The sequence below is a fragment of the Breoghania sp. JC706 genome, assembly GCF_037026715.1.
In the GTDB taxonomy this organism is placed as follows: domain Bacteria; phylum Pseudomonadota; class Alphaproteobacteria; order Rhizobiales; family Stappiaceae; genus Breoghania.
In genome coordinates this window covers 115,344-173,014 of record NZ_JBANCG010000008.1, presented here as the reverse complement: position 1 = coordinate 173,014, position 57,671 = coordinate 115,344, and the positions used below count along the sequence as shown (strand labels likewise).

Genomic DNA, 57,671 nt, shown 5'->3' with positions numbered 1-57,671 from the left:
CGCCGGCAATGACACAATGTTCGGGCAGACGGGCGACGACACGTTCTTCGGCGATGCTGGTGCCGACATCATGGACGGAGGTGCCGGGAGCGATCGGCTCTGGGGCGGTGCCGGCAACGATCAGTATCAGTATAACGGCCAGGGCTTCGACTACATCAACGATGGCGTCACGAACACCGGCTCGGCCCGCACCGACGCAACCGAGGACACCAGCGACGTGCTCATCGTCAGCTATACTGATGCCGATCTCGGGTATTCCCAGGTTGGCGACGATCTTTGGTTCTTCTCTTGGGCCGATTATTCGGACGATTCCGCCGTCGACAACGCTGTGATTATCGAGGATTTCTTCCTGGGTGGGCACTACGTCGTCGAATATCTGGTCACCGAAAACGGCGCCGGATCAACTTACGACCTGACCGGGCTTTTGGCCGCCTGATAACGGTCTTTGAACAGAGCAATGAAGTCCGGGGCGACCATGTCAGTCCCGGGCTTCATATGTCATGTTCAGGCTGCGTGTTCAGATCAGAACGTCTGTTCCCGCCGCTGCCCCTGTCACGTATTCTTCCCTCTGTTCCTTCAAATTCTCCATCCGGGCGATCATGTTCTGAAGCTGTTCGAACATCGGGTCTTTTTTCATCGCTTCGTAATCCACGGATTGCTGAAGTTCGTCCGCGGAGGGGAGCGCCTCGAACTCCGTTTGGGTTATCGCCGTATCTGCCTTGACGATTTCTCCGCCAAGAAGATCGGCGATCTGCTCGGCGCGGGCCTGGGCCAGATCGGGTCCATTTGTGCCGTTGACCTCGTCCGACAGGATATCCCTTAGCTTGGCTCCCAATTCCTCATCCGAGGAGACGACACCCTGATTGTCGATCGTCGCCACGACCTCTCCGTCGACGACAACCGTCGCGTAGGTCTGCGTGGCCGGATTGTCCTCCGGCGGAAACGCCTTGAGCGACGCTTCGACCGATTCCGTCCATGAGGTGTCGGTGTACTGGTTCTCGAGATAGCGCGCGTTGGCTTCGAGACGCCGCTCCTCGCCGTCCATATAGGTTTGATATGCGTCTTCAGGCAGTTCGGCGATATTGACCGGCTTCAGGCCGCCCGACGAGAGCAGGCTTGCCTTGAAATCGGCAAGGGAGCGCGGCGCGGAGCCATCGACGCCGTTCTGCGATGCATTGCCTGCGCCTGCAAGCTGGCTCGCCGGAGCCCCTTCGTCTTCCGTGCCGCTATTCGTTTTGCCCAATCCGGCATAATTGAACCTGTAATCGTGATATGACGCGGAGCCTATCGTCGTCATGGAAATCTCCCTAAATAAACTCTGCATCCATTACGCAATTCTTGTGCCAATAATCCGACAAGCATTAATGCGCTGTAATTCATTCGGTTTTGGATTTTACTTTGGAAACACAGGCTATCAGCCGGTAGATTTTGCCAATCGGCCTAGGCAATGTTTTCCCGTGGCCGCCGGTGCCCAAAGGCGCAGGTCTGAGGATGATCAGGAAAAGCCGCTCATCAGAAAAGGCGAATACCCGGACCCTGTAGCCTGTTGGGGGCGCGAACGCCGGTCAGCGGCAGGAATGCGAGTGCTGCGCGATCTCGGCGTTGGGCGAGCGTCACGCGTGGAGCGGGCTTGCGCGCACGTCTCGTGCTGGGTTCCGGGTCGGGCCATGCGCCTTTGGTGCAGACCGCCCGGAATGAGGGCGTTTGTAGCAGACATGAAATCTACCAAACCCTCCCTCATTCCGGACAAGCGATGCAAAGCCGAGCGCCGGTCCGGAATCCAGAAGTCGGCGCGCCGTAGGCCGTCGCCCAGAAATCGGAATAAGCCCGGGTCTGAGGCCGGTCTTTGAGATCCCCGATTGATCTACCCCGCCCCGATGGTGCATTGATGGCGGCCCGGCATGGCAATGCCGTGCGAGAAGCTCTAGATAGGCACCATGTCCCTGATCGATACCATCAAGCGCACGGCCGTTCCGATCCATCGCGAAGGCTGGCCGTTCATCGCCATCGCCGCCGCGATCACAATCGTGGTCGGCTGGTTCGTGCCGTTCATCTTCTGGATCGGCCTGATCCTGACCGGCTGGGTCACCTATTTCTTCCGCGATCCGCCGCGGGTGACGCCCGTCGGTGCCGGTCTCGTGGTCGCGCCCGCCGACGGCACCGTTTGCATGGTGGGGCCGGCCACGCCGCCGGCCGAGCTTGGTCTCGGCAACGAGCCGATGGTGCGCATCTGCACCTTCATGAACGTTTTCAACTGCCACGTGAACCGCGCGCCGATCGCCGGTGCCGTGACAAAGATCGCCTATCGCGCGGGCAAGTTCCTCAACGCGGAGCTTGAAAAGGCATCCGACGACAACGAGCGCAACGGCCTCGTCATCGAGGCCGGCGAGGGGCGCATCGCGGTGGTGCAGATCGCGGGGCTGGTGGCCCGGCGCATCGTCTGTTTCGTGCGCGAGGGCGAGAGCGTGCAGGGGGGCGAGCGGTTCGGACTGATCCGCTTCGGCTCCCGGCTCGATGTCTATCTCCCGGCCGGCACCGCGCCGAAAGTGGCCCTTGGCCAGACCATGGTCGCCGGCGAAACGGTGCTGGCGGACCTGAACGCCCCCGCCGGCGGCGCACCGATCACCCGTGTAAGCTGAGATCATGAGCACACCGTTCGCCCCCTTCGAGCCCGGCCCGAGTTCAAACGCCAAGAGGCGCGGCAGGCGCATCCGTCGTTTTCAGCGCGTGCCGCTGAAGATGATCCTGCCCAATCTGGTGACGCTGCTGGCGTTGTGTTCGGGGCTGACCGCCATTCGCATGGCGCTGGAAGCGCGCTGGGATCTCGCCATCGGCGCCATCGTGCTGGCCGCCGTGCTTGATGCGATCGACGGGCGGGTCGCCCGGCTTTTACGCTCCACCTCGCGCTTCGGCGCGGAGCTCGACAGCCTGGCTGATTTCGTGAATTTCGGCGTGGCGCCGGCGATCATTCTCTACACGTGGATCCTGAACGACCTGAAGTCGCTCGGCTGGATCACGGTTCTCGTCTTCGCGATATCGGCCGCGTTGCGTCTCGCGCGCTTCAATGTGGCGCTGGACGATCACGACAAGCCGGCCTGGCAGGCGAACTTCTTCACCGGCACGCCGGCGCCCGCCGGGGCGCTTTCGGTGCTGTTGCCGGTCTATCTGCACCAGCTCGGGATTCTGGAACGCTGGAGCGAGATCGAGCCGGTGATCGTCGGCTACACCTTCCTGGTCGCGTTCCTGATGGTTTCCCGCCTTCCGACATTCTCGGGCAAGCGGGTGGCGATGCGCGTGCGCAAGGACCTTGTGCTCCCCGTTTTCGTTGCGGCGGTGCTGCTGGTTGCCCTCGGCGTGAGCTATCCGTTCGAGGTCCTCAGCGTGGCCTCCATAGCCTATCTCGCCTCCATCCCGCTCGCCTGCCGGGTCTGGCGCAAGCATGTGCTGGCCGACGAGGAAAAGGCCCGCACGCAGGACCTTGCCGAGGCGCAGCCGTCATCCGACGGTGGCGCGGAACCGGAATAGGGCTTTGCGATAGACGGGCGTCGGCGGCGCCATCTTGTCCGCCTGTCCTCCCCCTCCGCGCGCGTTTGTTGCGCGCTTCAGGCCTCCAGGCGATAGCCCAGAGCGCGCACGCGGTCGCTGAGATCGGCATCGGGGAAGGCCTGACGCAGCATGGCCAGCGCCTCCGCCGCAGACGCGTGCGGCGCGCTTTCGAGCATCTGCCGCATCGCCTGCAATCGGCTTTCCAATTGGCCGGGCACGCCGTCCGCATGTCCGCCCGCGTTTCCCCTTTCCGGGGTCTCCTCCTCGTTGTCGACGAGGGTGAGCGAGGGTTTCAAAGTCGCCATCACTGTCTCCTTGCCATCAGTCTTGTCCGTCTGACCTGCCCGTATGGAATGCAGGCTTCGGCCCGTTTGCTCGCCAATAACGCAACCGAGGCTGAAATACTCCCGCCGCAAAACGGATCAGACCGGTCCCTTGCCAGTTTCGGGCCAGTTTCGGGTCTGTTTTACTGCTTAGCGCGAATATGACGACTTGGAGACAACCTTGGGGGTGCGCACGCACGGTGTTGCGGGAGGCTGCGCGGATTGACGGCAACAGTTGAAATCGCCGGCGGGATCGGCTTCCTTGCACACACCCACCCTCGTCAGTTCTGACGCCTCACGGAGCGAGAATTCAATGACCGATTATCCGCGCGACATGATCGGATACGGACGCACCCCGCCGGACCCGCGCTGGCCGGACAATGCGCGCATCGCCGTCCAGTTCGTCATCAACTACGAGGAGGGCGGCGAGAACAACATCCTGCACGGGGATGCGGCGTCGGAGGCGTTTCTCTCAGAGATCGTCGGGGCGGCGCCGTGGCCTGGCAAGCGCCACATGAACATGGAGTCGATCTACGAATACGGCTCGCGCGCCGGCTTCTGGCGGCTGTGGCGCATGTTCACCGGGCGCGACGTCCCGGTGACCGTCTACGGCGTGGCGATGGCGCTGCAGCGCAATCCGGACGCGGTGGCGGCCATGAAGGAGGCCGGCTGGGAGATCGCCTCGCACGGGCTCAAGTGGATCGAGTACAAGGACATGCCGGTGGAGGAGGAGCGCGCCGCGATCGCCGAGGCCGTGCGCATCCACACTGAAGTGACCGGCGAGCGGCCGCTCGGCTTCTACCAGGGGCGCAGCTCGGAAAACACCATTCCGCTCGCCATGGAGGAGGGCGGCTTCGTCTATCTGTCCGACACCTATGCCGACGATCTGCCCTACTGGATGGAAGGCCCCGGCGGTCCTCACCTGATCATTCCCTATACGCTCGATGCCAACGACATGCGTTTCGCGACGCCGCAGGGGTTCAATTCCGGCGACCAGTTCTTCGCCTATCTGAAGGACAGCTTCGACACGCTCTATGCCGAGGGCGTCGCCGGTCAGGCGAAGATGATGAATGTGGGCCTGCATTGCCGGCTCGTCGGCCGACCGGGCCGCGCAGCGGCGCTCGCGCGCTTCATCGACTACGTGAAGGGGCACGACAAGGTCTGGCTGCCGCGCCGCATCGACATTGCCCGCCACTGGCACGAGCACCACAGGCCCGCCCGCTAAAGGCCCGCCTGGGGGCACCTTCGTTTCGCACGACCCGAGCCGCCGGTGCCCCTGGCGCCGGCGGGAATGTTGCGTCCCGGGCCGGTGTCTTCCGGCGTGCGATTTCGCGCTTGCGGGCCGGCCCGAGGCTTCGATTCGTCGCATGAGTCCAGGTCTCGCCCGGCGTTACCGTCAGAAATACGCAGAAGCCGTCCCCGTCTTGCGCAACGGCGTCTGGTCCTTCCCCTCGCCGGATTTGCAATCCAGAGATGTAGGGATGGAGATGGGAAGATAAATAATTTCAGAGGCTTGTTTGCATTGCGAACTTTGGGTTCAATTCTTCATTTTGGGCTGGCAATGAGGATTGTTTTGCTCAAAATGCGCCGCGTCGCAACCGGGGCACGTCCAGCCGTGGTTGCGGGAGTTGCCCGCCGCTGGCGGTAAAGTTGGAGGAAAGCCATGCTGAAGAAATTCGCGATTGCGGGGTGCCTTGCCGCCGGTGCGCTCGGACTGGGGCTCGGGGCAACCGCGCAGGCGCAGGAGGTGACGCTGAAGGTTCACCACTTCCTGTCGCCGCAGTCCCCCGTCCCGAAGTACTTCATCGCGCCCTGGGCGGAGAAGGTGGAAAAGGACTCCGGCGGACGCATCGCCGTGCAGATCTTCCCCACCATGCAGCTCGGCGGAAAGCCGCCCGCTCTCTACGATCAGGCCAAGGACGGTGTGGTCGACATCGTCTGGACGCTGACCGGCTATACGCCCGGTCGCTTCCCCAAGTCGGAAGCCTTCGAGCTGCCGTTCATCGCCGGCAAGGGCGCTCCCACCTCCGAAGCCGCCTGGGATTTCTACGAAAAGGATCTCCAGGACGAATTCAAGGACGTGAAGGTCATCGCCGCCTTCGTGCACGGGCCCGGCCTCGTCCATGCCAACCGGCCGGTCGAGAAGCTTGAGGACATGAAGGGCCTGAAGCTGCGCGGTCCCACCCGCATGACCAACAAGCTTCTGGAAAAGCTCGGCGCCATTCCGGTCGGCATGCCCGTGCCGGCGGTGCCCGAAGCGCTGTCCAAGCACGTCATCGACGGCGCGGTGGTGCCGTGGGAGGTCTCCGTGCCGCTGCGCATTCCGGAACTCGTCCACAACCACACCGGCTTCTCCGGTTCGCGCGGCCTCTATACGTCGTTCATGGTCTTTGCCATGAACAAGGCGACGTACGACAGCCTGCCGGACGATCTGAAGAAGGTCATCGACGACAATTCCGGCCGCGAGGCCTCCCGGCTCGCCGGTCTCGCCATGGACAAGGGCGACATGGCCGGCCCGCCGGCGCTGGAAAAGCTCGGCGACAAGCAGACCATTCTCGACGAGGCCGAGACCCAGCGCTGGAAGGATGCCGCCAAGGACATCGAGGCCGACTGGGTCAAGGAGATGAACGGCAAGGGCTTCGACGGCGCCAAGCTGGTCGAGGACGCCAAGGCCGCGATCGACACCTATGTCGACAAGGATCAGCCGGCCTACAAGTTCTGATCCCGCCGCCTCCGGCCGCAAGGCCGAGGCGGGATATCCGATGGTCTGGCCGCACGCGTTGCGGCTGGACCGGTTCCGGCGGGGCGGATCGTCCCGTCGCGAACGGCGGGGGCTCGGGAGGGCCGCCGCAACAATGGTCGTCAGGCTTGTGCGGGGGGATGCGTGCGGTCCAATCTGGTCCGGGGGCGCGTCTTGCGCTGCGCAAAGCGGTTTATTTTGTCCATGCAACTCGGCAAGGGACCGGGGGACTGGGCAATGAACTGGGGGGAAAGGGATGGTCAGCCAGGCTAGGGGGCTCGCGCCCCGGCTCGAACGGCGTGTCGGCCATGTGATCGAGTTCATCACCCGCTTGCTGGCGCTGGCCGGCGGCGCCTCGCTCGTCGCGATCACGGCGGTGACCTGCATCAGTGTGATCGGCCGCGAGCTGGCGAGCGTTCCTATCCCGGCATTCGAGATCTTCGGCCCGATCCAGGGCGATTTCGAGCTGGTCGAACTCGGCTGCGCCTTCGCGATCTTCTCCTTCCTGCCCTGGTGCCAGATGCGGCGCGGCCACGTCACCGTGGACATTTTCGTCCAGGCGCTGGGTCCGCGCGTCAATGCCGGGCTCGCGCTCATCGGCAATCTTCTTCTGACCGTCTGCGCGGCGCTGATCGCGGTGAAGCTCGGCGAGGGGCTTGCGGACAAGCGCGCCTATTCGGAAACGACCTTCATCCTGCAGATGCCGGCGTGGTGGGGCTATGCGCTCGCCCTTGTCGGGGCGTGGGTCTTCGTCCTCGCCTCCGCCTACACCGTGTGGCGCAGCCTCAATGAAATGCTGGGCGACGGGGAGCGCGGCTGATGGGCAACATGGAACTCGCCGGAGCCAGCTTCGTCGTCCTGCTGGCGCTCATCTTCCTGCGCATACCGATCGGGCTTTCGATGCTCGTGGTCGGTATCGGCGGCACGGTCATGGTCACCGGCAGCTGGGTGCCGATCCTGGCGCAGATGAAGTCTCTCACCTACGAGACCTTCTCCAGCTATTCGCTCTCCATCGTGCCGCTGTTCCTCCTGATGGGGCAGTTCGCCACCCGAAGCGGCATGTCGCGCGGGCTCTTCCGCGCGGCGGCCGCGTTGATTGGCCACAAGCGCGGCGGCATCGCCATGGCATCGGTCGCGGGCTGTGCGGGCTTCGGCGCGATATGCGGATCCTCGCTTGCGACCGCCGCCACCATGGCGCAGGTCGCGCTGCCGGAAATGAAGCGCTACGGCTACAACGGCGCGTTGTCGACCGCCTGTCTCGCCGCGGGCGGCACGCTGGGCATCCTAATCCCGCCGTCCTTCGTGCTGGTGATCTACGCGATCCTTGCCGAGCAGAACATCGCCAAGCTGTTTGCCGCCGCCTTCGTGCCCGGCATCCTGGCGGCGATCGGCTATGTGATCACCATCTCGCTGTTCATGCGTTTCGATCCGGATGCCGCGCAGCCGGCCGAAAAGGCATCCCCGCGCGAGCGGATGGAGGCGATGCTGGACGTGTGGCCGGTGGTGCTGATCTTCCTGCTCGTTGTCGGCGGCATCTATCTGGGCTGGTTCACGCCGACGGAAGGTGCAGCCGTCGGCACCGCCGGCACCGGTCTGGTGGCGCTCGCCCGCCGCCAGCTTGGGTGGAGCGCGCTCGGCGAGTGCATTCTGGCGACCGCCGTCTCCTCCGGCATGATCTTCTTCATCGTCTTCGGGGCAGGGGTGTTCAACTCCTTCCTCGCCTTCACCCAGATGCCGCAAATGGCGGCGGAATGGGTCGGCAACGCCGGTCTCAACCCGTGGCTGGTGATGGCCGGCATCCTGCTGACCTATCTGGTCTTCGGTTGCGTGATGGATTCGGTGTCGATGATCCTGCTCACCGTGCCGATCTTCTTCCCGATCGTCATGACGCTCGATTTCGGCCTTTCGCCGGAGGACACCGCGATCTGGTTCGGCGTTCTGGTGCTGATCGTGGTCGAAGTCGGGCTGATCACCCCGCCTGTGGGAATGAACCTCTTCATCATCAATTCCATGGCGCCCGACGTGCCCCTGACCGAGACCTACAAGGGCGTGATCTTCTTCGTGCTCTCGGATCTGATCCGCGTTGTTATCCTGACGGCCTTCCCGGCCATCACGCTTGCCGTGCTCTGGTTGTAACGCGCCGCCGTTTATCGTCACCGGCTCTGGCTATTGTGCGTTTGTCAGGGCCGGAGACGTCTTTGAGTCCGTATTCGCGCGTCTCCGGGGCGGATCTGTCCACAACGCCGCAATGTGCGGGAGGATGGCCGGCCGGATGAAGTGTTTGTTCCCGGTTTTCTGCCCTCTCGCCGCATCGTTGCGCGCAACGGCGAAACGTATCTTGACGGCGGACGCCATAAAAACGCCCCTAAGCTTGGCCGTTCTGTTATAGGGAATTCCGAAGATCCCGGGCGTCAGGCCACTTCGATGCGTATCCACCCCCCTCTTTTCCCGGCAAATGACCGGTTGTGCGGCGGGGCCAGAGGACGCATTGCTGGTCGGGCGCTTCTTCTGCAATGATGCGCCACGCACATGTCGATGGCGGCGCAAGGTTACGGCAAGCCTTTTGTGCCGAATATTGCAGAGTTACGGGATCGCAAAGGGCGACATCGGGCGGAGAATGCGGTGAACAGAGGCCACGCAAGCCAGGACGGATTTCCGGACGGAGAGACGCTTCGACAGGCGCGCGCGCGCGGTTCGTTTCTGCGCCGCGTGACCAGCACGCTCATCGATTTGCGTAGCGACGAGCGCTTCCGGCGCAAGGCGCCCGTGCGCAATCTGCGCTTCAACAACGTCTCCAAGCTCTACGCCACGAAGCACGGGCACCGGTGCGTGCTCGACCAGATATCGCTCGATTTTCCGCGCGGCCGCAACATCGCGATCCTTGGCAAGAACGGCGCCGGCAAGTCGACGCTGATGCGCCTGATCGCCGGCTCGGAAGCTCCGAGCTCCGGCCAGATCCTGCGCGAATCCCGGATTTCCTGGCCGCTGGGGCTCGGCGTTGGCGTTCATCCCGCGCTGAGCGCCCTTGAAAACTGCCGCTTCGTCGCCCGCATCTACAATGCCGATCCGCGCGAAGTGATCGATTCTGTGCAGGAATTCGCTGATGTCGGCGCCTATTTCCACATGCCGATCCGCACCCTGTCCTCCGGCATGCGCGCCCGGGTGAATTTCGGGCTGTCCATGGCGATCCAGTTCGATTGCTATCTGATCGACGAGTTGACGGCGGTCGGTGACCGCAAGTTCCAGGAAAAATGCCGCGAGGCCTTCGCAGACCGTCTGTCGAGTGCCGATGTCATCATGGTTTCGCATCAGGCGGCAACCGTTAAGGCATATTGCGATATGGCGGCGATCCTCCAGGACGGTAAGATCCGCTTCTATGATTCGCTCGAAGAAGCTTCAGAGATCTACCAGGGGCTTGCCTGATGCTTGACATTCCCAAGGCCGCGAGCCGGCTTCGCCAGATGGCGAAGGACGGGATGCATCGGGGGCAGGAGCCCGCGCGGACCGGGGATGATACGGCGCGTGCACGCGGCGATGCGGTGAATGCGCCGAACCCGACGATTGTGCGTCTGCCGGAAGGCACGCCGGTCGCGCGTCCCGACGACCGCTCCGTTGCCCGCCCCGGCGTGCGGCGCATGCGTCCCGGTTTTGAGCTTCCTGCCGGCGGACTGAAGCTGAGCACCGGCGGCGTCATCCGGCTGACCTTTCTTCTCTTTGTGCTCCTGCCGACGATCGCGACCGGCATCTACTTCGCGTTCTTCGCCGCCGACCAGTATTCGGTCGAGGCGCAGTTCGCCGTGCGCAGCAAGGAGACCACGGGGGCCTCGATCGACGGGCTGACGATCCTGAGCGGGATGACGGGTTCGGCGCCGAACGCCTCCGACAGCTATGTGGTCATCAATTTCGCGCAGTCGCGCGATCTCGTCGGCAAGATCGACAAGGACCTCGACCTTCGCAAACTCTACTCCCGCCCGGAGGCCGACTTCTTCGCCGCTGTCGACCCGGAAGCGCCGGTCGAAGATCTCGTCGAATACTGGAACGGCATGGTCACGGAGACCTACGACAAGTATTCCGGAATCGTCACGCTTCAGGTGAAGGCCTTCCGGGCACAGGATGCGGTGGCAGTCGCGCAGAAGGTCATCGGCTACAGCGAGGCGCTGGTGAACGATCTGTCGCGGCGCGCGCGGGACGATGCGGTGGCCGAGTCGGAGAGCGAGGTCGCCCGGGCGGAGAACCGGCTGCGTCTGGCGCGCCGGGCGGTGGCGAATTTCCGCGGCAACGAGCGCCGGCTCAACCCGATGGCGACGGCGGAATCGCGCGAGAAGATCATCGGCGAACTCGAAGCGGAAAAATCGAAGCTCGAGACCGAGCTTTCGGCCGTGAAGCAGGTCAGCCCCAACTCGCCGCGCCTGACCTCGCTGAACTCCCAACTCGCGGCGATCATCAAGCAGATCGACAGCGTCCGCCTGCAGACCAACCAGAACGAATCCGGCGACGAAGGCACGCTGAACCAGCAGCTCTCGCAGTACGAGGAGTTGCAGACGGAGCGGGAATTCGCGGAAAAAGCCTACATCTCCTCGCTGGCGTCGCTGGAAAAGGCACGGCTGGAGGCGACCAGCCAGACCCGTTACCTGTCGGTCTTCGTCGAGCCGCGGCTGCCAGACATCGCACTTTACCCCGAGGGGCTTCGCTCCACCGTCATCGTCTTTATCGGCGCCTTCCTGATCTGGGCGATCGGTGGGTTGATCGTCGCGGGTGTGCGGGATCACGTCGCATGATCTCACCCGGCGCCGCACATGCGGGGACTGGAGCTTTTCCCCAGACGATCGATGATCGGGAATTTAATAAAAGTTTTACTCCGAAGCCGCTCTGTAGACAGGTGCCATCCTGTAACAGGCCTCGTCCGTGTGCGGGCGGCGCCGTCAGGGCGTGCAAAACGGCGTTGCGGGAGATCCGCCTGCCTGATCTTTGCAGGTATGACGGCCCGCGCCGAGTATGTCTCCAGGCGGGCTTTCCTGTTGCATATCGGCAACGGTGGACGCTCGACCGTGCCGTGCATCGGTTCGCCGATACAAATGCGGCGAGCCAACTGGTATGAGAGTCGCGGCGGGCAAAAGGGCTAATATTTTGAGTGCGATGAAATCGGTCGGCCTTGTCTTCGTTGCGATGCTGCTTGCGGGCTGCTCGGTTGTGCCGGGCAGCGGTCCGAGCACCGCATCGCTGAGTGCCGACGACATCGAGAACACGGTCAAGCAGGAAGACTATTTCAGCTTCAAGCTGACGCCCGAAGTCGCGCAGATCGTCGGTCGCTACGTGCCGACCCGGTTCGCCGAGTATTTCGGTATCAAGGGAACCGAGCCGCGCCAGCAGATCGGCGTCGGCGACATGCTCACCGTCAATATCTGGGAAGCCGACGAGCGCGGCATCTTCTCCACGTCCTACGGCAAGAAGACGACCATCGAGAGCGTGGTCGACGATTCCGGCCGCATCTTCGTGCCCTATGCGGGCCGTATCCGCGCGGCCGGCCGGTCGGTGGAATCGGTCCGCGAGGCGGTCCAGGGCGCGCTTGAGGGCAAGGCCGTGCAGCCGCAGGTGCAGATCGTGGTTTCCGGCAACCAGACGAATTCCGCCGTGATCGTCGGCGACGTGGGCAAGCCGGGCAAGTATCCGATTTCCATTGCCGGGACGACGCTTCTCGATCTGGTCGCCCATGCCGGCGGATCCCGGGGCAAGACCTTCGAGACCGTGGTGACCCTGAAGCGCGGTGACCGCAAGGCCTCCACGAACCTGCAGGACCTGATCGACCTGCCGAAGAACAATGTCCGTCTGGTCAAGGGCGACAACGTGCTGCTGACCGTGAAGCCGCGCAGCTTCACCGCCTTTGGTGCCGTCAAGAAGACGGCGATCCAGCAGTTCCCGACCGAAACGGTGACGCTCGCCGAGGCGCTTGCCAGTGTCGGCGGTCTCAATGACGAGACGGCCGACGCCAGTGCCGTCTATCTCTTCCGCTTCGAGGAACCCGAAGTCATCGCCAAGCTGGATCCGAAGGCGCGCGGCAAGCTCGGCGAGTATCAGGTGCCTGTCATCTATCGCCTGAACCTGCGCGACCCGAAGGCGTGGTTCGTGGCTCGTTATTTCCTGATGCGCGACAAGGACATGATTTATGTCGCGAACCATCCGGCGGCGGAACTGGGCAAGTTCCTGCGGATCATTCAGCCGATCCTGACTTCGGCGCGGTACGGTGTTCTGATTTCGGACGATCTGGAGAATTAGGGCGCCTTGTGCCCGGGCGCAGGCCCGGGCACGGGTATCCCGCGTGACGGTGCCTTGAGCATGCCGCACTTGAAGGCTTTTTCTCCAGTGGAGGCCTCGCGCAAGGAAGAGGGCGGATATTGCGTTCCGGCAGCAATCGACGACTGAAAAGCTGCTCAAGCGCTATAATGGATTCTATCTTCGCTCATGACTAGCAAGTCCCCGGCGGCTCGGACCGTTCTCTTTCTGCAGGGTCCGCCTTCGTTGTTTCTACGCGATTTGGCCGTCGAACTGTCGCGCCACGGGGTCCGTACCCGTCGCATCAATCTTAATCTCGGCGACTGGCTGTTCTGGCCGCGCCGGGGCGCGGACAACTATCGCGGGCCGCTCCGCAACTGGCGGGACTTCCTGACGGACTACATCGCCCGTCACGGCGTGACGGACATCGTCTACTACGCCGACAGATTGCCCTATCACGTCATCGCCGGTGAAGTGGGCCGGGCGGCGGGCGTAAGCACGATCGCGCGCGAGTTCGGCTATCTGAGGCCGGACTGGATCACGCTGGAGCGAAACGGCATGTCGGCCTATTCGCACTTTCCAAACGACCCGGACGTGATCCGCGAGCTCGGCAAGGATCTGGTGGTGCCCTCGGCCGCTTCGCTCTACGCCTTTCCCCATGCCAAGGAGGCGTTCTGCGAGGTTCTCTACAATCTCACGGCCTATTTCGGCCGGCCCTTCTATCCGTCCTACTACGGCGACAGGATCTACAATCCTGTCATCGAGTATCTGAGCCATATTCCGCGCATCCTTTCCACGCGCGGAAACCTGCGGCGCTCGCACGCGGTGCTGGACGAGTTGATCGACAGCGGTACGCCTTACTATCTCTTTGCGTTGCAGATCGACGCCGATTACCAGCTGCGGGCCAATGCGCCCTTTCGCAAGCAGCCCGACGCGGTGAAACTCGCGATCAGCTCGTTTGCAAAACATGCACCGAAGAATACGGTGCTGTTGTTCAAGCAGCATCCGCTCGACAATGCGATGACGCACTGGAAATTGCGCATCCAGCGGCTGTCGCGCCGCTACAAGGTGAGCGACCGCATCCGCTTCATCCGCGCCGGAAACCTGGGCGAGCAGCTGACCCACGCGCGCGGAACCGTACTGATCAATTCCACCGTCGGCGTCCATGCGCTGAAGCACGGCTGTCCCGTGAAGACCCTGGGCGTGGCCCTGTACGACATGCCCGGACTGACCTTTCAGGGGCCGCTCGACGATTTCTGGACCACGACGGAAAGGCCGGATCCCGACCTGTGCAATGCCTTTGTGGCGGTGATGGCGAACACGATCCAGGTTCGCGGCAACTTCTATTCGCGGGCGGGCCGCAAGGCCGGCGCGGAAGCGGCGGCACTGCGGATCCTGGAAGACCGCATAAACGAGCCGGGAGCCTATGTGGACGTGCCGCCGCGGCTTGAGCGCGCGCGCCGCATGGGGCTTCAGCCCGCCGACGACCTGGGACGCCAGATCCCCCAGCGCGGTCTGATCGAGCCGGAAAACGAATAGCGCGCCGGTGGCGCGTGCAAGCTGGAGAGAGCGACGGCAGGTGGACGGCAAGCGCACATTCCTGTTCCTGCAAGGGCCGCTCTCGCCCCTTTTCTCGCGCATCGGCGACAGGCTCGCGGCGGCGGGCCACCGGGTGTTGCGGGTCAACCTCTCGATCGGCGACCGTTTCCACTGGCGCCGGGCTGGGGCCGCGGATTTTCGCGGCAGGATCGAAAGCTGGCCGGACTTCGTTGACGACCTCATGGCGCGCGAAGGCGTCACCGACCTGATCCTGCACGGCGACCGCCGGATCTATCACAGGCTTGCCGCCGAGGCTGCGCGGGCGCGCGGCATTCGGGTGATCGCGACCGAGCTCGGCTACCTGCGTCCGGACTGGATGACCATCGAGCGCGATGCGACGTCCACCGGTTCGCATTTTCCAGATGATCCGGAGGTGATCCGTCGCATCGCGGCTGCGGTCGGGCCGATGGATCTCGCACCGCGCTTTCACTCCAGCTTCTGGCTCGTGGCCGCACCCGATGTCGCCTACAATCTCGCCAATGTTGTGCTGTGGTTCCTCTATCCGCACTATCGGCGGCACACCATCTACCATCCCGTCATCGAATACATCGCGGCCGGCTGGCGACTTGCCGGCAAGCGGCGGCGGGATCGCGCGGGCAGGGCGCTGGCGGAGCGGCTCCGCCGGAGCGGTGCACCGTGGTTCGTGCTGCCGATGCAGCTCGAAGGCGATTTCCAGCTGCGCGATCACTCGCCCTACGGCGGCATGGAGCCGGCGCTGCAAACGGTGTTCCGTTCGTTCGCGGCGCACGCGCCGAGGGACTGCCGGCTGGTGGTGAAGGCCCATCCGCTCGACGCGGGACTGGAGCACTGGACTCGGGTCGTGCCCAGGCTTGCGCGCGCCGCGGGGCTCGCCGATCGGGTCGACTACGCCGATGGCGGCGGGCTCGACGACCTGATGACGGGTGCGGCCGGAATGGTGACGGTGAACAGTTCCGCCGGGCTGGAGGCGCTGCGCGCCGGTGTGCCGGTCAAGGCGCTCTGCCCGGCGATCTTCGACGTCCGGGGCATGACCGACGAACGGCCGCTCGATGACTTCTGGCACTCTCCGACGCCGCCCGATCCGGCGCTGGTCTCGGCCTTCGTGACGGCGCTCGCCGGCACTGTCCAGGCGCGCGGAACGATCCACAGCCGTGCCGGGCTGGAGGAAGCGGTCGCCACCATGAGCGCCCGGATACTGGAGGACCGGCTGAACGACCACGGCGCCTTCGTCGATCCCCCGCCGCGCCTTGCCCGGGCGCGCGATCTGGGGGCGCCGTTGTAAGGGCCTGAGCGGATCATCTGTGGCGGGCCTTGAATCAGTGTCTTAACGACCGTAAAAACAAACGATAGAACAATATCTTACGTGTTTTTCCGGAATCAGTTTCGTCATCCGTTGAATCACTTTCTCAAGGCGGGTTGAATCGGTTTGTGAAGGCCGTCTTGAATCATTTTCTCAACGCGCCGGGCCAAGTGCGGCCGCTCCGGCGCGATCTCACGGCAGGACGTCATGAACGACTTTCGCAGCATCGTCATCACCGGAGCGAGCGGCGGCATCGGCACCGAGCTCGCCAGGGCCTTTGCCCGGCCCGGCGTCGTGCTGGCGCTGATCGCACGCGATGCGGCGCGGATCGAACCGCTGGCGGACGCCTGCCGTGAGGCCGGGGCCAACGTGACGACGGCGGGCATCGACGTGCGCGACAGGGAGGCGCTGCATCGGTTTCTGGAGGCGCATGATACGGCCCACCCGGTCGACCTGCTGATCGCCAATGCGGGCGTGACCTGCGGCCTGGGGGAGGGCCGGAGCCGGGAGAGCGATGCGGACGCGGATTGGTTGACAGATGTCAACTACAAGGGCGCGGTGCACACCGTCTCCGCGCTGGTGGAGCGGATGCGGGCCCGCAAGGGGGGACGGATCGTGCTGATGTCGTCGCTTGCCGGCATGCGCGGCCTGCCGGACATGCCGTCCTATTCTGCGACCAAGGCGGCGCTCATCGCCTATGGCGAGAGCCTGCGCGGCTGGCTGCGGCGCGATCAAGTCGGCGTGACGGTGATCTGTCCCGGCTTCGTGACCTCGCCGATGTCGGCCCGCCACATGGGCGCCAAGCCATTCGAGATATCGGCCCAAAAGGCCGCGCGGATCATCAAGCGCGCGGCGGAGAAGGGGAAGCCCTTCCGCGCCTTTCCCTTCCCGCTCGCCCTCGGCATCCGGCTGTCGAAGTTCCTCCCGGCCTGGGCGTCCGATCTCTGCTACGCACCGATGACGGCCGGCGTGAAGAGGGATCCGCGAAAGGACCTCTGAGGCGCGAGAATATGGAACTTTTTCGCGTTATGTCGGGGCGGGACCGCGAAATGGCGCGGTGCGGGAGTTGAATCAATTTCTTAAGTGGGGGAGGGGGAGGTGTGGCTCTTGGGGGCCATCCTTCGAGACGACCTTTCAGGCCTCCCCAGAGGTTGGCCCGAAAATGGTAACCGGTTCTTCGCGTCGAAGTCTAAGCGCTTTCATACCCCTCCATCGTCATCACCCGGCGAAGTCCGGGTGATCCAGCGCACGCCGAATGCTGCGGCTGGAGGTGGATTGCCCGGACTTCGCCGGGCAATGACGGCGGTGGGGCATGAGGGGAATGGTCGAAATCGCACAACCCTTTATCGGTTTCGGGCCGGGCTCTCAGGATGATGTAGTGTATGTTGATGATTTCATAAAACTATCAGCACGAAAACGTCATCCTGAGGAGGCCTGAAAGGCCGTCTCGAAGGATGGGCCGCTCGCTCCGGACTGGTGGACCCAGAGCGGACCGGACCCGGGCTCCACCCGCGCCGCAATTCCGGCCCGCTTGCCTCAGCGTGCCCCCTCAGCGTGCTTTGTCCAGCAACGCCTTCAGGCCGGAGCCGCCTGCCCGGATCTGGGCGAGACGTTCCGCCGTGCGGGCGACGGCGCGTTCGATCTGTTCGCCCGTGTGCTCGCTGGTGATGAAGAAGCGCAGGCGGGCGGCCTTCTCGGCAACCGCCGGGAAGATGATCGGCAGCACGTTGAGATCGTCTTGCAGCAGCGCATTGGCGAGCATGGCCGCCTGCACGCTGTCGCCGACGATGACGGGCACGACCGAGTAGCCGGCCGATGGCCCCGTATCCAGCCCGGCATCCGCCGCCGCCTGCAGGAAGTGATGGCCGTTGGCCTTGAGCCGCGCCACGCGTTCCGGTTCGCGTTCCAGAATGATGGTTGAGGCCAGCGCGGCGGCGGCAAGCGGCGGCGCCATGCCGACGGAGTAGACGAAGCCCGGCGCGGTCGCCTTCAGGTACTCGCAAAGGGCGCTGGAGCCGGCGATGTAGCCGCCGCAGGATGCGAGCGTCTTCGACAGCGTGCCCATCCAGATCTCGACCGAGGCCGGATCGACGCCGTATTCCTCCGCGATCCCGCGCCCGGTCGCCCCCAGAACGCCCAGCGAATGCGCCTCATCGACGAGCAGCCAGGCGTCGTAGCGGTTCTTGAGTGCGATCAGCCGCTTCAGGTCGGGAAAGTCCCCGTCCATCGAATAGAGGCCTTCGACGGCGATCAGCACGTGGCCGTGCATGTGGCGGTTGGAGGCAAGCAGGCGCTCCAGCGCGTCGAGGTCGCCATGCGGGAAGTTGAGCCGCTTGGCCCCCGCAAGCCGCGCGCCCTCGGCAATGGAATTGTGGATCAGGACATCGGTGAGGATCAGGTCGTCGGGTCCCAGCAGATGGCCGATGGTGGAGACGTTGGCGGCGTGACCGGAGACATAGGTCATCGCGTCCTCCACCCCGTGCAGGCGCGCAAGGGCGGCTTCCAGCTCTCGGTGGATGGGTCGCTCGCCGGCAACGACGCGGCTCGCCGAAACCGACGTGCCGTACGTCTCCGTCGCCGCATTGGCCGCCGCGATCACTTCCGGGTGCCCCGACAGGCCGAGATAGTTGTACGAGGCGAAGTTGTCGAAGCTCCGCCCGTCGATCTCCGTGCGCGCCCCGGCGGTGGCGTCATGGGGGCGGAAGAAGGGGTTCTCGACGCCGATCATGTCGGCGGCGGCCCGCTGCATGCGTAGCTGCTTGATCTCGGGCAGGGTGGAAAAATCGAAAGCGGCGGCGGCTTGCGGCCGTTTCGGCGCGGCGGCACGCGTTTCCTGAGCGCTTTTGCGCCCGGCGCGCAGCGACTGCACAAGCTTGTCGCGTTCGCCGCCCGAAAGTCCGCCGATCCCGCGTCGTCCCGCCATGCGTCTCGTCCTTGTCCGGTTGCGGGCCTCTCCGGCCCCGTGCCGCGCAGGTAAGTCGCCCCGCGCGGCAGAATGGGATGCAGGTCAGTTCAGCAGCTTGCCGACGTGCCGGCTCGTCTCCTCGACCCTGGCGGCAAGACCCTCCAGATCCCGGCCGTCCGCCGCGTCGCCGTCCTCCCCCAGGTGATGGCTCGCAAGCGATTGCGCGTCGGCAGAGAGCGTCGTCGTCTCCTCGCCGCGCACCCGCCGCACGATCCGCATCGACAGGTCGTTGAGGCTGGCGCCGTTCGCCAGCGACATGAGCGGAATGTCGATGCCGAGCTGGCGTTCGGCCGCCATGCGCAGCTCCAGCGCCATCAGCGAATCCATGCCGATGTCGGAAAGCGGCTTGTGGGGAACGATTTCCTCCGGCGCGATGCGCAGGATGCGACCGATCTCGCCCGACAGCAGGCGGGCGACCGTCTGCACCGCCGCCGCGCCGTCGAGGCCTTCCAGCATGGCTGCAAGGTCGACCGCGCCTTCCTCCATCCCGTCGTTGCCGGCACCGATGCCGAGCTGGGCAACGAGCGGGGTGGAAAGCAGGGCCAGATCCCGCTGCGCCTGCGCCCAGTCGATACGCGCGTAGGCGACCGCGGCAAGGTCCGGATCCGATTGGCGCTCCGCCGGCAGCGACAGCAGCCGCGAAAGCCCGGACAGCGCTTCAGCGGCGGTGAGGGCGTGCCTGCCGAGCTTGCGCGCGAGCAGGTCGTTGACCTCGGTGTTGCGCGCCAGATAGCCGGCGTCCGAAATCGCGCCCCAGGCGACCGCCAGCGCAGGCTTGCCGTGCGCGCGCCGACGTCGGGCAAGCGCCTCCAGATAACCGTTGGCGGCGACGTAGTTCGCCTGGCCGGGATTGCCGACGAGCGTGGTCGCGGAGGAGAAGAGCACGAAGGTGGTGACCGGATCGTCCACTGTGAGCGCGTCGAGATGATCGGCGGCCGCGATCTTGGGCGGCAGCACGCGGGCGATGCCGTCGTGGTCGAGATTGGCGATCAGCGTGTCGTTGAGCACCATGGCGGTGTGGAACACGCCGCCGATCGGCCCCATGTCGGCGCGGATGGCGTCGAGCGCTTCGGCGAGAGCGGCGCGCTCGGTGGCATCGCAGGCAATCGCCCGAACCGTGACGCCGCGCGCCTCTAGCCGCGCGATGGTCTCGCGCGCTTCCTCGCGCTGTCCGCCGGAGCGGCCGATGACGGCGAGGTGCCGGGCGCCATGGTCAACCAGCCAGTTCAGAAGCTCCGTGCCGAAGCCGCCGAAGCCGCCGACGATGACCTGGACCGCCTCGCCGGAGAAATCGATCGGGGAGGGGGCGGGGCGCGGTTCGGGCGCGGTCGGTGGGCCGAGCACGATCTTGCCGATATGGCCGGACTGCTGCATGACGCGGAAGGCTTCCACCACCGATCCGGCATCGAACAGCCGATAGGGCAGCGGCGCCAGCACGCCTTCATCGAAGAGGGCGACAAGTTCGGAAAACAGCCTGCGGGCAAGCTCCGGCTGGCGGGTCAGCAGCTGGTCGGCATCGATGCCGAAATAGGAGAGGTTCTGGCGGAACGGACGCAAGCCCACACGGGTGTTGCCGTAATAGTCGCGCTTTCCCAGTTCCAGGAAGCGGCCGAAGGGCTTCAGCACGCCAATGGACCGCTCCATCGCCTCGCCGAACAGCGAGTTGAGGACCACATCGACGCCCTCGCCGTCGGTCAGCTCCATGATCTCTTCGGCGAAATCGAGCGAGCGCGAGTCGTAGACGTGATCGGCGCCGAGAAGCGCCAGGAAATTGCGTTTCTCCGGCGTGCCGGCGGTGGCGATGACGGTCGCGCCGCGCCATTTGGCGATCTGCAGGGCCGCGAGCCCGACGCCGCCGGCACCACCATGGATCAGCACCGTCTCGCCCTCGCCAAGCCGGGCGAGTTCGATCAGCGCGTAATAGGCGGTGAGGAAGGTGACCGGGATGGTCGCCGCCTCCTCGAAGCTTACCGTCTGCGGCATCGGCGCGAGCGCGCCTTCGGTGACGGTGACGTGGCTTGCAAAACAGGCCGGCGCGAAGGTGATGACGCGGTCGCCGGGCGCAAAGCGCGTGACGTCGGGGCCGACGCGGGTGACCTCGCCCGCGCATTCCATGCCGAGGGTGGGGCCGGCAAAACCGTCTTCCAGCGCCTCTTCCGGCAAAAGACCCAGCGCCCACATCACATCGCGGAAGTTGAGGCCGCTTGCCTGCACCTCGATCTCGACTTCCGAGCCGTCAGGTGCGGGACGTTCGACGGTGCGCCAGACGAGCTCGTCGAGCGCGCCTTGATGGGGAATGTCGAGGCGGGCGGCGAGATCCGCCCCCGGCGCGATGGTATCGTCTGCGTCCAGAAGTCCGCCGTGCACGAGGCGCAGCCCGGCGCGGCGGTCCATGTCACGTACGATCTCGCGCTCGTCGGAAGGGTCGAGGATCTCGTCGGCGAGCCGGAGCGCGAATTCGCCCGGAGCCAGGACGGCGGAGATATCGACGAGCCTGAGGCAAAGGTCGGGGAATTCGTTTAGCGCGACGCGGCCGAAGGTCCAGATCGCGCCCTGTACGGGGTCGTGCTGCCGGCTGCCGGCGATCGCCTGCATCGCATCGGGCGCCACTAGCCAGAACCGCGCCTCGCGGCCGTTCAGCGCCTTCAGAAGATCGACGATCCCGGCCGTGCGCGCCTCCACGCGGGCGTTGTCGCTGCCGCTGCGCGCGAAGGCGCCGGCCAGATGCACGATATGGGTGTTGCCATCGGCCCCTTGCGCGATGCGGTCCGGCGTCTGTGCATCCGCAACCACCCGCTCGGCGGCAAGGCCGTTGCGCTCCATGGTGTCCGCCAGCGCGCTGGCGACATCGAGCGATGTGCCCTCCGCATCGTGGATGACGACGATGCGCGGGGCGGTGTGCGTTTCGTTGGCGGCTTCATCCCCGGATATCACCGGTGCGTCCACGCGCGCCGCATCGTGGCGGGTGCGCGCGACGAGCAGGTGGGCGTCGGTGTCGCCGGCGGCAAGCGGCATGCCTTCGACCGCCGCAAAGCCGGCATCCTCGAGCGCTGTGCGCCATTCGTCGAGGCCGCGCAGGCGCGAGACGGGGAAGTCCGGTGTGACGGTCTCCGACCACCAGTCGGCGCCGATACCGAAGATCATGTCGAGGATCGGGGAGGGCGCCGGCTCGGCGGCGATTGTCACGCCGCCCGGGCGAAGCCGCGCGACGAGTTCCGCGAATTCCGCCTGCGGCATGTCGCTCAGCAGGCTTGCGCCGAGAAGAACATCGAACCGCTGCGTCTCGCCGTGTTCTTCCAGGATTTCGGCAAGCGGGCGGTGCGAGATGTGTCCGGGCCCGGCCGCGCGGCGTGCGGCGCGCGAGAGGCTGCCTTCATCGGTATCGGTCACTGTGAGCGTGGCGATGGACGGATCGAGGCAAGCGGCAAGGCGCGCGGAAAGCGCCCCGTCGCGCGCGCCGACGAGCAGCACGCGCATCGGTTCTCGTTCCGGCCAACTGGCGGCAAGACGCCCGACGCAGGCGACCAGCGCATCGGCAAGCGGCGCATAGCCGGGCGAGGCGGTGAGGAAGTGCTCCAACAGCGGCGCGGCGAAAGCCTCGGCCGCTGCGGCGGGCAGTCCGTTCCGCAGGTGGGCGCCAAGTTCGCCGTGGAGCCTTGCCAGCAGCGCAAGCTCGGAAATCCGTTCCGGCGCATCGAGCGCGACGGTGCGCAGGAGGTCGGCCGCCGTGGGTTGATCCTCCGCATGACAGAGCTGCCAGGTTTGCGCGTTCTCCTCCGTGCCGATCTCGTCTGCGAGCTCCGCGTCGTGCAGCGATTGCAGCAGCCTGCAGGCCAGCGGAACGGCGCTTTCGGCGAGCGCCCCGCTGGCGACGAGATCTTCCGGACAGATCCTGCCGTCTGTATCGGCAAGGCGGCCCAGCGTCTCCAGCGCGATGGCGCGGGTGAGCGCTTCCACCAGCAGCAGCGCCTCGCCCGGTTCGCTCTCCGGTGCGACCGTGTCGGGATCGGGGATGGCGGCAAGCTCTGGGGCGGCAACGAGTGCGGCCGAAGCGGCGTCCTTCAGTGGCAGGGCGATGGCCTGCGTGCGGTAGACGAGATCGTCCGGCTGATCGGCGCGCCCGAGCGTCACGGCCCGGAACCGGGTGCCGGCAAGCCGCGCGACGAGGGCACCGTCGGCATCGAGGTATTCGAACGTCGCTTCGATGGAGCGCGGCGAGGCCTTGGTGACCGCGATGCGGGCGGTGACCGGCACCGCCTTTGCGTCCGTCAGCCGCAATCGGCCGATGCGCACCGGCAGGAAGCTGACATTGCCCGTATTCTGTCCGCTTTCGGCGAGCAGCGCGAAGAGGCCGTGGAACCCGGCATCGAGCAGCATCGGATCGAGCGAGAAGTCCGCCTCGGCGTCGGGGGCAAGATGCACGCTCGCATGCCGTTCGTCGGCGATGTCGACCGAGGTCGCGCGCCGGAAGGCCGAACCGTAGTCGAGGCCGTAGCGCCGGGTCAGTTCGTAGAGCGCCTCGGCTTCGAGACGGGATCGGGGCCCGACGGGTGTCGTTGCGGGCGCGCCGCCGACCTTCGGAGGGCGGGCGATGGTGCCTCTGGCGTGGAGGGACCATTCCACATCCTCCAGCCGGGGCCGGCTCTCGATCTCGATCACCCTGTCGTCCGGCGAGATGCGCACCCGCACTTCCTGGCTGCGCTCCTCGTCGAAGACCATCGGGCGCAGGATATCGAAATCGCGCAGTTCCACCGCATCGCTCTCGTACCAGATGCGTGCGGCGCGCAGCGCCATTTCGGCAAAGCCGGCGGCGGGAAAGACGATCGCCTCTTCCACCCTGTGATCGGCCAGGAAGGGCTTCACCTCGGCATCGAGAATGGAGAACCACTCGGCGAGGTCCGGCCGAAGCCGGAAGCCGAGGAGCGGCCATTGCCGGCCGGTGAAGGAGTGAATGCTCTCTTCGCTCGTCTCCGGCTGGAAGGGCTTGTTCTGCCAAGGGTAAAGCGGCAACGGCACCGGCCTTGCCGGAGCGGCGCCGACGAAGCGCGCAAGATCCACCTTGCCGCCGTGGGCGACGACGCGCGCGGCGATCGGAGCCACGGGGTCGGGCGGCGGCGTCGGCACGGGGCCGATTGGGAGTGCCGCGTCGGAGCCGCGTCCATCCGCGGTTTTCTTCGCCCCCTTCTTCGGCTTTTCGAGGCTCGCGAGCACCGTCGCGGTCTGTCCCGCTTCGCGCAGAACGTCGCGCGCATAGGCGCCCAGAAGCGGCATCGGGCCGACTTCCAGGACGACGCGATAGCCCTCCTCGATCAGGCGCGCGAGCGCATCGGCAAAGCGCACGGGCTCGCGCACGTTGTCCCACCAGTAGCCGGCATCGAGCGTGAGATCGTCGCGTTCGGGATAGACGGTGGAGACGAAGCGGCAGCGGGGCTTTGCGGAGTGCAGATCGCCGAGGCTTTCCAGAAGCGGTTCGCGGATCGGGTCCACCAGATGGCAGTGGAAGGGGTAGTCGAGCGCCAGCCGACGCATGGCTAGCCGCTTTCCGCGCGCGAATTTGCCGAAGGCGTCGAGGCTTTCGGACGGGCCGGAAATGGTGACCGAGCGCGGACTGTTGATTGCCGCCACCTCGATGCCGGAAAAGCCGGCTTCGGCGATCGCCGCGCGGGCGTCCTCGGCCGACAGAAGCAGCGCTGCCATGCCGCCCAGGTGACGGATCATTTCCTGATGCGTGGAGCGGGCGTGGATGATGCGCACGGCTGTGTCGAGATCGATCATGCCGGCGGCCCAGGCGGCGGCGACTTCGCCGACCGAATGCCCGATAACGGCATCGGGCACGATGCCTTCGGCCGCAAGTGCCTCCGTCAGCGCGATCTGGATGGCGAGCAGCAGCGGCTGGGCGATCTCGGTGCGCTCGATCTCGCTTTCCAGATCCGCCGAATAGAGCATGGTGACGAGCGACCAGCCCGAAAGGCTCATGAACTTGCGGTCCAGCCTGTCGAAGGCGTCGCGGAAGACGGCATTGCCGCGATAGGCGGCCGTGCCCATGCCCGCCCACTGGGCGCCATTGCCCGTATAGGCGAAGACGATCGGCGCCGCACCCGCCGCGCCCGACCCGGTGACGAGCGCGCTGTCGTCCGCCGCGCCGCCAGCAAAGGCGCGCAGGGCGGCGATACGGGCGTCCGCGTCTTCCTCCAGCACGACAAGCCGGTGCTCCAGAGCATCGCGGCCATAGGCGGCGGCTGCGGCGACCGCCGCGCGTTCCCCGGCCGCAAGCGCGTTCAGGTGGTCGCCGTAGCGGCCGGCCAGTGCCTTCAGCGCGGTTTCCGAGCGCGCCGAGAGGATGAGCGGACCATCCGTCGCGTTATCGTGGGGGGCCGGAGCGCGCGGCGCATCGGCGATCACGGCGTGCGCATTGGTGCCGCCGAAGCCGAAGGAATTGATGCCGGCGAGCCGTGGCTTTTCCGCCTTGCCGAGCGCGACGGCCTCGCCCGCGACAGAAAGGTTCAGCTCGCCGAAGGGAATGTCGGGATTGGGCGTCTCGAAATGCAGGGAACGGGGCAGGCGGTCGTGTTCGAGCGCCAGAATGGACTTGATCACGCCGGCAAGCCCGGAGGCCGGCTCCAGATGACCGATGTTGGTCTTGACCGAGCCGATGGGAAGCGGCGCGGAACGGCGCTTGCCGAGCTTTTCGCCGAGCGCGAAGGCCTCCGCCGGATCGCCGACGCGGGTGCCGGTTCCGTGCGCCTCGATGAAGGCGAGGTCGTTCGGGTCGAGGTCGAAGTCGCGATAGACGGCTCCCAGAAGGTCGGCCTGGGATTGTGAGGAGGGCAGGGACATTCCGACGGTCCGGCCGTCGGAATTGACGCCGGTTGCGACGAGGCGCGCGAATTCGCGGTTGCCCGCCCGTCTTGCGGCCGAGGCCGTGCGCAGGACCACGACCGCCGCGCCTTCGGAGCGCACGTAACCGTCGCCCGCAGCATCGAAGGCCCGGCACAGACCGTGCGGCGACAGCATGGACGCGCGCGAGAAGCCGATGAAGGCGAAGGGGCTGAGCAGCAGATTGACGCCGGCCACGACCGCCGTGTCGATATGGCCGGCGCGCAACGCTTCGGCCGCCGCGTCGAGCGCCACGAGCGAGGAGGAGCAGGCGGTATCGACGGTGAAGCTCGGGCCGCGCAGATCGTAAATGTAGGAAATGCGGTTGGAGATGATCGACAGCGTGTTGCCGGTCATGAACTGCACGTCGGCGGCTGCGGGATCGAGCAGGAAGCGGTGGCTGTAGTCGAGCGCGGAAGCGCCGACGAAGACACCCGTGCGGGTGCCCGCGAGATCGCTGGGCCGCAGCGCGCCGTGTTCCAGCGCTTCCCAGGTTACCTGCAGCAGGAGACGTTGTTGCGGATCGATCTGCACCGCCTCTCGCGGCGAAATGCCGAAAAAGCCCGGATCGAACGCCCAGGGGTCGTCTATCTGTCCCGCGGCCCAGGTGATCGAGCGTCCCGGCATGCCCGCGCGAGGATGTCCGAAACGCGACAGGGGCCAGCGATCGGGCGAGATTTGCGTTATCGCACAGCGGGCCTCGTCGAGCAGCGACCAGTAAGCCGTAACGGTGGGAGCCGAAGGCAGGCGAACGGCGTAACCGACGATGGCAATCTCGGTAGAACGATCAGGCAAAGACATGGTGAGCCTTGTTTGTGGAGGCAACGGGCCATTCTCGGCCCGTTGAAAGGCTGGGGCAATTTCGCAATGTCCGGTCCATGTCCATTATCGAAAGTGACAGGGCTAGCGGTTTGAAACGGAACGAGCACGGCGGCCGGACGGGCCGGTTCCGCGTCATGTTTCCCTTCAATCCAGTTATTCTGGCTTCGAGTATCAGCCACGAATTGAAGACCAGAGCAAGGCAGCAGGCGGGAAATCCCCACCGGGCCGTCCGCCTGTGCAAGTCGGTGCGCCGGTCATTGCCGCAATTCCCGCAAGCACGACCAGCAGCGGGAATACTGTGTAACTCTGCGGGATGTATCGGGCGTTCTTTGAGATCCGTGTGCGTCAGCGGCCGGGTGGGGGGCGACAGGGAGCCTGCGCGGCGAAAGCTGGCGGATCAGAACTCGGCCAGAAGCGGGTTGAGGGCATGCACCATCAAGCGGTCGTAGGTGCCGTCCTGTTTCATCTCGCGAATCGCCTGCGCGATGCGCGGGGCGAGGGGGGCAAACTTGCGATTGAGAAAGAAGTACATCGGTTTGCGCGCAAGATCCGGAGAGAGCATGCGAACGTCGCGCAAGCCCTGCTTCTTGACTTCGTGAAGCCCGGTCCAGCGCTCGATGATGGCGATGTCGATCCGGCCGCGTTCGAGCATTTCGAAAAGCTGCGGCACGCTTTGCACGCTGATCGCGGCACCCGCATGGCGTTTGGCGTTGCGCTCCAGGATCACGGAGCCGGTCAGGTGGCCGACCGTGTACTCGCCGAGTGAGTCCCAGCCGTTGAAGGACATGACCTGCTTTCGGGAGAAGGCCACGAATTCGAAGGTGATGACCGGTTCGTCGACGACCACGAGTTCCGGAAACGCCTTCGAAAATCCCAGTATTCTGGGGCCGCAGCCGTCCTCCGTTCCCGCATTCACGAGAGGGCCTGCGCGTCCGGTCGGCACGCGGCGCAGGCTGAGCCCGATGCCGGTCCGGCGAAGCGCCTCCTTCAGGATGAGGTCGTTGAAGCCGGTTTGCTGATCGTTGGACAGAGGAGGGTTGTGGCCGCTCGCAAAATGCAGGTGCGGCCCGGTCTGGGGCTCGGCATGCGCCGGAACTGGCCCCGCCTGCGGACCGGAAACCAACGTCAGTCCGACAGCCAGTGCCGCCAAGGTGACAGCTCGCATGATGCCCCGATCGAGGATTGCCAAAGCCCGAAAGAAGCCCTCCACATTTCCCTCCGTTTTCTTTTGAACCATCGAACGTCAGTGAAAACGGCCAGTCAATACAAATGTGTCTTTGTTCGCGTAATCGTGTTCCATTTATTTCGCGAATGATCGGCGCTGCGAAGGAAGTGAGACAATGAGGGCGCTGGTCGCCGGCAGTAATCGCCGGTCTCGGCGGATGGAACCGCGCCCGAAAGAGGACGAGGCGCTAACGGTGAGTCGCGCTCATCTGCGCCAGTTCGTCGGCGAGCCGCGCGCGCAGATCGGTCGGCGCCAGCAGTTCGGCTCCGGGCCCCAGCCAGCGCACCAGCGGACAGATGACGGCAGGATCGGTGTTTGGAATCGAAATCACGATGCGGCCTGCCCCGTCCGGCGTGAAGGCGGCGTGGCGGTAGTACCAGTCCTCGCGCAGCGTGCGTGCCTGGTCGGCGCCGACGGCGATGCGGGACATGCTCTGATCTTCCCGCTCCCAGCGCCGCATGGCCTGCGAGAGCCATTGCCCGCCGACGAGATCCTGAATGGTGAAGGTCGTGTCGGGCCTGAAACGCATGCCCGATAGTTCGATGTTGCGCACCCGGTCGGCCCGGTAGAGGCGCAGTGCGTCGGCGTCCACGGATCGACCTGCGAGATACCAGTGATTGCGGTCGAACAGGATGCCTAGCGGCTCCACCTCGTGGGCTCTGGGCACATCGCGCGCGGGATTGTGATGGTCGAACCGGACCCGCCGGGACAGCAGAAGCCCTTCCATGAAGCGGTCGAGCGCGGCCTGCCAGTCGTCCGCGGGCGCGCTGGTCGTGCCGTGATGGAAGATGTCGCTCGGCATCGGCTCGATCCCGATGATCCTCTCGGCATTGACCAGCAGGTCGTGCACGGAACGGGGCAGGGATGCGACGAGCTTGTGCTCCGCGGTCACGAGATCGTGGGAAAGCGGGGTGGCGCGCAGGCCCCGCACGAGCGCCAGCGCGATCAGCAGCGCCGCCGTCTCGTTGCGGGTCAGGGCCACCGGCGGCTGGATGAAGCCGGAGGCGAGCCGGTAGCCGCCTTCCGCCCCGCGTTCGGCCTCCACCGGGACGCCGAGCGCCAGCAGCCGGTCGATGTCGCGGTAGATGGTGCGCGGCGTCACCTCGAAGCGCTCCGCAAGCGCGATTGCGCTGACGAGCTTGCCGCCGGTCAGCATCAAGAGGATCCCCAGGGCACGCTCGATCGGGTTCATGTCGCCGTCTCCTTTTTCCTTCAATAGCGGAAAATCACCGACGAGAACATTGGGTGATCAAAGCTGACGCCCTGTTGTCAGGATTGGTCTGTCACTCTCCCTGCGGGCCCGGAAAACCGGGCTGTTTCCACAGGAAAAGCGGAGTGAGAAAATGAATGCCCCCGACACGATCGCCCGTAACGCGCAAGGACGGTTGGTGCCCCTGCTGACCGCGCTGTCCAAATTCGCATGGCGCACCGTTCACCGGGCATGGCGGCGCCGGCAGACCCGCCGTGCGCTGGCCAGGCTCGATGATCACATGCTTGCCGATATCGGCCTGTCCCGGAATGCGTTCGGTTACGACGCTCTGCCGGGCGTCCGGCCGCCGACGAAAGGCCGGCGGCGCCCGTGATCGGATGAGAGGCCGCCCGCGGTTTCTCGTGGCGCGGCCTCTCTATCGCGGGGATGGTTGTTTTCATGGAACAGGTGCCGGAAGCCAGACGTTGATCGGACAGCACTGGGGGAGCGCGAGCGACGAGCGAATTCCGCAAATCGGCGCTGCCGTTAGGGTATCGAATTGCCCCAGCTCTCGCGTATTGTGGCGCGAACCTGAAATCCATGGAGTGAGAAGAATGAACGAACAGATCACCAAGACCGCTCCGAGCGACCTTTACATCGGCGGCAGGTGGGTGGAAGGCTCGGGAGGAGATCGCTTCGACGTCCTGAACCCCGCCGATCAGACGGTGCTGGCATCGGTTGCGAGCGGCACCGTGGAAGATGCCATCAAGGCCATCGATGCGGCCGAGGCGGCGTTTGCCGATTGGGCGGGTCGCTCCCCGCGCGAGCGGGCGGAAATCCTGCGCAAGGCGTGGGAGCTGATCATCGCCGACAAGGAGCGCTTCGCCCGGCTCATCACGCTGGAAAACGGCAAGCCGCTTTCGGATGCGCGCGGCGAAGTCGCCTATGCGGCGGAGTTCTTTCGCTGGTACGCCGAGGAAGCGGTCAGGAACCGAGGCGAGGTGATGATGTCACCGGCCTCCGGTGCCCGCATTCTCGTCCAGCACAAGCCGGCCGGTATCGGCGTTCTGGTCACGCCTTGGAATTTCCCCGCCGCGATGGGCACACGCAAGATCGGGCCGGCGCTGGCTGCCGGCTGTCCGGTGGTGATCAAGCCGGCCTCCGCCACGCCGCTCACCATGCTGGCGCTGATGCCCGTGCTGGAACAGGCCGGCGTTCCGGCGGGGGTCGTCAATGTCGTACCGTCGAAATCGTCGGGCAAGATCGTCGACGCGATGCTGCACGACAGCCGGGTGCGCGTCGTCTCCTTCACGGGATCGACCGAGGTCGGCCGCACGCTCCTGAAGAGCGCGGCCGACAACATCGTCAACCCGGCCATGGAGCTCGGCGGCAACGCGCCCTTCATCGTCTGTGACGATGCGGATCTCGACAAGGCGGTCGAAGGCGCGATCCTCGCCAAGATGCGTAATATCGGCGAGGCCTGCACGGCGGCGAACCGCTTCTTCGTCCACGACAAGGTCTATGACTCATTCGCCGAAAAGCTGACGAAGCGCATGGGCGCCATGAAGATGGGCAACGGTCTGGAGGACGGCGTCGAGGTCGGCTCGCTGGTCAATGCGGACACGCGCAACAAGGTGGCGGAACTGGTCGACGACGCGGTCAAGCGCGGGGCGAAGGTCCTGTGCGGTGGCGAGGTGCCGGAGGGGGCAGGATATTTCTATCCGGCCACGGTTCTGGGCGATGTAGCGCCCGACAGCAAATGCGTTTCGGAGGAGATCTTCGGGCCTGTGGCGGCTCTCCAGCGTTTTTCCGATGACGACGAGATGATCGCGAAGGCGAACGACACCGAATACGGCCTTGTCGGCTATCTCTTCACCGGCGACATGAAGCGCGGACTCGCGCTGTCGGAGCGGCTGGAATATGGCATGGTTGGCCTCAACCGCGGCCTCGTCAGCGATCCGGCGGCGCCGTTTGGCGGCGTCAAGCAGTCCGGCATCGGCCGCGAGGGCTCGCACGAGGGCCTGAAGGAGTTCCAGGAGACGCAGTACATCTCAGTGGAGTGGTGATACCGTCGCTCATTCCACTCAACCCACGCCCGTCATTGCCCGGCTTCGTCCGGGTAATGACGAGGGAGAGGAAGTTCCCGTACGAAAGAAACGTAACGTCAGGCGTTGCATAAATGTCATAAGACTGCGAATTGTGCAGTGCCGCAAGCCGTATTGGCCACCCTTGCATGCGGTAATCGGAAAAGTCTTTTCTTTATAAATCAGTATATTGATTCAATACGTTGGCGCCATGCGTGAATCTTGCTGCGGGAGCTCACTTAGGTGTTCTAACGCTTGCATGGCGATGAATCCGATCCCTATCCTTTTGCGAACGACGCCCGGTCGGGGGAAACGAGCCGGGCAACGCATGTTTCCGTATCAGGGGGATCGCAACCTTGAACATGGCAGTGCGGATCGTCGCGGCTGGCATGGCTCTCTTCGGGGTCCTGGCCGGAGCCGGCGCGACCACGGCGATGGCCGGCCCGAAATACAAGCTGCTGCGGCTTGACGGGCGGATCGTCAAATGGGGGGAGCCGCGTCTCGGGGCGCCGGCCCACATCACATATGCCTTTGCCACCGGGCCATTTTCTGACGTCGAAGCCCGCAACTGCAAGCGGATCGAACGGCTCGACGATGTCGCGCGGCGAAACGGTCTTGCGGTGGCCGATATCGAGCGCCAGGCGGAGGCAGCGTTCGGGCTGTGGCATGCGGTGGCCGGCGTCAGCTTTTCGCGCATCTCCGATCCGGAGAGGGCCGACATCGTCATCGGCGCGCAAGGAACGCCGCGCGGCTATGCCTTTGCAAACGTCCGCTACCGGCAGGACGGGCAGGACGCCGCGCATCCGGCAAGCGATCGCGGCATGAATGTCGGTACCGCGAAGGAGGACGTGAAGGCCGAGAGGGGCCGCGGCCCGGTGGTGGCGATCGAGAAATCGGCCATCTGCCTCAATCCCGAGCGCGCCTGGAAGATCGGCACGCATGACGGCCGGGACGGCTACGACCTTCGCTTCACCTTCACCCACGAAATCGGCCATGCCATCGGTCTCGACCACTATGCAAGGGCGGGCGAGATCATGCATTTCAAGTATTCCGAGGAGATCGCCGGGCCGCAGCCGGGCGATATCGCCGGTATTCGAAGGCTTTACGGGCCCCCGGCGCAAGCTGCTGAATAGACCGTCAGGCGGGCGCGGTGAGGATGCCCGCGATTGCGCCTTTCAGCTGCGCGGCCGGATCTTCCACGGCGTTTTTGTGCGCAAGGACCGGGCGCACCATATCCTCCACCACCCGCGCATAGGTTTCCTGACCCCGGCGGTAGGTGTCGCCATAGCCCTTGACGAGGCGGGCGAGGTCCGCGGTCTGGAGGGCGAAGTCGGGTGAGACGGCGCGGGCCTGCGATACCAGCTCCAGCCACGCCTCGATTGCAGCCTGTTCCTCGGCAAAGCGCAGCGAGCGCGGACGCCAGCCCTTCAGCTTTGCCAGAAGCCAGATCCGGCCGAAGCCGAGGATGGTGTTGGTCTTCACCTTCATGCCGAAATGGGCCGTCTCGCGAATGCCTTTCCGCTCCGCCCATGAATTCAGCGCGCGGCCGAGGCGCGGCGGCAGGATATCCGCAAGTTCCGGAATGCCGGGCTTGAAGAAATCGACAAGCTCGAAAGGTTCGTCCGCGCTGATGCCGATCTCGCGGCGCACGCTTTCCAGCCGGCTTGCCCGGGTTTTCAGCTGCGCGACGCGGATGATGTCTTCAAACGACATGCGCACGGCCAGATGGCGCGCGACTTCGCGGCAGAGCGCGCCGTCGTCTGCAAAGGGAGCGAGCCGGTCGAGGTAGCGCGCCGCGTAGCCCGTGCCCTGATAGTCGACAAGCCGGGCCACCCCGATGCGGGCGATTTCGCGGGCCTCGCCGGGAAGCGCGCGCACGCGTTCCTCAAGCGCGGTGGAAACCGGCGTTTTCGAGGCGGCAGGCGTTTCTCCGGGAGCATCCGGCGACCGCTCAAGGCAGGAGGCGGCCGTGAAGCCCGCATCGAAGCCGGCCAGATTTCGCGAAACGGCAATGCCGCCGGCCTCGATCGCATTGCGCAGGGTCTCCGCGTGGATCGGGGTGAGCTTGCGACCGGCGATTGCGCCGAGCAGGACGGAATTGAGCGGCGCGCCGGATTTCCGGGCGATTGCCGCGAAGTCCGTCAGGAAACGGTCGCGGCTTGCCCGCTCCGCCGCCTGCATCAGACTGTCGGCATCGCGTGCGCCGTCGCCGCGCGCGATGCGCTCGTGCATGGTCAGCACACGATGGGTGGAGGAGACGAGGAAGGTTCGGTCCGGCACGACGAAGCCGCGTTCGGCCATGCGCACCGCTTCCAGAAGCTCGCTCGCCACGACGACATCCACATCGCCGGCGACCGGCATCAGCGCGAACACCGGATCGGTCGCGCTGTCGTCCGCATCGGCGATCTCCAGATAGTAGGTCGTGGCGCCGGTGCGCTGGGCGACGCCCGGCACCGAGGTCGCCTGCGCCTTCAGCCCTTGCGCGGCGGCCGCCGCGACCAGCCAGTTGGTGAGAACGCCGCCGCCTTCGCCACCGAGCGCTGCAATCAGGAGCCGTGTGGTCGCCATTTATGCCGCCCCCGCCATGGCGCCGATGACGCGGGTGCGGATGCGATGCAGCGTGCGTTCGAACCAGCCGGCATTGTGGATGCGCGCGGCCCGGTAGAAGGACGGGCACAGCACGGCGGCGTGCGCCATCTCCCCGCAGAGCCCGCAGGCGACGCAATCCTGCTTCACCTCCGCGATCGGATCCTTGCGCAAGGGATCGGGATTGGTCGCGACACCGAGGCTCGGGCAGCCGGAAAGCCGGATGCAGGAATGATCGCCGGTGCACACCTCCGCATCGACGCCGAATTTCGCCTGCTCGACCCGGCGGCCCTCCTTCAGCGCCTGTGCCTTTTCCGAGCGCTCGCGACGCTGGCGCGCCAGCATGCATTCGCCGTCGGCGATGATGACCTTCAGGCCTTTCTGCGTGGTGGTGAAAGCTTCCTTCAGCGTCTTCACCATCGTCTCCACCGAATAGGTGCGCACCGTTCTCAGCCATTTGACGCCCATGGCCTCAAGCGTCGTGGCGATCTTGGCGCCGGTGCCGAAGATCTCCGAATGCTTGGAGGACGGGATCACCTGCTGGCCGGTGGCCGAGGTGTAGCCGTTGTTCATGATGATGAGGACGCCGTCGCCCTTGTTGTAGAGATTGGAGGCGACACCTGTCTGCACGCCGTTATGCCAGAAGCCGCCGTCTCCCATGATGGCGAGCGACCGGCGCTCCTGCATCGGCGTCACCGCCGCCATGGAGGCCAGCGACAGGCCGTAGCCGAGGATCGAGTTGCCCTGGTTGAAGGGCGCGAAGGTGCCGAAGGCGTGGCAGCCGATGTCGGCGGAGACATGCACCTTGCCGACGGTGCGTTCCGCCAGCTTGATGGCGCCGAAGACCGGGCGCTCCGGGCAGCCGGTGCAGAATGTCGGCTGGCGTGGGGGCAGGGGCGCTTCCAGCAATGCGCCTGCCGCGGCCCGGACCTTTTCCATCCGCTCCATCCGGCGCCGGATGGCATCGAGATCGAGGATATTGCCGCCGTTTTCCAGAAAATAGCGGCCGAGCCCCGCCGCCAGAACCTCGCCGGTGTATTCGCCGGCCTCCGGCAGGTAGTTCTTGCCGTCGATGCGCGTGGAAAGGCCCGCATCGACGGTCATGCGCAGCATCTGCTGCTCCATGTAGGCGGGGTTACCTTCCTCGATGACGAGCACCCGGTCCTTGTCGCGGGCGAACGCGATGAGTTCGTCGGGCACCAGCGGATAGGTCACGTTCAGGCAGAGGATATCGATGTCGGGCGTGCCGTTCTCGTCCGCCAGCCCCATCTCGCCAAGCTGGCGCATGACGGTGTTGTAGAGCCCGCCCTGGATGACGAGGCCGAGGCGGCTGGGCTTTGTGCCGGCGATGCGGTCGTTGAGCCCATGCTCGCGGATATAGGCCCGCGCTGCGGGAATGCGCTCGGAGACCTTGTTGACCTCCTGCGAATAGATCACCGGCGGATGGGCGAGGCGGGGATAGAAGAAGTCCGCCGGCTCGCTGAATTTCGAGTTTGTGCCATGGGCAGGTTTCACGTTGTTGCGCGCGGTGAATTCGCCCTGCACATGGCAGGCGCGGATCCTGAGCTGCATCATCGCCGGCATGTGCGAGGCCTCCGACAGCGCGAAGGCGTGCTCGACCATGTCGACCATGGAGGCGAGATTGGGGCGCGGGTCGACGAGCAGCATGGCGGACTTCATCGCATAGGCGTAGGTGCGCTCCTGGATGACGCTGGCACCCTCGCCGAAATCCTCGCCGATGACGATCAGCGCCCCGCCGGTGACGCCGGTCGAGGCAAGATTGGAGAGGGCGTCGGAGGCGACGTTGGTGCCGACGATGGACTTCCACGTCACCGCGCCGCGCACCGGATAGTTGATCGAGGCCGCCAGCATGGCCGCGGCCGAGGCCTCGTTGGCGCAGGATTCCACATGAATGCCCATCTCGCCCATGAGGTCGCGGGCCGAGACCAGCACGTCGAGAAGATGGGAGACCGGCGCGCCCTGATAGCCGCCGACATAGGAGACGCCCGATTGCAGCAACCCCTTGGTGATGGCGAGGATGCCTTCGCCGCGAAAGGTCTCGCCGGCACCGAGCCGCAGAAGCCCGATCTCGTTCTCGAATGTGCGTTCCATGGTCTCCCCTCCTGATGGCCGCTGGCCGCACGTGCGTTCAGCGCGGCAACGCGTTCGCGCCGTAAAGCGCATCGACGAGCCGCGATGCCGCCTGCTTCAGCGCCGCATGCGCCGCCTCCAGCGCCCTGTTGTCGATCCGCGAGGCCGGACCGTAGACGGAAAGCCCGGTGATCATCCGCCCGTCGCGGCCCAGGACCGGCACGGCGATGGTGCGCAGGCCTTCCTCGCGCTCGCCGTCATTGATGGCGTAGCCCTGTTCGCGCACGGTCGCGATCTCGCGCTCCAGCCTCGGGCGCTCGGTGATGGTGCGCCCGGTCAGGCCCTTCAGCGGCATCTGGTCGAGAACCCGGGCGAGCGTCTTGTCGTCGAGGCTGGCGAGCCAGATCTTTCCCTGCGAGGTGCAATGCGCTTCCAGCCGCATGCCGGGCCTCAGATCGACAAACAGATGCCGCTTTGGCTTGGTGGTGGCGAGGCAGACGACGCTGCCGCCCTCGAAGACGGAGGCCATGGCGCTTTCGTTCAGCGTTTCCGCCACCCAGTCGAGAACCGGCTGCGCGGTCTCGGCCAGCGCCTGGTGAGACGTCACGCGGCGGGCGAGATCGACGAAGAGATGGCCGAGCCGGTAGGTGCCGCGGCTGACCGGCACCAGCGCGCCGACCGCTTCCAGCGAATGCAGGAAACGGTGAGCGGTGACATTGTTGAGCGAAAGCGCGCGCGCCACGTCGCCCGCCGTCAGGTGCGGCCGGCTTTCGGAAAACAGATCCAGAATCGCGAAGGCGCGCGCGACTGAATTGTTGTGCTGAACGGCCACGTCTCCTCCCGCGGCGCAGGTTCTCCCGACCTGCCCCTTATTCTCTTTGTGCCGCTCCGGTCTTTTCCACCCGGCAGCACTGTCATCTCTTTGAATTCTAAGTGACGTCCGCAGGTTGTCAAACTTTTAATGAAGTATATATTTCAATATTTGAAATACTAATCGAGGAAGGGCGGATCGTTTCATGGGTCGCCAGAGCATGATTGCAGGTCTTTCTGCAGTCGGCCCTTCCTTTGAGACGCTCGCTTGTGCGGTTTCAACTTCTCACGCTCATGATCCTCCGCCGTCATTGCCCGGTGACGTCCGGGCAATCCACCGCGAGCCGCAGCACTTAGGGCACGCGCTGGATCACCCGGACTTCGCCGGGTGATGACGATGGAGGGGTATGAAGGCGCATAGAATCCGAGGCGAAGAACCGGTTACCATTTTCAGGCCAGACTCTGAGGAGGCCTGAAAGGCCGTTTCGAAGGATTGGCCGCTTGGCTTTCCGCCAGACGATGAACAGCTCCGGTCCCGGTCCTCCTGATAGCCGTGTCCTGCGCGATCAGCTCAAAAGCCGCGGCAGGAACAGGATGATCGCCGGAAAGCTGACCAGCAGCGCGACGCGGACAAGTTCGGTCAGGAAGAACGGAAACACGCCCTTGAACGTCTGGCTCATCGGAACGTCGGTGGCGATGGCGTTGATGATGAAGACGTTGAGCCCCACCGGCGGCGTGATCAGTCCCAGTTCCACGACCACCAGCGCGATCACGCCGAACCAGATCTTCAGGGATTCCTCGTCCATCCCGAAATCGAGCCCCACCAGAACGGGCCAGAAGAAGGGGATCGCGAGCAGGATCATCGACAGGCTGTCCATCAGGCAGCCGAGGATGATGAGCGCCAGCAACAGAAGAAGCAGGATCACGTAAGGGTGCAGGCCGCTCGACAGCATCGCGTCGGCCGCCGCCTGGGGAACGCCGCCGCGGGCGAGGAAGATCTTCAGGAGTTCCGCGCCGAGCAGGATCAGATAGATCATGCCGGTGGTCTTGGCGGTGTCGAGCAGCGCGCCGATGAAGGTCGCGCCGCTCATGCGTCCGCGCGCGAGACCGTAAAGCGCGACGAGGAACGCACCGACGGCCGCCGCCGGCGTCGGGTTGAAGGCGCCCGCATAGATGCCGCCGATGACCAGGCCGAAGATCACCAGCACGGGCAGGACGGCAACGGTCGCGTTTCGTCGCTGCTGCGCGGTGAGGGGATCGCCCACGGGGCCGGCTTCGGGGCGGAACCAGCAATAGATGGAGATGGTGATCATGAACATCACCATCGCCAGAAGACCCGGAATGAGGGACGCCATGAACATGGTGACGATGTTCGCCTCCACGATGATGGCATAGATAACCAGCACCACCGAGGGCGGGATCAGGATGCCCAGCGTGCCGCCGGCCGCCAGCGTTCCGGTGGCGAGCGAGGGGGCGTAGTTGAGCCTCCTCAGTTCCGGCAGCGCCACCTGTCCCATGGTGGAGGCGGTGGCGAGCGAGGAGCCGCACACGGCGCCGAAACCGGCACAGGCCGCCACCGCCGCCATGGCCACCCCGCCGCGGAACCGGCCGAGCCAGGCGTTGGCGGCGTTGAAGAGATCGCGCGAGAGCCCGATCCGCGAGGCGAAGTTGCCCATCAGCACGAACATCGGCACGACCGACACGTCGTAGATGGAGAACTGCGCGTAGGCGAGGTCCTTCAGCTGGTAAAGGACGATCTGGGGTCCTGACAGGATCGCGGCGCCGCCGAGGCCGACGACGATCATGGAATAGGCGATGGGAACCCGGATGACGATGAGCGCCAGAAGGACGCCCAGGCCGCCCAGTCCGATGACGAGACTGCTATCCATCGTGTTTCTGGAGCCTTCTTTGGGCCAGTAGCTCGGGGCCTGGAATTGGAGAGCGCGTCGGGGCGGCGCCCTAGAGCGACTGCGGGGCGGGGTGTGCGAGGCCCTGAACGGCCTCAATGAGGGTGATCAGCGAGGCGACCGCGAGCAGCGCGAGCGAGAACAGGATCGCCGGGAAGACCGACCAGATCGGCACTTCGAGGATGGGCGTCACCTCGTTGTACTGGCGGTAATATTCCATGCCGTCGTACATGGTGGTGAGCAGCAGCAGCGCGAATGCGCCGGCGATCAGCGACGAGACGAGCTTGAAGCCGTCGACAAGCCGCGGCGAGGCCCAGGCGGTGAAGATGTCCACCGTCACGTTGGCACCGGTCAGCTGACAGAACGGCAGGAAAGAGAAGACGGCCACGGCAACGCCGAGTTCCACCAGCTCGAAGTCCCCCGGAAACGGCTTGTCGAAGAGAAAACCCGAAATCACGCTCGCCGTGGTCATCAGAACGAGCGCGATGATCAGGAAGCCGCCGAGGATCGCCCAGGACCGGATGGCCACGCGGGCGAGCCACAGGGGGCTCGCTCCGCTTCGGCCGGAACCGGTGGCACCATTGGTGTCCGGATCTTTCATGATGGTGGCGCTATTTCTCGTTCGAATACTTGGCGATGGTGGCGCGGGCGGTTTCCACCAGCGTGCGGCCGTCGATGCCCTTGGCCTCGACATCCGCGACCCAACGCTCCACGACCGGTTCGAGCTTCTTGCGGAAAGCGTCGATCTGATCCTGGTCGAGTTCGATCACCTCGTTGCCCGCTTCCTTCAGCGCTTCCTCGCCGCCGACTTCGGACTGGGTCCAGACGCGGCCGATTTCCTTTTCGAACTCGACGCCGGAATTGTCGTCGATGGCTTTCTTCAGGTCGTCGGGCAGGGACTCGTACTTCGCCTTGTTCATGGCGATGACGAAGGTCGTCGTGCCGAAGCGGATGCGGCCTTCGCCTTCGGTCTGGTACTTGGTGAGTTCCTGGATCTTCAGCGGGCGGACGATCTCGAAGGGGATCAGCGCGCCGTCGACCACCTTCTTGGAAAGCGCCTGCGGCAGATCCGGCACGGGCATGCCGACCGGATTGGCGCCGAGCGCTTCCAGGATCCAGGCGCCGGTGCGCGAGGGAATGCGCATCTTCTTGCCGACAAGATCCTCCGGCTTGCGCACGGGCGTGTCCACCATGTGGATCGCCTGCCCCGCGTGCACGTGCAGCGCGATCACGTGCATGTTCTTGAACTCTTCGGCCAGCATGCCGTTTTCCAGCATCTCGCGCATGGCGAGGTTGGTGGCCACGAGGTTGTTGGTGTGGATGAAGGGAAGCTCGAAGACCTCCGAGCGGGGGAACTGACCGGCGGTGTAGCCGAGCACGGTCCAGATGATGTCGACGACGCCGTCGCGCACCTGACCCACCAGCTGCGGCGGTTTTCCGCCGAGCGACATCGAGGGATAGATGTCGATCTTGATCCGGCCGCCCGAAGAGTCCTCCACGCGCTTGGCCCAGGGCTCAAGCATCTGGGTCTGGGCGGGCGCCTTCGGCCCCAGCAGATGGTGAAGCTTCAGCGTGACTTCGGCCGCCGTCGAGGCGACGGGCGTCATGGCGGCGCACGCGATCGCAATCGCGCCGGCCACCGCAAGTGAACGGAATTTCATTCGTGTCCTCCCAAGGTCCTCCCGTATCCGACACGCGGCCAGAAACCGCTCGACGCCTCCAACATCGATAGTTATGCCGAATAACAATGCGATCCTGTCACCCGCTTCCCCCAGCGTCAAACACTATTTGCTCCATCGATTTCAACAATTGAAATTAGAGCATCAGATTTCGAGTGCGCACGTTGCTTGATGTCTTTCGCGCAACCCGAGGGGGTGCATGCACTTCCGCGCGGCCATTTCTACAGGTGGATCGAACCTTCGTGAAGGCGTCTCGCCGCCGGCGGCCGGACCGGGCATGATCGCGGGAGGCGGCGCGATTCGAGGTCGCAGAGCCAGTCGCCGGGAGGGCGACATGAGGAGGATGAGCGGTTCCGATGGGACTTGATCGCATACAAACGATCGCAGATCTGCGCAGGCTGGCGAAGCGCCGCGTGCCGCGCATGGCATTCGATTTTCTGGACGGCGGCGCGGGGGAGGGGCTGGCCGTCTGCGAGAACGCGGCCGCCCTGGCGCGGGTGAAGCTCCAGCCGCGCAACCTCAGCGACGCCAGCGTGCGCACGCGATCGGTGGAACTGTTCGGCCTTCGCCGGAGCGGCCCAATCGGTATCGCCCCGGTTGGTTTCGCCAACGTGATCTGGCCGCACACGGACACGATCCTTGCCCGCACGGCGCATGAGGCGGGCGTTCCCTACGTGCTCTCCACCGCGGCCTCGACCAGCATCGAGGACATCGTGAAGGTGGCGCCGGACGCGTGGTTCCAGCTCTATGTCTCAGACAGCGACGAGATCGCCCTCGACATGTTGCGGCGGGCGGGCGAAGCCGGCATCAAGGTCGTCGCCCTGACGATCGACGTGCCGGTGCCGGGCCGGCGATACCGGGACATGCGCAACGGTTTCTCGCTGCCGTTGAAGCCGTCGCTGGCAACCATTCTCGACTTCGCCCTGCGTCCGGCCTGGATCCTGGAAACGTTGCGGCGCGGAACGCCGACCTTCGCCAATTATGTGCCCTACATGAACGAGAACGCGAACGCGGGCACGCTTGCCGCCTTCATGGCGAGCCAGGTTTCGCCGAACCTGTCGCCGGAACGCATCGCCCGTCTGCGCGATGCCTGGCCGGGCACTTTTCTGGTCAAGGGCATTCTCTCCACGCGGGATGCGCTCGATGCGGAGCGGCTCGGCGCCGATGGCCTCATCGTCTCCAACCACGGCGGACGGCAGCTGGAGGCAGCTCCTGCCGCCATCGATTGCCTGCCCGAGGTCGTTCGCGCGATCAACGGCCGGATCCCGGTGATGATGGACAGCGGCATTCGCACCGGGGCGGACATCGTCAAGGCCTATTGCCTTGGGGCCGACTACGTCTTTGCCGGGCGTCCCTTCGTCTTCGGTTCGGCCGCCGCAGGCGAGGCGGGCGCGCGGCGCGCGCTCGACATCCTGAATGCCGAGGTCGACCAGACGCTCGGCCAGATCGGCGCATCCTCCATGGCAGATCTTGACGAAAGCCACGTTCGCCCGAGGTGACGCGAGGCGGGGCTTTCCCCTCAGATGCCGCTGCGTTCCAGCACCGAGATCCAGTTTTCCGATCCGATGCGGCGCAGCAGCGGCTCGTCGTAGCCGGCCGTTCTCAACGCTTCGAAGAGCCGCGGCAGGCCGGCGGCGTCGCCGATGGCGCGCGGGACGAGGCAACCGTCGAAGTCCGATCCGATCGCGACGCCCTCCGGCCCGAGCCTTTCGACGAGATGATCGACGTGCCGGACCATCGTTTCCAGCGGCGTGTCGGAATTGAACGCGCCGTCGTGGCGCAGGAAGGCGACGTGGAAATTGAGCCCGACCACGCCGCCGCTTTCGGCGATGGCGTCGAGCTGGCGGTCGGTCAGATTGCGGGAGGAGGGGGCGACCGCGTGCGCGTTGGAATGGGTTGCGACGAGCGGTTTCGTCGTGACGCGCGCGACGTCCCAGAAGCCCTTCTCGTTGAGGTGGGAAAGATCGACGAGAATGCCGAGCCTGTCGCAGGCGCGCACCAGCTCCACGCCGGCCTCCGTCAGCCCGTCTCCGATGTCTGGAGAGGCCGGGCATCGCATGGGGACGCCGACGCCGAAGATGTTGGCGCGGCTCCAGACGGGCCCAAGCGAGCGCAGGCCTCGCCCGTGCAGGTCTTCCAGCGCAGCGAAGTCGCGATCGATCGCCTCGGCACCTTCGATGTGCAGCAGCATCGCGATGCGCCGCGCCGCCATGGCCTCGCGGATTTCCGTGCTCGACCGACAGATCGCGACGGCTTCCGGCCTCTCCGCTTCCATCGCTGCGGCCCGCGCCATCAGCCGGTTCGTCATGGCGAGCGCGCCGGCCTGGTCGACAGGGCCGAAATTCGCCGGGTCGCCGGGTGTGTAATCCTGCGCCGGCGCAATGCGCGAGGGCACGAACATGGCGAAGAAGCCACCGGCAAAGGAGCCCGCGCGGGCGCGCGGCAGGTCGATATGGCCGTTGGCGCCACGCTCGAAGAAGGAACGTTCCTTGTCGGTGGCCGCGTCGAGTTCCAGCCGCAACAGGGTGTCGTTATGGCCGTCGAAGACGGCAATCGGAGGCGTGGTCATGGGCGTTCCCGATGGTTCCGGCGCGCGCGGGACGGGTGGCTAGATAGGCGGCAAGATGGGCGGCGGGCGCGAATGCTACACCATGTCCGCGATTTTCCCCAAGCCGCGCACTTCGAAAATTCGTCAGGTTTTTCCGTCACCTGCAACGCGAGGCCGGATCCTCGCTGAGGGATTTTCGACGCGAAGATGTCCAAATTCAATGACATATTAAGCGAAGCCGGGAGATCCGGAAGCGCAGCGCGCGGGGCGTGCGGGAGGGGAACCGCCCGTGTGGTCTTCGGGTTGACGAAAGCCCCCGATGGCGGGCTTTGCCTTAACGGAAGTGTCGTGGTTCGCTGTCACAATGACAGTACGCGGTAGCGATATGGAGAGAGCAAGTGACGCATGACTGGGCGCATATCGTTTCATGGCACGAGGATCGCCTGGAACGTATTGCCGACGCCGTTGTCCATTTCATCGGCCTGGCGCTCGCCGTGGGCGGAGCGGTGGTGCTGCTCGTTCATGCCTTCGGCGTGGCGGGGCCGGCGCTCTCCGTTGCCGTCTGTATCTATGTCACCGGTCTGATCGCCGCGCTCACTGCGTCCTCGCTCTACAACATGTGGCCGATCTCGCGGGCGAAGTGGATCCTGCGCCGCTTCGATCATTCAGCCATTTTCCTGCTCATCGCGGCAACCTACACGCCGTTCATCGCACAGATGCCGACGAACGCGATCGCGATTGCGCTGATGGCCTCCGTCTGGGGGCTTGCGGTTGTCGGGATCATCCTCAAGCTCGCTCTGCCGGGCCGGTTCGATCGCGTCGCCGTGGCTGCCTATCTGGCTTTGGGATGGTGCGGCGTGCTGGTCTATCCCATCCTGCGCGAGGCCCTGCCGACCTCGACCCTGTGGCTCATCGCCATCGGCGGCGGGCTCTATTCCTTCGGCGTGCTGTTCTATGCGTGGGAACGGCTGCGCTTTTCCAAGGCGATATGGCACGTCTTCGTGCTCGCGGGCGCGGCCTGCCACTTCGGCGCTGTCTTCGACAGTCTCGAAAAGCTCTCCGCAATGAGCTGAAAGGCCCGGCCCGGCCCGGATAGCCGCGCAAGCATTCGGTGGAGGCTCCAGGAATTTGCTGCCGCGATAAAGCCAGACCGCGGGGAAAATATTCTGAGAAAAAGCCTCTGCAGGTTGCGTTTTCCTCATGGTGCAGATTTGCCCCAAGGGTAGCTTTGACGTAGCCAATTCCCGAAAAGCTTGTTATTCTCCCCAAGGTAAGCAGCGCGGGCGCATATTTCGATTGGGTGCCGATAGCCGGAAGGTCAATGCGGCAGAAATTATTTGATTGGTTATTTTTTTCTCCAGGCAACGCATGGTGCGGGTGGAGACAATTGCATTTTCGGCGTGAGTGATTTGACGCGACTTCGTTGATTTGGTGCCAGCGCAGGACCGGTTCGGGCCGCGGCTCGAGGCGACGGAGCCTAACGTGTCCCTGCTATCGCTCTCCACTCGCGTTCGTTGCCGCCACGCTGCAGGCCGGTGCAGGCCTCACGCTCTTCCTTTCCGGGCAACGGTTCTGTCAGCCGTGACAGTGTCCCCGCAAGGACAGCCCGGTAGCGATGGTGACCGGTCCCGAGGCGGTCACCATCGCTTTTTTTTGCCCGCGAGATCACTGCCCTGCCTGGGCCGGATCGAGTGCTAGCCGCCGGTGCCGGTTATCGGCCTTCCGTCTCATGTGACGTGGATTCCGCGTCGGCGATACGAAAGACACGGCTGACGGCGATGTCCTCGGCCTTGATGGTGCTGAGCGCGTCCGTACCGACAGGGCCTTGCGAGGTCTGGAAGAGGCGGTTCGCCTGCCGCAGACGGGCGCGGTCGAGGGCGTTGCGGATGGAACGGGCGTTGGCGAAGAGCGGCTGGGCGCGGCGCAGTTCGATGTAATGCGCCATCAGCGCGCGCGCTTCCGCATCAAGATGATAGTTCTGTCCCTCCAGCATCGTTTCGGCGATATGCAGAAGCTCGTCGTCGGAATAATCCGGAAAGTCGATGTGGTGGGCGATGCGGGAGCGGAAGCCGGGGTTGGAGGCAAAGAACTTGTCCATCCGGTCGCCGTAGCCGGCGAGGATGACGACGAGGTCGTCGCGCTGGTTCTCCATTACCTGCAGCAGGATCTCGATCGCCTCCTGGCCGTAGTCGCGCTCGTTGTCGGGCCGATAGAGGTAGTAGGCCTCATCGATGAACAGCACACCGCCCATCGCCTTCTTCAGGATTTCCTTGGTCTTGGGCGCGGTGTGGCCGATGTACTGGCCGACGAGATCGTCGCGCGTGACCGAGACGAGGTGACCCTTGCGCACGTAGCCGAGCCGGTGCAGCAGGTCGGCCATGCGCAGTGCCACGGTCGTCTTGCCGGTGCCGGGGTTTCCGGTGAACGACATGTGAAGCGTCGGCGTCTCGTTGGAAAGCCCGAGTTTTTGCCGCGCGCGCTCCACCAGCAGCAGCGCCGCGATCTCGCGGATGCGCTGCTTGACGGGCTTCAGGCCGACGAGCTCGCGATCGAGTTCGTCGAAGATCTCGCTGATCCCGGAGGCCGCGAATTCTTCGGCAAGGTCGACGGTTGCCGGCGGTGTTTCGACCGGGTCCTGAGCGGTGATGGCGTTGGTCATGGTTTCTGGGCCTTTCGGTTCGAGAGGCGCGGGATGATTGAGCGGCGGTCTCACATAAAGAGACCGTGTCATTACCTCTCCCATGGGGAGAGGTCGGCGCGCATGCGCCGGGTGAGGGGATGAGAGCTCTCCGTATCCACGAGAGCCCGATACCCCTCACCCCGACCCTCTCCCCATGGGAGAGGGGGTGGATGCGGTTCATCTCAGCAAACTGGCAACACGCCCCCTCTACCTCATCGCCTTCAGCGTGTAGTCCATCCGCCGGCCCATCACGTCGGTGCGGGTCAGGTCGAGCTTCGGTTCGACCTTCGGCCGGTTGACGATGAACGACATCCGCACCGTCTCGAAGCCGCGGGTGGAATCAAAGGCGTTGAGCCGGATGTAGCTGTCGGGATTGGCCGCGCGGCACTCCTTCAGTTCCATCATCACGCCGGCGGCATCCTTCAGGTCGAACATCGGGTTGCCCCACATCTCCCAATAGGTGTTGCGCGGGTGCGGGTCGTCGGTGAACTCGATGCCGATGGCCCAGCCATTGTCGAGGCAGTATTCGACCTGGGCGACGATCTGGTCGTCGGAGAGGTCCGGGAGAAACGAAAAGCATCCCTGGGTGATACGCATGGTTGTCTCCCTGTTCAGACCGCGACGGCCGGGGTCGGCGCGAAGTCGGAGGTGTCGGTGGAGGTGTAGTTGAAAGTGATCGAGCCCCAGGTATCGAGGGCCGCTTCCAGCGGCTTGCACCACCTGGCGGCGGCGCGCAGGATCTCCGGGCCTTCCGCATCGATGTCGCGGCCCTCGTTGCGGGCCAGAACCATCGCTTCGAGCGCGACGCGGTTTGCGGTGGCGCCCGCCTGGATGCCCATCGGATGGCCGATCGTGCCGCCGCCGAATTGCAGCACCACATCGTCGCCGAAGAGGCTCAGCAACTGGTGCATCTGGCCGGCATGGATGCCGCCCGAGGCGACCGGCATGACCTTCTTCAGATCCGCCCAGTCTTGCTCGAAGAAGACGCCGCGTTCCAGATCGACCTCGTTCCTCGGCTCGCGCAGGACGTTGTAGTAGCCCTGCACGGTCATCGGATCGCCTTCAAGCTTGCCCACAGCCGTGCCCGCGTGAAGATGATCGACACCGGCGAGCCGCAGCCATTTTGCGATGACGCGGAAGGAGATGCCGTGGTTCTTCTGGCGCGTGTAGGTGCCGTGGCCGGCGCGGTGCATGTGCAGGATCATGTCGTTGGCCCGGCACCACTCCGAGATCGACTGGATCGCCGTCCAGCCGACGATCAGATCGACCATGACGATGACCGATCCGAGCTCCTTGGCGAACTCGGCGCGGCGGTACATCTCCTCCATCGTGCCGGCGGTGATGTTGAGATAGTGGCCCTTGACCTCGCCGGTCTCGGCCGCCGCGCGGTTGACGGCTTCCATGCAGTAGAGGAACCGGTCGCGCCAGTGCATGAAGGGCTGCGAGTTGATGTTCTCGTCGTCCTTCATGAAGTCGAGCCCGCCCTTCAGACCCTCGTAGACCACGCGGCCGTAGTTCTTGCCCGAAAGTCCGAGCTTCGGCTTTGTGGTGGCGCCGAGCAGCGGCTTGCCGAACTTGTCGAGACGCTCGCGCTCCACGACGATGCCGGTCGGCGGGCCCTTGTATGTCTTCACGTAGGCCACCGGAAAGCGCATGTCCTCAAGCCGTGCCGCCTTCAGCGGCTTGAACGAGAAGACATTGCCGATGATCGAGGCGGTGAGGTTTGCGACCGAGCCTTCCTCGAACAGGATCAGGTCGTAGGCGACGTAGCAGAAGTACTGGCCGGGCGTGCCGGGCACGGGATCGACCCGGTAGGCCTTGGCGCGGTAGCTGTCGCAGGCGGTCAGCCGGTCGGTCCACACGACCGTCCATGTGGCGGTGGAGCTTTCGCCGGCAACGGCGGCGGCGGCCTCGATCGGATCGACGCCGTCCTGCGGCGTGATGCGGAACAGCGCGATGACGTCGGTGTCCTTGGGCTCGTAGTCGCCGTTCCAGTAGCCCATCTGGGCGTATTTCAGGACGCCGGCCTTGTAGCGTTCCTTGCCGCGGATTTCGGTGGTGGTGCTGTCCATGATCCTTGTCCTTTTCGGTTCGTCCGGCGCCTATGCGGCCGCTGCCTTGGCGACGTGCGGGTCGAGCAGGCCGGCGGCATAGCGCCGGGCCATTTCGCTCATCGGAACGGGTTTGATCTTCGAGGCCTGCCCCGCCGCGCCGAAGCGGGCGAAGCGGTCGATGCAGAGCGCGCGCATCGCGTCCATGGCGGGCTTGAGGAACTTGCGCGGATCGAACTCGGCCGGGTTTTCCCGCGCGATGCGGCGGAACTGGCCGGTCATCGCCATGCGGCAGTCGGTGTCGATGTTGACCTTCCTGACGCCGTGACGGATGCCGCGCTCGATCTCCTCGACCGGCACGCCGAAGGTCTGGGGCATCGCGCCGCCGTGGGCGTTGATGATGTCCTGCAATTCCTGCGGGACCGACGACGAGCCGTGCATGACGAGATGCACGTTCGGAAGCCGCGCGTGGATTTCCTCGATCACGTTCATGGCGAGGATGTCGCCGGTCGGCTTGCGCGTGAACTTGTAGGCCCCGTGCGAGGTGCCGCAGGCGATCGCAAGCGCGTCGACCTTGGTGCGCGCCACGAAATCGACGGCCTGGTCCGGATCGGTGACGAGCTGGTCGTGATCGAGCTTGCCGGTCGCGCCGTGCCCGTCCTCCGCTTCCGCTTCGCCGGTCTCAAGCGAGCCGAGAACGCCGAGCTCGCCTTCCACCGACGCCCCGACCCAATGCGCCATTTCCGCGACGCGAGCGGTGATGGCGACGTTGTAGTCGTAGGAGGCGGGCGTCTTCGCGTCGGCCTCCAGCGAGCCGTCCATCATCACGGAGGTGAAGCCGTGGCGGATGGCGGTGAGGCAGGTCGCCTCGTCGTTGCCGTGGTCCTGGTGCATGCACAGCGGGATCTCGGGATAGATCTCGGTGAGCGCGTCGATCATGCGGGCGAGCATGATGTCGTTGGCGTAGGCGCGCGCGCCACGGGACGCCTGGATGATGACCGGCGCATCGACCGCCCGGGCCGCCTCCATGATCGCCAGCCCTTGCTCCATGTTGTTGATGTTGAACGCGGGAACGCCGTAGCCGTGCTCGGCCGCGTGGTCGAGCAACTGTCTGAGGGTTATGCGTGCCATGGGTTCAGTCCTCCTGATTGCCGGACCCTCTGAAGCGGGCCTCTTGGGGGTCGGTGCTCACGCGGATCGCTCGCCAAGTGCCTCGGCCGCCGCATTTGCGATGCGCTCGGGCGTGATGCCGAAATGACGGTAGAGCCGGTCGGCAGGTGCCGAGGCGCCGAAACCGGTCATTCCGATGAATTGGCCGCCGGGACCGAGGAGCGCGTCCCAGCCCTGCCGGATGGCGGCTTCGACGCCGATACGCGGGACCTCGCCCAAAACGGCGGCGCGGTAGTCCGCCGGTTGCTCCGCGAACAGCTCGAACGAGGGCATCGAGACGACAGCCGTTTCGATGCCGCGTGTTGCCAGCAGGTCGGCCGCCTCCATCGCCAGCGATACTTCGGAACCGGTGGCGATCAGCGTCACGTCACGCCCGCCCTCTGGTTCCCTGAGGATGTAGCCCCCGCGCGCGACGCGGTTCTCGTCCGTGGCCGATGTCCTCAGCGCCGGCAGGTTCTGTCGCGACAGGGCGAGCAGCGACGGGCGGGTCGTTTCGGTAAGCGCGCAGGCCCAGGCCTCCGCCGTCTCGATCGCATCCGCCGGGCGGAAGACCAGCAGGTTCGGGATGGCCCTGAGCGAAGCCAGATGCTCGACCGGCTGGTGCGTCGGGCCGTCTTCGCCGAGGCCGATGGAATCGTGCGTCATCACGTACACCACGCGTTGGCCCATCAGCGCGGACAACCGGATGGCCGGGCGGCAATAGTCGGCGAAGACAAGGAACGTGCCGCCGTAGGGAATGAAGCCGCCATGAAGGGCAATGCCGTTCATCACCGCCGCCATGGCGTGTTCGCGGATACCGTAGTTGATGTAGTCACCCACATAGTCTCCGGGCGCGATTGCCTTCTGCGCCTTGACACGGGTGCCGTTGGAACCGGTGAGATCGGCCGAGCCGCCAATGAGCTGCGGCAGTGCCGTTGTGTAGACCTCCAGTGCCTTTTGCGAGGCAACGCGGGTGGCGAGCGTCGGGTTTTCCTCGGTGAAGGTTTGTTTCAGCCGTGCAAGAGCGGAGTCGACGACGTCGCGCGTATCGCGCTCGAGGTGTGCCGCGAATGCGGCGTGGCGGCCGTCGTCGGCCGCATTGAGGCGCGCGTTCCAGGCAAGATGCTGCGCTGTGCCGTGGTGGGCCGCGGCGCTCCATGCGATGCGGATATCGTCCGGGATCTCGAACGGGGCGTGCGGCCAGCCGAGTGCCTCGCGGGCGCCGGCAATTTCTGTCGCGCCGAGGGGCGAACCGTGGCAGCCGGATGTTCCGGCCTTGCTCGGTGCGCCGAAGCCGATGGTGGTGCGGCAGGCGATCAGGCTCGGCCGGTCGGAAAGACGTGCCTCGTCGATGGCGTCCGCAATGGCTGCCGGGTCGTGGCCATCGATGCGGCAGGCGTTCCAGCCAGACGCCTCGAAACGGGCGATCTGGTCGGTGCTGTCGGACAGGGAGACGGCCCCGTCGATCGTGATCTCGTTGTCGTCCCACAGCACCACGAGTTTCGACAGCTTCAGGTGCCCGGCAAGCGCGATCGCCTCCTGGGAGATGCCTTCCATCAGGCAGCCGTCGCCGGCGATCACGTAGGTCATGTGATCGACGAGATCGTCACCGAGGCGGGCATTCATCATGCGTTCGGCAAGCGCCATGCCGACGGCGTTGGCGAGCCCCTGGCCGAGCGGCCCGGTGGTCGTCTCGATGCCTGCGCCGTGGCCGTATTCGGGATGGCCGGCGGTTCGCGCGCCGAACTGGCGGAAGCGCTTCAGCTCCTCAAGCGGAAAATCGGCATAGCCGGTCAGGTGCAGCAGCGCGTAGAGCAGCATCGAGCCGTGCCCGGCCGACAGCACAAAGCGGTCGCGGTCCGGCCAGTTGGGCGCCTTGGGGTCGAACTTCAGGAACCGTGTGAAGAGCACGGTTGCGACGTCGGCCATGCCCATCGGCATGCCGGGGTGACCGGACCTGGCGGCTTCCACCGCATCCATGGCGAGGGCGCGCAGGGCATTGGCCATCTGTCGATGACCGACGGAACGGCTGTCCTTTTCCAGGATCGCGGCGGTGTCGTTGGGGGTCATCATTTGGCTCCCTCGCTGATGGCGACGCGCGGGCGGGGGCGGGATCGCTGTGCGCGTCGGCTGCGCTCCACGATCTGCAGGATCATCGGCGTCAGGATGAGCTGCATCGCGAGATCAAGCTTCCCGCCGGGAATGACGATGGAATTGGCGCGCGACATGAAGCTGTCGGGGATCATCGACAGCAGATAGGGAAAGTCGATGCCGCGCGGGTTGCGGAAGCGGATGACGACCATCGATTCATCGGCCGTCGGGATCCACCGGGCGATAAAGGGATTTGAGGTGTCGACCGTGGGTACCCGCTGGAAATTGATGTCGGTCTGGGTGAACTGCGGGCAGATGAACTGGATGTAGTCCGGCATACGCCGCAGGATCGTGTCGGTCACCGCTTCTGTGGAATAGCCGCGGGTGTCGCGGTCCCGGTGGATCTTCTGGATCCACTCCAGGTTGATCACCGGCACGACGCCGATCTTGAGGTCCGCGTGACGGGCGAGATCGAGTGTTTCCGTGACAATCGCGCCGTGCAGTCCTTCGTAGAACAGGAGGTCGGTGGCATCCGGCAGGGGAGACCATGGCGTGAAGGTGCCGGGCGCCGAGCCGAACAGGGCAGCTTCCTCGGCATCGTGAATGTAGTGACGCGTCTGGCCGGTTCCGGTCTCGCCGTAGCTGCGGAAGAGATCCTCCAGCCTGTCGAGGATGTTCGCCTCCGGGCCGAAATGGCTGAAATTGGAGTTGCCCGTCTGCGTTTCGGCCAGCATTACGCGCTTCATCTCGGCGCGGTCGTAGCGGTGGAAGGCATCGCCTTCGATGAAGGCAGCCTCGATGCCTTCGCGACGGAAGATCTGCGCGAAGGTCTGGCGAACGGACGTGGTGCCGGCGCCGGAAGAACCTGTAACCGAGATGATCGGATGAAGTGTCGACATGATTTGTCTCCCTCAGGCGCGAAACAGGCCGCGCCGGCCGAAGAGCGGGGCGTGGTCGCCCATCGAATGGGGATCGTTGAGGTAGCGCTCGATGCGCTCGACTTCTTCCCACGCGCCGAAGATCAGCGGCACGCGCTGGTGCAGGTCGTCGGGAACCTGGTCCAGGATGGCGCCGGAGCCGCAGGAGGCCGCACCCCCGGCCTGTTCCACCAGGAAGGCAATCGGGTTTGCCTCGTAGACGAGCCTGAGCCGGCCGTCGCCGTAGCCATGGCGCTGGTCGGCGGGATAGAGAAAAACGCCGCCGCGCGTCAGGATGCGGGAGGCTTCCGCCACCAGAGACCCGTACCACCGCATGTTGAAGTTCTTCGTGCGCACACCTTCATCGCCGGCAAGGCAATCGTCGATGTAGGCGCGCAACGCCTCGTTCCAGTGCCGGTAGTTGGACGCGTTGATGGAGAATTCGTCCGTCGCGTGGGGGATAGAGGCGGCGCCATTGACCAGCCGGAACGTCTCGTCGCGGCGGTCGAGCACGAAGACATGCGTGCCGCTTCCCACTGTCAGCGCCAGTTCGGTCATGGGGCCATAGACGAGAAATCCCGCCGCGAGCTGGTTGCGGCCGGTCTGGCGGAAGCTCGCCTCAGCCCCGGCTGCCAGTGCAGGAAGAATGGAAAAGATCGTGCCCATCGGCAGGTTGACGCCGATGTTGGACGAACCGTCGAGCGGATCGACGGCCACCGCGAGCGGTGCGCCGGAATTGAGCGTGACAGGCTCCGGCGCCTCTTCTGAACCGACATGGGCGACGGGGGCGTTGGCGAGAGCCGCGAGCACGTCGCGATGGGAGGCGAGGTCGAGGAGCTTCTGCAGGTCGCCGTCGGAGTTCTCGCCGACGATCCCGGACTGGTCTCCCGCCAGAGGCCCTGCCGCGACGAGCGCGGAAATCTCGCGGCCAACGTCGGCCAAGGCCAGGACCGTATCGGCGATGTCGCGGCGACTGGCGTCAACGCCCGCCCAACCCCGCAACCAGTCCGACAGCTCCTCGAAATTCGTCATCGTCGTCTCCTCCGGTCCCGCGTCCTGCCCGTGCCGTCGCCCTCGGTGCGGTCGCCGACGGTCGCAGTCTTCCCGTCCGCTGCGGGCGGTCCTGCCGCAGCGGTGTCGTGTTCGAATGGCTCTGGGGCTCGAGAGTTTGTTTCGCCGCGCCGTTGTCCTGAGACGTCTGAAATGCGTCCGTGCCGGCGCTTGCCAGAGTGACGATGCGAAAACTTGCGTATAAAGGAAATTTGAAAGAAATTAGTATTGATTAAATTTTATTGAAGGGTGTGCGATGCGCAATGTCTCGTTGAAGCAACTGCGGGCGCTCGCGGCGGTCGTGCGCACCGGCACGGTGACGGCAGCGTCATCGGAACTTCATGTGACGCCACCGGCGGTTACATCCCAGATCCGGCTTCTTGAGGAGGCGGCCGGGATGCCGCTTCTGGAGCGGTTCGACAACGTCTTCCATGCGACGGCCGCCGGTGCCGAACTGCTGGGTGCGACAAAACGTATCGAGCTCGCCCTGGCCGAATGCGAGGCATCGCTTCAGCTTCTGCGCGGGCTCGGGCGGGGGCGCGTTGCGGTCGGCGTGGTCAGCACGGCGAAATATTTCGCGCCGATGGCGATCGCCGGGTTTGCCGGGGATCACCCGGATATCGAGATCCGCCTCGTCGTCGGCAACCGCGGCGAGACGGTGGCGGCGCTCGCCGATACCTCCATCGACATTGCGGTGATGGGGCGGCCACCGAGCGACTTCCCGGTTGAGGCGGATGTCATCGGCGATCATCCGCACATCATTATCGCGCCCCCCGACCATCCGTTGGTCGGCCGGGGGCCTATCGACATATCGGAGCTTTCTGGCGAAACCTTCCTCGTTCGCGAGGAGGGCTCCGGCACGCGAATGCTCACCGAGCGCGTTCTTGCGGAAATGAAGATGGAGGCTCCACGCTACGGCATGGAGATCAGTTCCAACGAGACGATCAAGCAGGCGGTGATGGCCGGCCTCGGCATCGCGCTCCTGTCGGCGCACACCTGCGCCACGGAACTGGAGGCGGGCAGGCTCTCGATGCTGGAAGTCGTCGGACTGCCGGTGGTGCGGCAATGGCATGTTGTCAAGCGCGCGGACCACCGCCTGCTGCCGGCAGCCGAGGCGTTCCGCGCCTTCATGGCAGAGCGTGGAGCGGAGTTCCTGCCTGCGCCGGATCTGGTCCGCCCGCTTGGCGGCGCGAGACGGCGGGGATGAGCGGCGAGCGAAGGATGGGCCACAGCCAACGCTCTTCCGCCACATGCCCGGGTGCTACCGCCACATGCCTTTCATCTTCGCCTTGAGATCGACCGGCTGCACTGCGGGGCGCGCGGCGGCGGCCTCCGCCGATCTCGGCGCCGCCGGCCAGGCGCAACGCTCATAACGATCGAGCGACGAGGTATCGATGAAGCGGGTGCGGCTCGCATAGACGTGGCGGTCGCCGCGCGAACGCTGGCCGTGGGTGTAGAAACGCTGTGGCGTGATCAGATGCAGCGCGTCCTTCGCCCGCGTCATCGCCACGTAGAGCAGCCGCCGTTCCTCCTCGATCTCGTTGCTCGTGCCGACGGCGAGATCGGACGGGATACAGCCGTCGACGCAGTTGAGCACGAAGACCTGCTTCCATTCCTGCCCCTTGGCGGAGTGGATGGTGGAGAGGATCAGGTAGTCCTCGTCGAGAAGCGGCGGGCCGGCCATGTCGGAGGTGGCGTCGGGCGGATCGAGCGTCAGGTCGGTGAGGAACCGGGCGCGGTCGGGCGCGGCGGCCGCGATCTGTTCCAACTGCGCGAGATCGGCCTTGCGGACCTCCGCATCTTCCTCGTGCCGGCGTTCAAGATGTGGCTCGTACCAGCGCCGCACGCGCTCGATCTCCGCCGGCCACTCGATTGCGCGTTTGCGCAGATCAGACACGAGCGCGACGAAGCTCGCCCAGTCCTCGCGCGCCTTGGCCGCGATGGGGAAGCAGGCGAGCTCGCCGACCGGATCCTCGCTCACCACGAGCGCATCCATGACGGCGCCGGCCGTCGACGGACCGACGCCCGGAATGAGCTGCAGCACGCGGAAGCCGGCCACGCGATCGCGCGGATTGTCGGCAAAGCGCAAGGTGGCGAGCACGTCCTTCACGTGCGCGGCGTCGAGGAACTTCAGCCCGCCGAACTTCACGAAGGGGATGTTGCGCCGGGTGAGCTCGATCTCCAGCGGGCCGGAATGGTGCGAGGCGCGAAAGAGCACCGCCTGATGCTTCAGGAGCGTGCCGGCCTCGCGCATCGCCAGCACTTCCTCGCAAACATAAGCCGCCTGATCGTTTTCCTCGCGCACGGTCACAAGCTTCGGCTTCGCCGTGCTGGTGCGCTCCGTCCACAGGTCCTTGGCATGGCGCTCGCGCGCCTGGGCGATGACGGCGTTGGCAGCGGCCAGAATGGGCTCGGTGGAACGGTAGTTGCGCTCCAGCGTCACCATGCGGGCGGGCTGCGGGAAAAGGTTCGGGAAATCGAGGATATTGCGCACTTCCGCGCCGCGGAAGGAATAGATCGACTGCGCGTCGTCGCCGACCACGGTGAGCCCGCGCCCGTCCGGCTTCATGCCTGTCAGGATCGCGGCCTGGAGCTTGTTGGTGTCCTGATACTCGTCGACGAGCACATGGTCGAAGCGGCCGCCGATCTCTTCGCCAAGTCCAGCCTCCGTCACCATCGCGCGCCAGTAGAGCAGCAGATCGTCGTAATCGAGCACGTTCTGCGCCTGCTTGGCCTCGACATAGGCCGCAAACAGCGCCTTCAGCGCGGCCGTCCAGTCGAGGCACCAGGGAAACGAGGTCTTCAGCACCTCTTCCAGGTCCGCTTCGGCGTTGACGACGCGGGAATAGATGGCGACGCAGGTGCCCTTGGCGGGAAAGCGCTTCTTGGTGTGGGACAGGCCCAGTTCATGGCGCACGAGGTTCATCAGATCGGCGCTGTCCGCCCTGTCGTGGATCGAGAACGTGTCGCTGAGGCCGATGACGGGGGCGTATTCGCGGATAAGCCTTGCGCCGATGGCGTGGAAGGTGCCGGACCAGGTGAGCCCGTCGGCAAGGATGGCGGCCTTCTCGCCCATCACCTCGCGGGCGATGCGCTCCACGCGTTTGCCCATCTCCTGCGCGGCGCGGCGGGAAAAGGTCATCAGCAGGATGCGGCGCGGGTCGGCGCCGGAGACGATCAGGTGGGCAACCCGGTGGGCGAGCGTGTTGGTCTTGCCGGAGCCCGCGCCGGCGATCACCAGCAACGGGTCGGCGACAGCGCCCGCTCCGTGCAGCACGGCGTCGCGCTGCTCGGCGTTGAGGCGGTCGAGATAGGTCGGGGATGGGGGCGATTCGCTTTCGGCCAGGCTCATGCGTCCATGTAGCGATATTCGCGCTTTGTTCGCAACGGGTGTGGGAATACCGTGGGGGAGGGGGAGGCGATTGGTGGGCGGTGGTCGTTGTTGAGGTGCTGGGGCAGTGGCAGTGGCCCATCCTTCGAGACGGCCGCTGCGCGGCTTCCTCAGGATGACGTTGTGTTTGTTGATGGTTTCACTGAAATAACAACACGGATAACGTCATCCTGAGGAGGCCTGACAAGGCCGTCTCGAAGGATGAGCCCCACAACGGAGCGAAAGCCTCACGCCCTTTGCTTTTGCTATTCCTTCTCGATCTCGCTCAGCGCCATTTCGGTTGCCATGCGGGCGAAGTCGGCGCGGGTCAGCGGGCCGCCGGGGCGGAACCAGGTGAAGGCCCAGTTGAGCATGCCCATCAGCGCCATCGTCACCGCGATCAGCCGGGGCCGATCGATATCGGGCGCGATCTCGCGGATCGTCAGGCGGAAGCGTTCCAGGATCGAGCGTTCCACCTGCCGGATGCGCTGGACATCTTCATCGGGCAGCGCACCGAGGGCGCCGAGCTGCAGGCGGTGCAGGTCGTCGGCGTCCTCGTAAAGATCAAGCAGGGTGGCGGAAAGCCGGTGGAGGCGCTCGCGGCCCGCAAGGCCGGCGCTCACCTCCGCCAGAGCCTCGTCGATCTCGCTCAGATGCGTATGGATGATGTCGAAGACGAGTTCGTCGCGGTTGCGGAAGTAGTGGTAGAGCAGGGCCTTGGAGATGCCGCAGGCCTCGGCGATCTGCGTCATAGAGGCCTTGCCGTCGGCCTTCGACAGGATGCGGGCGGCGACACGATGGATCGCGTCGCGCTTGTCGTCGTAATCGGCCGCTCGTGTGCGCGCCATGCCTCAGGCTCCAAGATAGGCTTCGCGCACGCGCGGGTCGGAAATGAGATCCCGGGCCGAACCGGAAAGCGCGATCTTCCCGGTTTCCATAACATAGCCGCGATCGGCGATGGAAAGGGCCGCGTAGGCGTTTTGCTCCACGACCAGAAGTGTCACGCCACGTTTCCGCAAGGCCGAGATCACCTCCAGGATCTGGTCGACCAGAACCGGCGCCAGCCCCATGGAAGGCTCGTCGAGCAGCAGCAGCTTCGGCCGGCCCATGATCGCGCGGCCTATGGCGAGCATCTGCTGCTGGCCGCCGGAAAGGCCGCCGGCGGCATGGTGGCGCTTGTCCTTCAGAATGGGGAAGTGGCCGTAGACATCCTCCATGTCGCCGCCGAGGTCATCCTTGCGGTGGTAGCCGCCGAGCGCGAGGTTCTCCTCCACGCTGAGATCGCCGAAGATCTGGCGGCCTTCGGGCGATTGGGCGATGCCGAGGCCGGCGCGCTTGTGGTCGGGGATCGTCGACAGGGGCGTGCCCGCGAAACGGATCGTTCCCGCCTTCAGCGGCTGGACGCCGGAGATGCAGCGCATCAGCGTTGTCTTGCCGGCGCCGTTGGCGCCGACCAGCGTGACGATCTCTCCCTCGTTCACCGAAACGTCGATGCCGTGCAGCACCTCGATCGGGCCGTAGGCCGTGACGAGGCCGGTGATTTCCAGAAGGGGATCAGGCATGGGCCGCTCGCGCCTCCGCTGCGCCGTGTGCGCCGAGATAGGCGGCGATCACGCGCTCGTTGTCCCGGATTTCCTCAGGTCGGCCTTCGGCGATCTTGGAACCCTGGTCGAGCACCACGATGTGCGAGGAGATCCGCATCACCATGCGCATGTCGTGCTCGATCAGCACCACGCAGACGCCTTCGTCGGCGATTGTGTGGATGAGATCGTCGACCTCGCGCGTTTCCACCGCGTTGCAGCCGGCGGCCGGCTCGTCAAGCAG

43 protein-coding genes (2 of these 43 cut by a window edge) are annotated in these 57,671 nt (G+C 65.3%); 19 read left to right on the top strand and 24 right to left on the bottom strand.

Annotated elements, in window-relative coordinates; all coding sequences use genetic code 11:
• Positions 1–436: the 3' portion of a calcium-binding protein gene (locus tag V2L18_RS17685; RefSeq protein WP_336179624.1), read on the top strand. The gene continues 383 nt to the left of window position 1, outside the view; 436 of the gene's 819 nt are visible here — the last part of the coding sequence; its start codon lies off the left edge, out of view; its stop codon occupies positions 434–436.
• A gap of 81 nt (positions 437–517) precedes the next feature.
• On the opposite strand, the gene V2L18_RS17680 is transcribed toward V2L18_RS17685, so the two are convergent.
• Positions 518–1,297: a hypothetical protein gene (locus tag V2L18_RS17680; RefSeq protein ID WP_336179623.1), complete on the bottom strand. Its 780-nt coding sequence runs from the start codon at positions 1,295–1,297 to the stop codon at positions 518–520.
• Positions 1,298–1,937: 640 nt separating this feature from the next.
• Here V2L18_RS17680 and V2L18_RS17675 point away from each other — a divergent pair.
• Together V2L18_RS17675 and pssA are read left to right on the top strand one after the other, a co-directional pair.
• Positions 1,938–2,639 carry a phosphatidylserine decarboxylase gene (locus V2L18_RS17675; protein WP_336179622.1) on the top strand — a complete coding sequence of 234 codons (702 nt, stop codon included), beginning with the start codon at positions 1,938–1,940 and terminating at the stop codon, positions 2,637–2,639.
• A gap of 4 nt (positions 2,640–2,643) precedes the next feature.
• Complete coding sequence (gene pssA, locus V2L18_RS17670) at positions 2,644–3,525, top strand: CDP-diacylglycerol--serine O-phosphatidyltransferase (RefSeq protein WP_336179621.1); 882 nt, start codon at positions 2,644–2,646, stop codon at positions 3,523–3,525.
• Positions 3,526–3,602: 77 nt separating this feature from the next.
• On the opposite strand, the gene V2L18_RS17665 is transcribed toward pssA, so the two are convergent.
• Positions 3,603–3,851 (bottom strand): hypothetical protein, encoded by a 249-nt coding sequence (locus V2L18_RS17665; RefSeq protein WP_336179620.1) that lies wholly within the window; start codon positions 3,849–3,851, stop codon positions 3,603–3,605.
• A gap of 331 nt (positions 3,852–4,182) precedes the next feature.
• On the opposite strand from V2L18_RS17665, the gene puuE reads away from it, so the two are divergent.
• The 10 genes from puuE (at position 4,183) to V2L18_RS17615 (ending at position 16,756) form a co-directional block, all read left to right on the top strand.
• Positions 4,183–5,094, top strand: coding sequence for an allantoinase PuuE (gene puuE, locus V2L18_RS17660; RefSeq protein WP_336179619.1), 912 nt, complete (start codon positions 4,183–4,185; stop codon positions 5,092–5,094).
• Between the two features lie 438 nt (positions 5,095–5,532).
• Positions 5,533–6,591, top strand: a complete 1,059-nt coding sequence (locus V2L18_RS17655; protein ID WP_336179618.1) for a TRAP transporter substrate-binding protein — start codon at positions 5,533–5,535, stop codon at positions 6,589–6,591.
• A gap of 274 nt (positions 6,592–6,865) precedes the next feature.
• Complete coding sequence (locus V2L18_RS17650; RefSeq protein ID WP_336179617.1) at positions 6,866–7,429, top strand: TRAP transporter small permease; 564 nt, start codon at positions 6,866–6,868, stop codon at positions 7,427–7,429.
• Entirely contained in the window at positions 7,429–8,745 is a 1,317-nt protein-coding gene (locus tag V2L18_RS17645) for a TRAP transporter large permease (RefSeq protein ID WP_336179616.1), read from the top strand. The genes V2L18_RS17650 and V2L18_RS17645 overlap by 1 nt, the downstream gene beginning before the upstream one ends.
• A 486-nt stretch (positions 8,746–9,231) precedes the next feature.
• Positions 9,232–10,032, top strand: coding sequence for an ABC transporter ATP-binding protein (locus tag V2L18_RS17640; protein ID WP_336179615.1), 801 nt, complete (start codon positions 9,232–9,234; stop codon positions 10,030–10,032).
• Positions 10,032–11,387: a hypothetical protein gene (locus tag V2L18_RS17635; protein ID WP_336179614.1), complete on the top strand. Its 1,356-nt coding sequence runs from the start codon at positions 10,032–10,034 to the stop codon at positions 11,385–11,387. The genes V2L18_RS17640 and V2L18_RS17635 overlap by 1 nt, the downstream gene beginning before the upstream one ends.
• Before the next feature lie 358 nt (positions 11,388–11,745).
• Complete coding sequence (locus V2L18_RS17630) at positions 11,746–12,882, top strand: polysaccharide biosynthesis/export family protein (RefSeq protein WP_336179780.1); 1,137 nt, start codon at positions 11,746–11,748, stop codon at positions 12,880–12,882.
• A gap of 243 nt (positions 12,883–13,125) precedes the next feature.
• Complete coding sequence (locus V2L18_RS17625; RefSeq protein ID WP_336179613.1) at positions 13,126–14,418, top strand: capsular biosynthesis protein; 1,293 nt, start codon at positions 13,126–13,128, stop codon at positions 14,416–14,418.
• A 40-nt stretch (positions 14,419–14,458) separates the two neighbouring features.
• A complete protein-coding gene (locus tag V2L18_RS17620; RefSeq protein WP_336179612.1) occupies positions 14,459–15,739 on the top strand; it encodes a capsular biosynthesis protein in 1,281 nt (426 codons plus the stop codon).
• Between the two features lie 225 nt (positions 15,740–15,964).
• Entirely contained in the window at positions 15,965–16,756 is a 792-nt protein-coding gene (locus V2L18_RS17615; RefSeq protein WP_336179611.1) for an SDR family NAD(P)-dependent oxidoreductase, read from the top strand.
• A 550-nt stretch (positions 16,757–17,306) separates the two neighbouring features.
• On the opposite strand, the gene V2L18_RS17610 is transcribed toward V2L18_RS17615, so the two are convergent.
• The 4 genes from V2L18_RS17610 to V2L18_RS17595 all read right to left on the bottom strand — a co-directional run bounded on the left by V2L18_RS17610 (position 17,307) and on the right by V2L18_RS17595 (position 28,837).
• Complete coding sequence (locus tag V2L18_RS17610) at positions 17,307–18,680, bottom strand: aminotransferase class I/II-fold pyridoxal phosphate-dependent enzyme (protein ID WP_336179610.1); 1,374 nt, start codon at positions 18,678–18,680, stop codon at positions 17,307–17,309.
• 84 nt (positions 18,681–18,764) lie between these two features.
• Entirely contained in the window at positions 18,765–26,399 is a 7,635-nt protein-coding gene (locus V2L18_RS17605; protein ID WP_336179609.1) for an SDR family NAD(P)-dependent oxidoreductase, read from the bottom strand.
• 418 nt (positions 26,400–26,817) lie between these two features.
• Complete coding sequence (locus tag V2L18_RS17600; protein WP_336179608.1) at positions 26,818–27,585, bottom strand: transporter substrate-binding domain-containing protein; 768 nt, start codon at positions 27,583–27,585, stop codon at positions 26,818–26,820.
• Positions 27,586–27,832: 247 nt separating this feature from the next.
• Positions 27,833–28,837, bottom strand: coding sequence for a WYL domain-containing protein (locus V2L18_RS17595; protein ID WP_336179607.1), 1,005 nt, complete (start codon positions 28,835–28,837; stop codon positions 27,833–27,835).
• A 151-nt stretch (positions 28,838–28,988) separates the two neighbouring features.
• Between V2L18_RS17595 and V2L18_RS17590 the strand changes: the two genes are divergently transcribed.
• From V2L18_RS17590 to V2L18_RS17580, 3 genes are all read left to right on the top strand, one after another.
• Positions 28,989–29,228 (top strand): DUF1127 domain-containing protein, encoded by a 240-nt coding sequence (locus V2L18_RS17590; protein WP_336179606.1) that lies wholly within the window; start codon positions 28,989–28,991, stop codon positions 29,226–29,228.
• A 220-nt stretch (positions 29,229–29,448) separates the two neighbouring features.
• The gene (locus V2L18_RS17585) at positions 29,449–30,900 is read left to right on the top strand and encodes an NAD-dependent succinate-semialdehyde dehydrogenase (RefSeq protein WP_336179605.1); all 1,452 of its coding nucleotides are present in this window, start codon (positions 29,449–29,451) and stop codon (positions 30,898–30,900) included.
• Positions 30,901–31,280: 380 nt separating this feature from the next.
• The gene (locus V2L18_RS17580; RefSeq protein WP_336179779.1) at positions 31,281–32,051 is read left to right on the top strand and encodes a matrixin family metalloprotease; all 771 of its coding nucleotides are present in this window, start codon (positions 31,281–31,283) and stop codon (positions 32,049–32,051) included.
• A 4-nt stretch (positions 32,052–32,055) separates the two neighbouring features.
• On the opposite strand, the gene V2L18_RS17575 is transcribed toward V2L18_RS17580, so the two are convergent.
• From V2L18_RS17575 to V2L18_RS17550, 6 genes are all read right to left on the bottom strand, one after another.
• Positions 32,056–33,486, bottom strand: a complete 1,431-nt coding sequence (locus V2L18_RS17575; RefSeq protein WP_336179604.1) for an indolepyruvate oxidoreductase subunit beta family protein — start codon at positions 33,484–33,486, stop codon at positions 32,056–32,058.
• Complete coding sequence (locus V2L18_RS17570; protein WP_336179603.1) at positions 33,487–35,616, bottom strand: indolepyruvate ferredoxin oxidoreductase subunit alpha; 2,130 nt, start codon at positions 35,614–35,616, stop codon at positions 33,487–33,489.
• 37 nt (positions 35,617–35,653) lie between these two features.
• Positions 35,654–36,427: an IclR family transcriptional regulator gene (locus tag V2L18_RS17565; protein ID WP_336179602.1), complete on the bottom strand. Its 774-nt coding sequence runs from the start codon at positions 36,425–36,427 to the stop codon at positions 35,654–35,656.
• Positions 36,428–36,971: 544 nt separating this feature from the next.
• Positions 36,972–38,294 carry a TRAP transporter large permease gene (locus V2L18_RS17560; protein ID WP_336179601.1) on the bottom strand — a complete coding sequence of 441 codons (1,323 nt, stop codon included), beginning with the start codon at positions 38,292–38,294 and terminating at the stop codon, positions 36,972–36,974.
• 70 nt (positions 38,295–38,364) lie between these two features.
• Entirely contained in the window at positions 38,365–38,913 is a 549-nt protein-coding gene (locus V2L18_RS17555) for a TRAP transporter small permease (RefSeq protein ID WP_336179600.1), read from the bottom strand.
• 10 nt (positions 38,914–38,923) lie between these two features.
• A complete protein-coding gene (locus V2L18_RS17550; RefSeq protein ID WP_336179599.1) occupies positions 38,924–39,973 on the bottom strand; it encodes a TRAP transporter substrate-binding protein in 1,050 nt (349 codons plus the stop codon).
• 374 nt (positions 39,974–40,347) lie between these two features.
• On the opposite strand from V2L18_RS17550, the gene V2L18_RS17545 reads away from it, so the two are divergent.
• A complete protein-coding gene (locus V2L18_RS17545; RefSeq protein ID WP_336179598.1) occupies positions 40,348–41,490 on the top strand; it encodes an alpha-hydroxy acid oxidase in 1,143 nt (380 codons plus the stop codon).
• Positions 41,491–41,510: 20 nt separating this feature from the next.
• Here the strand turns inward: V2L18_RS17545 and V2L18_RS17540 are convergent, their stop codons facing one another.
• A complete protein-coding gene (locus V2L18_RS17540; protein ID WP_336179597.1) occupies positions 41,511–42,560 on the bottom strand; it encodes a dipeptidase in 1,050 nt (349 codons plus the stop codon).
• 377 nt (positions 42,561–42,937) lie between these two features.
• Between V2L18_RS17540 and V2L18_RS17535 the strand changes: the two genes are divergently transcribed.
• On the top strand, positions 42,938–43,612 hold the full coding sequence (locus V2L18_RS17535) for a hemolysin III family protein (RefSeq protein WP_336179596.1): 675 nt from the start codon (positions 42,938–42,940) through the stop codon (positions 43,610–43,612).
• A 638-nt stretch (positions 43,613–44,250) separates the two neighbouring features.
• On the opposite strand, the gene cbbX is transcribed toward V2L18_RS17535, so the two are convergent.
• From cbbX to V2L18_RS17500, 7 genes are all read right to left on the bottom strand, one after another.
• Positions 44,251–45,198 (bottom strand): CbbX protein, encoded by a 948-nt coding sequence (gene cbbX, locus V2L18_RS17530; RefSeq protein WP_336179595.1) that lies wholly within the window; start codon positions 45,196–45,198, stop codon positions 44,251–44,253.
• A 228-nt stretch (positions 45,199–45,426) separates the two neighbouring features.
• Positions 45,427–45,816, bottom strand: coding sequence for a ribulose bisphosphate carboxylase small subunit (locus tag V2L18_RS17525; protein ID WP_336179594.1), 390 nt, complete (start codon positions 45,814–45,816; stop codon positions 45,427–45,429).
• 14 nt (positions 45,817–45,830) lie between these two features.
• Positions 45,831–47,291 carry a form I ribulose bisphosphate carboxylase large subunit gene (locus V2L18_RS17520; RefSeq protein WP_336179593.1) on the bottom strand — a complete coding sequence of 487 codons (1,461 nt, stop codon included), beginning with the start codon at positions 47,289–47,291 and terminating at the stop codon, positions 45,831–45,833.
• Between the two features lie 30 nt (positions 47,292–47,321).
• Positions 47,322–48,401 (bottom strand): class II fructose-bisphosphate aldolase, encoded by a 1,080-nt coding sequence (fba, locus tag V2L18_RS17515; protein ID WP_336179592.1) that lies wholly within the window; start codon positions 48,399–48,401, stop codon positions 47,322–47,324.
• Positions 48,402–48,458: 57 nt separating this feature from the next.
• Entirely contained in the window at positions 48,459–50,489 is a 2,031-nt protein-coding gene (gene tkt, locus V2L18_RS17510; RefSeq protein ID WP_336179591.1) for a transketolase, read from the bottom strand.
• Entirely contained in the window at positions 50,489–51,409 is a 921-nt protein-coding gene (locus V2L18_RS17505; protein WP_336179590.1) for a phosphoribulokinase, read from the bottom strand. Before V2L18_RS17505 ends, tkt begins: the two co-directional genes overlap by 1 nt.
• Positions 51,410–51,421: 12 nt before the next feature.
• Positions 51,422–52,459, bottom strand: a complete 1,038-nt coding sequence (locus tag V2L18_RS17500) for a class 1 fructose-bisphosphatase (protein ID WP_336179589.1) — start codon at positions 52,457–52,459, stop codon at positions 51,422–51,424.
• Between the two features lie 274 nt (positions 52,460–52,733).
• Between V2L18_RS17500 and V2L18_RS17495 the strand changes: the two genes are divergently transcribed.
• Entirely contained in the window at positions 52,734–53,684 is a 951-nt protein-coding gene (locus V2L18_RS17495; RefSeq protein ID WP_336179588.1) for a LysR substrate-binding domain-containing protein, read from the top strand.
• A 54-nt stretch (positions 53,685–53,738) separates the two neighbouring features.
• Here V2L18_RS17495 and V2L18_RS17490 read toward each other — a convergent pair whose 3' ends face one another.
• The 4 genes from V2L18_RS17490 to V2L18_RS17475 form a co-directional block, all read right to left on the bottom strand.
• Positions 53,739–55,829 (bottom strand): ATP-dependent helicase, encoded by a 2,091-nt coding sequence (locus V2L18_RS17490; RefSeq protein ID WP_336179587.1) that lies wholly within the window; start codon positions 55,827–55,829, stop codon positions 53,739–53,741.
• Positions 55,830–56,113: 284 nt separating this feature from the next.
• Entirely contained in the window at positions 56,114–56,695 is a 582-nt protein-coding gene (locus V2L18_RS17485; protein WP_336179586.1) for a TetR/AcrR family transcriptional regulator, read from the bottom strand.
• A 3-nt stretch (positions 56,696–56,698) separates the two neighbouring features.
• Entirely contained in the window at positions 56,699–57,409 is a 711-nt protein-coding gene (locus V2L18_RS17480) for an ABC transporter ATP-binding protein (protein ID WP_336179585.1), read from the bottom strand.
• Positions 57,402–57,671, bottom strand: partial view of an ABC transporter ATP-binding protein gene (locus tag V2L18_RS17475; protein ID WP_336179584.1) — the 3' end only. 519 nt of this gene lie beyond the right edge of the window; only the last 270 of its 789 coding nucleotides appear in the window; its start codon lies off the right edge, out of view; its stop codon occupies positions 57,402–57,404. The genes V2L18_RS17480 and V2L18_RS17475 overlap by 8 nt, the downstream gene beginning before the upstream one ends.

What these genes read in the sequence shown, in the direction of transcription:
- V2L18_RS17635 (WP_336179614.1), top strand. Translation starts at nt 10,032, where the DNA reads ATGCTTGACATTCCCAAGGCCGCGAGCCGGCTTCGCCAGATGGCGAAG.
- cbbX (WP_336179595.1), bottom strand. Translation starts at nt 45,198, where the DNA reads ATGACCAACGCCATCACCGCTCAGGACCCGGTCGAAACACCGCCGGCA.
- V2L18_RS17520 (WP_336179593.1), bottom strand. Translation starts at nt 47,291, where the DNA reads ATGGACAGCACCACCACCGAAATCCGCGGCAAGGAACGCTACAAGGCC.
- tkt (WP_336179591.1), bottom strand. Translation starts at nt 50,489, where the DNA reads ATGACCCCCAACGACACCGCCGCGATCCTGGAAAAGGACAGCCGTTCC.
- V2L18_RS17560 (WP_336179601.1), bottom strand. Translation starts at nt 38,294, where the DNA reads ATGGATAGCAGTCTCGTCATCGGACTGGGCGGCCTGGGCGTCCTTCTG.
- V2L18_RS17525 (WP_336179594.1), bottom strand. Translation starts at nt 45,816, where the DNA reads ATGCGTATCACCCAGGGATGCTTTTCGTTTCTCCCGGACCTCTCCGAC.
- V2L18_RS17610 (WP_336179610.1), bottom strand. Translation starts at nt 18,680, where the DNA reads ATGGCGGGACGACGCGGGATCGGCGGACTTTCGGGCGGCGAACGCGAC.
- V2L18_RS17575 (WP_336179604.1), bottom strand. Translation starts at nt 33,486, where the DNA reads ATGGCGACCACACGGCTCCTGATTGCAGCGCTCGGTGGCGAAGGCGGC.
- V2L18_RS17615 (WP_336179611.1), top strand. Translation starts at nt 15,965, where the DNA reads ATGAACGACTTTCGCAGCATCGTCATCACCGGAGCGAGCGGCGGCATC.
- V2L18_RS17595 (WP_336179607.1), bottom strand. Translation starts at nt 28,837, where the DNA reads ATGAACCCGATCGAGCGTGCCCTGGGGATCCTCTTGATGCTGACCGGC.
- V2L18_RS17630 (WP_336179780.1), top strand. Translation starts at nt 11,746, where the DNA reads ATGAAATCGGTCGGCCTTGTCTTCGTTGCGATGCTGCTTGCGGGCTGC.
- V2L18_RS17570 (WP_336179603.1), bottom strand. Translation starts at nt 35,616, where the DNA reads ATGGAACGCACATTCGAGAACGAGATCGGGCTTCTGCGGCTCGGTGCC.
- V2L18_RS17580 (WP_336179779.1), top strand. Translation starts at nt 31,281, where the DNA reads ATGGCAGTGCGGATCGTCGCGGCTGGCATGGCTCTCTTCGGGGTCCTG.
- V2L18_RS17585 (WP_336179605.1), top strand. Translation starts at nt 29,449, where the DNA reads ATGAACGAACAGATCACCAAGACCGCTCCGAGCGACCTTTACATCGGC.
- V2L18_RS17645 (WP_336179616.1), top strand. Translation starts at nt 7,429, where the DNA reads ATGGGCAACATGGAACTCGCCGGAGCCAGCTTCGTCGTCCTGCTGGCG.
- V2L18_RS17550 (WP_336179599.1), bottom strand. Translation starts at nt 39,973, where the DNA reads ATGAAATTCCGTTCACTTGCGGTGGCCGGCGCGATTGCGATCGCGTGC.
- V2L18_RS17480 (WP_336179585.1), bottom strand. Translation starts at nt 57,409, where the DNA reads ATGCCTGATCCCCTTCTGGAAATCACCGGCCTCGTCACGGCCTACGGC.
- V2L18_RS17650 (WP_336179617.1), top strand. Translation starts at nt 6,866, where the DNA reads ATGGTCAGCCAGGCTAGGGGGCTCGCGCCCCGGCTCGAACGGCGTGTC.
- V2L18_RS17495 (WP_336179588.1), top strand. Translation starts at nt 52,734, where the DNA reads ATGCGCAATGTCTCGTTGAAGCAACTGCGGGCGCTCGCGGCGGTCGTG.
- V2L18_RS17540 (WP_336179597.1), bottom strand. Translation starts at nt 42,560, where the DNA reads ATGACCACGCCTCCGATTGCCGTCTTCGACGGCCATAACGACACCCTG.
- V2L18_RS17555 (WP_336179600.1), bottom strand. Translation starts at nt 38,913, where the DNA reads ATGAAAGATCCGGACACCAATGGTGCCACCGGTTCCGGCCGAAGCGGA.
- V2L18_RS17600 (WP_336179608.1), bottom strand. Translation starts at nt 27,585, where the DNA reads ATGCGAGCTGTCACCTTGGCGGCACTGGCTGTCGGACTGACGTTGGTT.
- fba (WP_336179592.1), bottom strand. Translation starts at nt 48,401, where the DNA reads ATGGCACGCATAACCCTCAGACAGTTGCTCGACCACGCGGCCGAGCAC.
- V2L18_RS17485 (WP_336179586.1), bottom strand. Translation starts at nt 56,695, where the DNA reads ATGGCGCGCACACGAGCGGCCGATTACGACGACAAGCGCGACGCGATC.
- V2L18_RS17505 (WP_336179590.1), bottom strand. Translation starts at nt 51,409, where the DNA reads ATGTCGACACTTCATCCGATCATCTCGGTTACAGGTTCTTCCGGCGCC.
- V2L18_RS17665 (WP_336179620.1), bottom strand. Translation starts at nt 3,851, where the DNA reads ATGGCGACTTTGAAACCCTCGCTCACCCTCGTCGACAACGAGGAGGAG.
- V2L18_RS17655 (WP_336179618.1), top strand. Translation starts at nt 5,533, where the DNA reads ATGCTGAAGAAATTCGCGATTGCGGGGTGCCTTGCCGCCGGTGCGCTC.
- V2L18_RS17545 (WP_336179598.1), top strand. Translation starts at nt 40,348, where the DNA reads ATGGGACTTGATCGCATACAAACGATCGCAGATCTGCGCAGGCTGGCG.
- V2L18_RS17680 (WP_336179623.1), bottom strand. Translation starts at nt 1,297, where the DNA reads ATGACGACGATAGGCTCCGCGTCATATCACGATTACAGGTTCAATTAT.
- V2L18_RS17605 (WP_336179609.1), bottom strand. Translation starts at nt 26,399, where the DNA reads ATGTCTTTGCCTGATCGTTCTACCGAGATTGCCATCGTCGGTTACGCC.
- pssA (WP_336179621.1), top strand. Translation starts at nt 2,644, where the DNA reads ATGAGCACACCGTTCGCCCCCTTCGAGCCCGGCCCGAGTTCAAACGCC.
- V2L18_RS17490 (WP_336179587.1), bottom strand. Translation starts at nt 55,829, where the DNA reads ATGAGCCTGGCCGAAAGCGAATCGCCCCCATCCCCGACCTATCTCGAC.
- V2L18_RS17675 (WP_336179622.1), top strand. Translation starts at nt 1,938, where the DNA reads ATGTCCCTGATCGATACCATCAAGCGCACGGCCGTTCCGATCCATCGC.
- V2L18_RS17500 (WP_336179589.1), bottom strand. Translation starts at nt 52,459, where the DNA reads ATGACGAATTTCGAGGAGCTGTCGGACTGGTTGCGGGGTTGGGCGGGC.
- puuE (WP_336179619.1), top strand. Translation starts at nt 4,183, where the DNA reads ATGACCGATTATCCGCGCGACATGATCGGATACGGACGCACCCCGCCG.
- V2L18_RS17590 (WP_336179606.1), top strand. Translation starts at nt 28,989, where the DNA reads ATGAATGCCCCCGACACGATCGCCCGTAACGCGCAAGGACGGTTGGTG.